Source organism: Paenibacillus harenae (assembly GCF_030812415.1).
GTDB classification, from domain to species: Bacteria; Bacillota; Bacilli; order Paenibacillales; family Paenibacillaceae; genus Pristimantibacillus; species Pristimantibacillus harenae_A.
In genome coordinates, this window is record NZ_JAUSST010000003.1 from 173,015 (window position 1) to 230,685 (window position 57,671).

At 53.8% G+C, this 57,671-nt stretch carries 58 protein-coding genes (2 of these 58 running past the window's edge); 42 read left to right on the forward strand and 16 right to left on the reverse strand.

Annotated features, from left to right (window positions below):
• From J2T14_RS10990 to J2T14_RS11000, 3 genes are all read left to right on the forward strand, one after another.
• Nucleotides 1–250 carry the 3' portion of a GyrI-like domain-containing protein gene (locus tag J2T14_RS10990; RefSeq protein ID WP_307470696.1) on the forward strand. 233 nt of this gene lie to the left of the window's left edge, so the window shows 250 of its 483 coding nt (coding positions 234–483); the start codon falls outside the window, past its left edge; the stop codon is at nt 248–250.
• A gap of 80 nt (nt 251–330) precedes the next feature.
• The gene (locus J2T14_RS10995) at nt 331–462 is read left to right on the forward strand and encodes a hypothetical protein (RefSeq protein WP_307470699.1); all 132 of its coding nucleotides are present in this window, start codon (nt 331–333) and stop codon (nt 460–462) included.
• A 14-nt stretch (nt 463–476) separates the two neighbouring features.
• Nucleotides 477–1,037: a GNAT family N-acetyltransferase gene (locus J2T14_RS11000; protein ID WP_307470702.1), complete on the forward strand. Its 561-nt coding sequence runs from the start codon at nt 477–479 to the stop codon at nt 1,035–1,037.
• Nucleotides 1,038–1,207: 170 nt separating this feature from the next.
• On the opposite strand, the gene J2T14_RS11005 is transcribed toward J2T14_RS11000, so the two are convergent.
• Both J2T14_RS11005 and J2T14_RS11010 read right to left on the reverse strand, forming a co-directional pair.
• Nucleotides 1,208–2,101, reverse strand: coding sequence for a hypothetical protein (locus tag J2T14_RS11005; protein ID WP_307470705.1), 894 nt, complete (start codon nt 2,099–2,101; stop codon nt 1,208–1,210).
• Nucleotides 2,102–2,284: 183 nt separating this feature from the next.
• A complete protein-coding gene (locus J2T14_RS11010; RefSeq protein ID WP_307203140.1) occupies nt 2,285–3,226 on the reverse strand; it encodes a ribose-phosphate diphosphokinase in 942 nt (313 codons plus the stop codon).
• Between the two features lie 102 nt (nt 3,227–3,328).
• On the opposite strand from J2T14_RS11010, the gene J2T14_RS11015 reads away from it, so the two are divergent.
• From J2T14_RS11015 to J2T14_RS11025, 3 genes are read left to right on the forward strand one after another with little or no spacing between them, the layout of a single operon-like run.
• Nucleotides 3,329–3,766, forward strand: coding sequence for a zinc ribbon domain-containing protein (locus J2T14_RS11015; protein WP_307470708.1), 438 nt, complete (start codon nt 3,329–3,331; stop codon nt 3,764–3,766).
• A gap of 9 nt (nt 3,767–3,775) precedes the next feature.
• Complete coding sequence (locus J2T14_RS11020; RefSeq protein ID WP_307203466.1) at nt 3,776–4,231, forward strand: GNAT family N-acetyltransferase; 456 nt, start codon at nt 3,776–3,778, stop codon at nt 4,229–4,231.
• The gene (locus J2T14_RS11025; RefSeq protein ID WP_307470711.1) at nt 4,221–4,745 is read left to right on the forward strand and encodes a YfiT family bacillithiol transferase; all 525 of its coding nucleotides are present in this window, start codon (nt 4,221–4,223) and stop codon (nt 4,743–4,745) included. The genes J2T14_RS11020 and J2T14_RS11025 overlap by 11 nt, the downstream gene beginning before the upstream one ends.
• Before the next feature lie 422 nt (nt 4,746–5,167).
• Here the strand turns inward: J2T14_RS11025 and J2T14_RS11030 are convergent, their stop codons facing one another.
• On the reverse strand, nt 5,168–7,252 hold the full coding sequence (locus tag J2T14_RS11030; protein WP_307470713.1) for a beta-galactosidase: 2,085 nt from the start codon (nt 7,250–7,252) through the stop codon (nt 5,168–5,170).
• Nucleotides 7,253–7,405: 153 nt separating this feature from the next.
• On the opposite strand from J2T14_RS11030, the gene J2T14_RS11035 reads away from it, so the two are divergent.
• Nucleotides 7,406–8,260 carry a helix-turn-helix transcriptional regulator gene (locus J2T14_RS11035; protein WP_307470716.1) on the forward strand — a complete coding sequence of 285 codons (855 nt, stop codon included), beginning with the start codon at nt 7,406–7,408 and terminating at the stop codon, nt 8,258–8,260.
• An 11-nt stretch (nt 8,261–8,271) separates the two neighbouring features.
• Here the strand turns inward: J2T14_RS11035 and J2T14_RS11040 are convergent, their stop codons facing one another.
• Nucleotides 8,272–9,162: a VOC family protein gene (locus J2T14_RS11040; RefSeq protein ID WP_307470719.1), complete on the reverse strand. Its 891-nt coding sequence runs from the start codon at nt 9,160–9,162 to the stop codon at nt 8,272–8,274.
• Between the two features lie 140 nt (nt 9,163–9,302).
• Between J2T14_RS11040 and wsfD the strand changes: the two genes are divergently transcribed.
• A complete protein-coding gene (gene wsfD, locus J2T14_RS11045; protein ID WP_307470722.1) occupies nt 9,303–10,745 on the forward strand; it encodes a glycan biosynthesis hexose transferase WsfD in 1,443 nt (480 codons plus the stop codon).
• Here wsfD and J2T14_RS11050 read toward each other — a convergent pair.
• Nucleotides 10,720–11,700, reverse strand: a complete 981-nt coding sequence (locus J2T14_RS11050) for a CapA family protein (protein ID WP_307470725.1) — start codon at nt 11,698–11,700, stop codon at nt 10,720–10,722. The two genes, wsfD and J2T14_RS11050, sit on opposite strands and share 26 nt — an antisense overlap.
• A 164-nt stretch (nt 11,701–11,864) precedes the next feature.
• Here J2T14_RS11050 and J2T14_RS11055 point away from each other — a divergent pair, with 164 nt between their 5' ends.
• A complete protein-coding gene (locus tag J2T14_RS11055; protein WP_307470728.1) occupies nt 11,865–12,584 on the forward strand; it encodes an SIMPL domain-containing protein in 720 nt (239 codons plus the stop codon).
• 335 nt (nt 12,585–12,919) lie between these two features.
• Here J2T14_RS11055 and J2T14_RS11060 read toward each other — a convergent pair whose 3' ends face one another.
• Nucleotides 12,920–14,116, reverse strand: coding sequence for an acyltransferase (locus J2T14_RS11060; protein ID WP_307470731.1), 1,197 nt, complete (start codon nt 14,114–14,116; stop codon nt 12,920–12,922).
• 185 nt (nt 14,117–14,301) lie between these two features.
• Here J2T14_RS11060 and J2T14_RS11065 point away from each other — a divergent pair, with 185 nt between their 5' ends.
• Nucleotides 14,302–15,240, forward strand: a complete 939-nt coding sequence (locus tag J2T14_RS11065) for an EamA family transporter (protein ID WP_307470733.1) — start codon at nt 14,302–14,304, stop codon at nt 15,238–15,240.
• Nucleotides 15,241–15,330: 90 nt separating this feature from the next.
• On the opposite strand, the gene J2T14_RS11070 is transcribed toward J2T14_RS11065, so the two are convergent.
• The 3 genes from J2T14_RS11070 to J2T14_RS11080 form a co-directional block, all read right to left on the reverse strand.
• Nucleotides 15,331–15,525, reverse strand: a complete 195-nt coding sequence (locus J2T14_RS11070) for a hypothetical protein (protein WP_307203119.1) — start codon at nt 15,523–15,525, stop codon at nt 15,331–15,333.
• A gap of 46 nt (nt 15,526–15,571) precedes the next feature.
• Nucleotides 15,572–15,739 carry a hypothetical protein gene (locus J2T14_RS11075; protein WP_307470736.1) on the reverse strand — a complete coding sequence of 56 codons (168 nt, stop codon included), beginning with the start codon at nt 15,737–15,739 and terminating at the stop codon, nt 15,572–15,574.
• Nucleotides 15,740–15,853: 114 nt separating this feature from the next.
• Complete coding sequence (locus J2T14_RS11080) at nt 15,854–16,708, reverse strand: AraC family transcriptional regulator (RefSeq protein WP_307470739.1); 855 nt, start codon at nt 16,706–16,708, stop codon at nt 15,854–15,856.
• Between the two features lie 186 nt (nt 16,709–16,894).
• On the opposite strand from J2T14_RS11080, the gene J2T14_RS11085 reads away from it, so the two are divergent.
• From J2T14_RS11085 to J2T14_RS11095, 3 genes are read left to right on the forward strand one after another with little or no spacing between them, the layout of a single operon-like run.
• Nucleotides 16,895–18,382 carry a tagaturonate reductase gene (locus tag J2T14_RS11085; protein WP_307470743.1) on the forward strand — a complete coding sequence of 496 codons (1,488 nt, stop codon included), beginning with the start codon at nt 16,895–16,897 and terminating at the stop codon, nt 18,380–18,382.
• Between the two features lie 3 nt (nt 18,383–18,385).
• Nucleotides 18,386–19,909, forward strand: coding sequence for a UxaA family hydrolase (locus tag J2T14_RS11090; protein WP_307203110.1), 1,524 nt, complete (start codon nt 18,386–18,388; stop codon nt 19,907–19,909).
• A gap of 48 nt (nt 19,910–19,957) precedes the next feature.
• On the forward strand, nt 19,958–20,971 hold the full coding sequence (locus J2T14_RS11095; RefSeq protein WP_307470747.1) for a zinc-binding alcohol dehydrogenase family protein: 1,014 nt from the start codon (nt 19,958–19,960) through the stop codon (nt 20,969–20,971).
• A 419-nt stretch (nt 20,972–21,390) separates the two neighbouring features.
• Here J2T14_RS11095 and J2T14_RS11100 read toward each other — a convergent pair whose 3' ends face one another.
• Both J2T14_RS11100 and J2T14_RS11105 read right to left on the reverse strand, forming a co-directional pair.
• The gene (locus J2T14_RS11100) at nt 21,391–23,193 is read right to left on the reverse strand and encodes an ABC transporter ATP-binding protein (protein ID WP_307470750.1); all 1,803 of its coding nucleotides are present in this window, start codon (nt 23,191–23,193) and stop codon (nt 21,391–21,393) included.
• 13 nt (nt 23,194–23,206) lie between these two features.
• Nucleotides 23,207–23,713 (reverse strand): GNAT family N-acetyltransferase, encoded by a 507-nt coding sequence (locus J2T14_RS11105; protein ID WP_307470752.1) that lies wholly within the window; start codon nt 23,711–23,713, stop codon nt 23,207–23,209.
• Between the two features lie 197 nt (nt 23,714–23,910).
• On the opposite strand from J2T14_RS11105, the gene J2T14_RS11110 reads away from it, so the two are divergent.
• The 24 genes from J2T14_RS11110 to J2T14_RS11225 all read left to right on the forward strand — a co-directional run bounded on the left by J2T14_RS11110 (nt 23,911) and on the right by J2T14_RS11225 (nt 48,578).
• Nucleotides 23,911–25,791 carry an ABC transporter ATP-binding protein gene (locus J2T14_RS11110; protein WP_307470755.1) on the forward strand — a complete coding sequence of 627 codons (1,881 nt, stop codon included), beginning with the start codon at nt 23,911–23,913 and terminating at the stop codon, nt 25,789–25,791.
• The gene (locus tag J2T14_RS11115) at nt 25,778–27,487 is read left to right on the forward strand and encodes an ABC transporter ATP-binding protein (protein WP_307470758.1); all 1,710 of its coding nucleotides are present in this window, start codon (nt 25,778–25,780) and stop codon (nt 27,485–27,487) included. Before J2T14_RS11110 ends, J2T14_RS11115 begins: the two co-directional genes overlap by 14 nt.
• A 283-nt stretch (nt 27,488–27,770) precedes the next feature.
• The gene (locus tag J2T14_RS11120) at nt 27,771–28,337 is read left to right on the forward strand and encodes an SBBP repeat-containing protein (protein ID WP_307470760.1); all 567 of its coding nucleotides are present in this window, start codon (nt 27,771–27,773) and stop codon (nt 28,335–28,337) included.
• Between the two features lie 382 nt (nt 28,338–28,719).
• Nucleotides 28,720–29,622, forward strand: coding sequence for a DUF4275 family protein (locus tag J2T14_RS11125; RefSeq protein ID WP_307470763.1), 903 nt, complete (start codon nt 28,720–28,722; stop codon nt 29,620–29,622).
• Between the two features lie 176 nt (nt 29,623–29,798).
• Nucleotides 29,799–30,143: a hypothetical protein gene (locus J2T14_RS11130; RefSeq protein WP_307203093.1), complete on the forward strand. Its 345-nt coding sequence runs from the start codon at nt 29,799–29,801 to the stop codon at nt 30,141–30,143.
• 288 nt (nt 30,144–30,431) lie between these two features.
• Entirely contained in the window at nt 30,432–30,884 is a 453-nt protein-coding gene (locus tag J2T14_RS11135) for a phage portal protein (protein ID WP_307203091.1), read from the forward strand.
• Nucleotides 30,877–31,137, forward strand: a complete 261-nt coding sequence (locus J2T14_RS11140; RefSeq protein ID WP_307203089.1) for a hypothetical protein — start codon at nt 30,877–30,879, stop codon at nt 31,135–31,137. The genes J2T14_RS11135 and J2T14_RS11140 overlap by 8 nt, the downstream gene beginning before the upstream one ends.
• A gap of 1 nt (nt 31,138) precedes the next feature.
• Entirely contained in the window at nt 31,139–32,494 is a 1,356-nt protein-coding gene (locus tag J2T14_RS11145) for a phage tail sheath family protein (RefSeq protein ID WP_307203087.1), read from the forward strand.
• A gap of 3 nt (nt 32,495–32,497) precedes the next feature.
• Nucleotides 32,498–32,947 carry a phage tail tube protein gene (locus J2T14_RS11150; protein WP_307203085.1) on the forward strand — a complete coding sequence of 150 codons (450 nt, stop codon included), beginning with the start codon at nt 32,498–32,500 and terminating at the stop codon, nt 32,945–32,947.
• Between the two features lie 25 nt (nt 32,948–32,972).
• Nucleotides 32,973–33,410 (forward strand): phage tail assembly chaperone, encoded by a 438-nt coding sequence (locus tag J2T14_RS11155; RefSeq protein WP_307203083.1) that lies wholly within the window; start codon nt 32,973–32,975, stop codon nt 33,408–33,410.
• A gap of 208 nt (nt 33,411–33,618) precedes the next feature.
• A complete protein-coding gene (locus J2T14_RS11160; RefSeq protein ID WP_307470765.1) occupies nt 33,619–36,699 on the forward strand; it encodes a phage tail protein in 3,081 nt (1,026 codons plus the stop codon).
• Nucleotides 36,689–37,339: a LysM peptidoglycan-binding domain-containing protein gene (locus tag J2T14_RS11165; protein ID WP_307470767.1), complete on the forward strand. Its 651-nt coding sequence runs from the start codon at nt 36,689–36,691 to the stop codon at nt 37,337–37,339. Before J2T14_RS11160 ends, J2T14_RS11165 begins: the two co-directional genes overlap by 11 nt.
• Nucleotides 37,336–38,298 (forward strand): XkdQ/YqbQ family protein, encoded by a 963-nt coding sequence (locus tag J2T14_RS11170; RefSeq protein ID WP_307470768.1) that lies wholly within the window; start codon nt 37,336–37,338, stop codon nt 38,296–38,298. The genes J2T14_RS11165 and J2T14_RS11170 overlap by 4 nt, the downstream gene beginning before the upstream one ends.
• A gap of 30 nt (nt 38,299–38,328) precedes the next feature.
• Complete coding sequence (locus tag J2T14_RS11175; protein ID WP_307470770.1) at nt 38,329–38,838, forward strand: DUF2577 family protein; 510 nt, start codon at nt 38,329–38,331, stop codon at nt 38,836–38,838.
• Between the two features lie 18 nt (nt 38,839–38,856).
• On the forward strand, nt 38,857–39,315 hold the full coding sequence (locus J2T14_RS11180) for a DUF2577 family protein (protein WP_307203073.1): 459 nt from the start codon (nt 38,857–38,859) through the stop codon (nt 39,313–39,315).
• Between the two features lie 24 nt (nt 39,316–39,339).
• Nucleotides 39,340–39,741 (forward strand): DUF2634 domain-containing protein, encoded by a 402-nt coding sequence (locus J2T14_RS11185; RefSeq protein WP_307470772.1) that lies wholly within the window; start codon nt 39,340–39,342, stop codon nt 39,739–39,741.
• 1 nt (nt 39,742) lies between these two features.
• Nucleotides 39,743–40,753, forward strand: coding sequence for a baseplate J/gp47 family protein (locus J2T14_RS11190; protein ID WP_307470773.1), 1,011 nt, complete (start codon nt 39,743–39,745; stop codon nt 40,751–40,753).
• Complete coding sequence (locus J2T14_RS11195; protein ID WP_307470776.1) at nt 40,750–41,478, forward strand: hypothetical protein; 729 nt, start codon at nt 40,750–40,752, stop codon at nt 41,476–41,478. Before J2T14_RS11190 ends, J2T14_RS11195 begins: the two co-directional genes overlap by 4 nt.
• A 12-nt stretch (nt 41,479–41,490) precedes the next feature.
• Nucleotides 41,491–42,006 (forward strand): hypothetical protein, encoded by a 516-nt coding sequence (locus J2T14_RS11200; protein ID WP_307203065.1) that lies wholly within the window; start codon nt 41,491–41,493, stop codon nt 42,004–42,006.
• Nucleotides 42,007–42,020: 14 nt separating this feature from the next.
• Nucleotides 42,021–44,084, forward strand: coding sequence for a DUF4815 domain-containing protein (locus J2T14_RS11205; protein ID WP_307470778.1), 2,064 nt, complete (start codon nt 42,021–42,023; stop codon nt 44,082–44,084).
• 11 nt (nt 44,085–44,095) lie between these two features.
• A complete protein-coding gene (locus tag J2T14_RS11210) occupies nt 44,096–45,250 on the forward strand; it encodes a hypothetical protein (protein ID WP_307470781.1) in 1,155 nt (384 codons plus the stop codon).
• 12 nt (nt 45,251–45,262) lie between these two features.
• Entirely contained in the window at nt 45,263–45,442 is a 180-nt protein-coding gene (locus J2T14_RS11215) for a hypothetical protein (RefSeq protein WP_307203059.1), read from the forward strand.
• Nucleotides 45,443–45,445: 3 nt separating this feature from the next.
• Nucleotides 45,446–45,784 (forward strand): hypothetical protein, encoded by a 339-nt coding sequence (locus J2T14_RS11220; protein WP_307470784.1) that lies wholly within the window; start codon nt 45,446–45,448, stop codon nt 45,782–45,784.
• Nucleotides 45,785–45,788: 4 nt separating this feature from the next.
• Nucleotides 45,789–48,578 (forward strand): hypothetical protein, encoded by a 2,790-nt coding sequence (locus J2T14_RS11225; RefSeq protein ID WP_307470787.1) that lies wholly within the window; start codon nt 45,789–45,791, stop codon nt 48,576–48,578.
• A gap of 71 nt (nt 48,579–48,649) precedes the next feature.
• Here J2T14_RS11225 and J2T14_RS11230 read toward each other — a convergent pair whose 3' ends face one another.
• Complete coding sequence (locus J2T14_RS11230; protein ID WP_307470790.1) at nt 48,650–49,711, reverse strand: acyltransferase family protein; 1,062 nt, start codon at nt 49,709–49,711, stop codon at nt 48,650–48,652.
• Nucleotides 49,704–51,467 carry a class I adenylate-forming enzyme family protein gene (locus tag J2T14_RS11235; protein ID WP_307470793.1) on the reverse strand — a complete coding sequence of 588 codons (1,764 nt, stop codon included), beginning with the start codon at nt 51,465–51,467 and terminating at the stop codon, nt 49,704–49,706. Before J2T14_RS11235 ends, J2T14_RS11230 begins: the two co-directional genes overlap by 8 nt.
• A gap of 191 nt (nt 51,468–51,658) precedes the next feature.
• Here J2T14_RS11235 and J2T14_RS11240 point away from each other — a divergent pair, with 191 nt between their 5' ends.
• Genes J2T14_RS11240 through J2T14_RS11250 form a run of 3 tightly spaced genes read left to right on the forward strand, consistent with a single transcriptional unit; the run spans nt 51,659 to nt 54,012 of the window.
• On the forward strand, nt 51,659–52,396 hold the full coding sequence (locus J2T14_RS11240; protein WP_307470795.1) for an ABC transporter ATP-binding protein: 738 nt from the start codon (nt 51,659–51,661) through the stop codon (nt 52,394–52,396).
• A gap of 3 nt (nt 52,397–52,399) precedes the next feature.
• Nucleotides 52,400–53,161, forward strand: coding sequence for an ABC transporter permease (locus J2T14_RS11245; RefSeq protein WP_307470797.1), 762 nt, complete (start codon nt 52,400–52,402; stop codon nt 53,159–53,161).
• Nucleotides 53,162–53,169: 8 nt separating this feature from the next.
• Nucleotides 53,170–54,012, forward strand: a complete 843-nt coding sequence (locus J2T14_RS11250) for an MBL fold metallo-hydrolase (protein WP_307470799.1) — start codon at nt 53,170–53,172, stop codon at nt 54,010–54,012.
• Between the two features lie 8 nt (nt 54,013–54,020).
• Here the strand turns inward: J2T14_RS11250 and J2T14_RS11255 are convergent, their stop codons facing one another.
• Complete coding sequence (locus J2T14_RS11255) at nt 54,021–54,449, reverse strand: DMT family transporter (RefSeq protein WP_307470803.1); 429 nt, start codon at nt 54,447–54,449, stop codon at nt 54,021–54,023.
• A gap of 29 nt (nt 54,450–54,478) precedes the next feature.
• On the reverse strand, nt 54,479–55,171 hold the full coding sequence (locus J2T14_RS11260) for a Crp/Fnr family transcriptional regulator (RefSeq protein ID WP_307470806.1): 693 nt from the start codon (nt 55,169–55,171) through the stop codon (nt 54,479–54,481).
• Nucleotides 55,172–55,374: 203 nt separating this feature from the next.
• Between J2T14_RS11260 and J2T14_RS11265 the strand changes: the two genes are divergently transcribed.
• Together J2T14_RS11265 and J2T14_RS11270 are read left to right on the forward strand one after the other, a co-directional pair.
• Entirely contained in the window at nt 55,375–55,839 is a 465-nt protein-coding gene (locus tag J2T14_RS11265) for a divergent PAP2 family protein (RefSeq protein WP_307470808.1), read from the forward strand.
• 179 nt (nt 55,840–56,018) lie between these two features.
• A complete protein-coding gene (locus J2T14_RS11270) occupies nt 56,019–56,813 on the forward strand; it encodes an alpha/beta hydrolase (RefSeq protein WP_307470810.1) in 795 nt (264 codons plus the stop codon).
• A 19-nt stretch (nt 56,814–56,832) separates the two neighbouring features.
• Here the strand turns inward: J2T14_RS11270 and J2T14_RS11275 are convergent, their stop codons facing one another.
• On the reverse strand, nt 56,833–57,671 hold the 3' portion of the coding sequence (locus tag J2T14_RS11275; protein WP_307470812.1) for a TRM11 family SAM-dependent methyltransferase. The gene runs 115 nt beyond the window's last position; the window shows 839 of its 954 coding nt (coding positions 116–954); the start codon falls outside the window, past its right edge; it ends in the stop codon at nt 56,833–56,835.

Sequence of the window (57,671 nt, forward strand, 5' to 3'; positions counted from 1 at the left end):
GCTTACAGGCTTGCCTCATGGCATGGTGCATATCCATCTGTTGCCTCGCTTATATTCGGTGACGCATTACAAAGGGCCTGCAAGCCAGTCGTCCAGCGCGTATGGCTTTACTTCGAAGTGGCTTTCCGACCATGGCTATACCTATGACGATGTCTCTTATTATTTTGAACGCTATAATGAGATGACGGTAATAGAAAATGACGATGAGAGCAATCAGATCGCAATTTACTGCCCCATTAAGAAGAAATGAGAGGTAAGCTGCAAAAATAAAAGAGTTTGCGAGCCTGCCTGATTATGAAATAGAAGAAATAAATTGGCGAGCAATTGGCGATGGCGGGATTTTTCAGAGAAGCGCATGATACAGGGCAACTGCAGTCCGCCGATGCGCTTGGCGAGCATCTGCTACGCATGATTGAACGGAAATTCGAATCAGGTATGTTAGTTAAATACGATGAAGCCTAAGAGGAGCAACCGCGATGATTTTATTCCAAAATCAAGAGCTCGGTATACGGACGCTTGAGCCTGCTGACGCGGTCTTACTGGAGAAGTGGCTCACTAACCCCGTTGTACTGGAATATTACGAGGGCAGAGATCGACCGCATGATCAGGCGCTCGTGCACCGGCATTTCTATGATGAGATGGACGCGACCACTCGTTGTGTCATTTTATATGATTCGATAGCGATTGGGTATATTCAGTTTTACGAGATTGATGAAGATGAGAAAGAGGAATATGGTTATGGCGATTCCAACGGAAAAATCTTCGGCATGGATCAATTCATCGGAGAGCCCGCATATTGGAATCGGGGAATCGGCTCGCGTTTAATTAAAGATACCGTTCAGTATCTCATTCATCATCACGGGGCAACCATTATCGTAATGGACCCTCAAGCTTGGAACGCTAGGGCGATCAGAGTGTATGAGAAGAGCGGTTTCGTTAAGATAAAGCTGCTTCCGAAGCATGAGCTTCACGAAGGCGAATATCGCGATTGCTGGCTAATCGAGTATAACGTCAACGGCAGTGAATATAATAACTGACTAGTGGGGAGGTAAAATGGAGGTGTGAGCCATGAACAGAAGAGCTGTGGGAGTGTGCTTTATTGGTATAGTCAATTAAAGGATAACTTCGTAGAAAACGAAATATAGAAGCGATGAAGAGGCTGTGCGGTCGGGCGATCCTATTCACAGCCTGATTGCATCGCGCCGTTTTATCCTAACCTTTGCTGAAGCATCGCGCCCAGCTCATCCGTCGTTTCCCACATAATCGGGCGAATTTGCGAATGTTGAACGACTTGATTGGAAGCTACGCGTTTATGATTCATCGTCCATACGACGTTGATTTTCTTACCGTTAGCATATCCCGCATCAAAAAACAGTTCAGGCGCATCGGCGTTAAGCTCTGCAATGACCAGCTTGCTTTCCGCGATTTGCTGAGGTGTGGGATGGTCTTCGCGCCTGTGGCCGGAATAATTGATAAGCCTTGCCAAGTAGCCGCACTGTTCCAGCTTTGGCATTAAGTTATCCAACCAGTCTGCAAACTCGTCAGGGCTCGCGGCGATCAAGACGAAGCAGGGCTTCATTTTTCTTCCGGCCGCTCTCGCCGCCGCCTCGCTCCAGCCTTTCTCGGTCAGCTTGAATGTCATACCTTCCCTGTCGATGAGCTGCTCTTCTCTCAGCTTCTCAATGATGTATACAAGCTCCTGCATAGTAGGTGAATACGTTAAATTAAAGTTATGGTTGAGCGGATGAATCGTAACTGCATCTCCAACGCGCTCAGAATGCCGGTATAGATATTGGAGCAGACGAGCGCCTTTCTCCTCGACGGAAACCGGTATGGAAGAGCTGTTTCGAATATTTTCCAAGTCCTCGAACGATAGTGATACCGACTCGCCGCAATCGGTCATCTCGCGAATATAACCGGATAGGCTCGTATAGAGCTGCATCTTCACCGGGTTCGATAGCGCATGGATAAGCTCATAACTATCTCTATGAAGGCTGTAATAGCCATTGGGCGCGCAATAGCAGTCATTGTATTTGTCGTAGCTGCTATCCATTTCTACATACACTAGAGCGCTACAAAATAAACAACGTTTTTTCTCCAAAACGGTTCCCCCCTCTCTGTAACTTTTCGATCATCATAGCGGATATGAGGGGGATTGTCCGATTAATATTTTTTAACCTTCCATATGCTGGAGGCATCTATATTGCTTGAGGCAAGTTTATATAAAAAAACGGCCCCTCAGGAGGTTTTTGCCTGCTTAGGGACAGCCATTTCAATTGAACATTTACGAGCCGGATTTAAACAACGTTGCTATGGATCCGCCTTCCGTAATAATCTTAATCGCCGTTGCGATAATCGGAGACATCGGAAGTACGACAAATTTATCGGAATGCTTTTCATTAATGGCAATCGTGTCTGTTATGACGACCTCGCGGATATTCGGATGCGTCAGCTTTTCAATCGCGTTGTCCGAGAACACGCCATGCGTAGCGCAAATATAAGCATCATGAGCGCCCTTTTTCTTAAGTGCCTCAACGACATTTACGATGGTACTGCCCGTATCGATCAAGTCTTCGATGATAATCGGCGTCATGCCTTCGACATCGCCGATAATATGCGTAATCTCGGACTGGTTGTGGGCTGGACGGTTTTTGATCATGATCGCAAACGGACAATTCAGACGACCTGCCAGTTTTTCGGCGGTAGTTGCCCGTCCGGCATCGGGAGAGACGACAACCGGGTTGGTTATATTTTTTCTTGTCAAATAGTCAATGATTAAATCCAACGCAGTCAAATGATCGACCGGTATGTCAAAAAATCCTTGAATCGGGTCGGCGTGCAAATCTACGGTTATAATGCGCTTCGCTCCGACCGTGGTCAACACATCTGCAACGAGTTTAGCTGAAATCGGTTCGCGAGGCGCGGATTTTCTTTCCTGCCTTGCATAGCCGTAGTAGGGCATGACAATATTTACCGTTTTGGCGGATGCGCGTTTTGCGGCGTCGATCATGATGAGCATCTCGATTAAATGTTCATTAACGGGATGGGACAGGGATTGGACGATAAATACGTCGCATGCTCGAATGGTCTCGCGGTAGGAAACATGAATCTCACCGCTTTGTTGGCGGGAAATAGCAACGTCTCCAAGCGGTATATTCAGCTCTTTGCACAATTGTTCGGCTAACGGTTTGTTAGAGGAACCGGAAAATATTTTAACCTTTTGCACCTGTGATCCTCCTAATGAAAGACAGCGTTTTTTTTCAATCATATCAAACTAAGGATTGGAGAACAAATCGTTTCTTGGAAGGTACTGGTGTCTATAACTCGGATGAAAAAAATCGAAGCAGGAGTGAGCCTTGTGATCGAATGTCCTTGGTGTCATCATGAAGTCGAGATTGTTAATAAACGCTCCCCGAAGTGCCGGCAACGTCTGTATGAGGTGCTGGATACGGATTTTGACGATGCCGTAGACGAATTGATGGACGGCGGACAACAAGATACAGTCGAGCAGGAGCTGCCGATAAGCGTGGAGGATCACATAATGAGCAGCTTCAGATGTATGAAATGCAAATGCATGGAGTGCAGCATCAAGGAGGTTGCTATGACGGGAGTGGGCTTCAGCAAGCTGCTCGATATTCAGCATAACCATTTTCTATTCGTCTCCTGTATGAATTGCGGATATGTTGAGGTTTACGATCCGAATATTTTGCGTCAGACGAAGAGCGGCAAGCTGGGAACGGTTATGGACATTTTATTCGGAGGTTGATTGGGATCGATGGAGGAGCTAACCGTTCGAATCTGTTTGGATGATGACCTCGATCTGCTTGCCGCATTGAACAAGCAGCTTATCGAAGACGAGAAACATGATAACAAGATGGACTTAGACCAGTTAAAAGAGAGAATGAGGGGATTTATTCATACAACCTATACCGCTTATCTATTCGAGCAGAATGGCGACGTCAAAGGTTATGCGCTGGTCGACCATGTGAGAGAGCCTTTGTATTTGCGCCATTTTTTCATATGTCGGCATTGTAGAAGAGGCGGCTATGGAAAGGCAGCCTTCCAGCTGTTGACGAAGCAGCTCAATACGAGCATTATAGATATCGAAGTGACGGATTGGAACGAAGCGGGACGGCGGTTCTGGGCGTCGTTAGGGTTCAAGGAGAGAAGCGTGTATATGCGCTTGGAGGGGAATCATCATAACAAAGGAGCGACACATCATGGAGCTTAGATACCCGATTGGTAAATTTGAATTTGCAGGCGAGTGTTCGGCGGCTCAGAGAGAGCAATGGATCGGCGAAATCGAGGCATTGCCTACAAGACTGGTTGAAGCCGTTGCAGGCTTGACTGAAGAACAGCTGGACTTGCCTTATCGTGACGGAGGATGGACGGTTCGTCAGGTCGTCCATCATGTGGCCGACAGCCATATGAACAGTTTAATGAGATTCAAGCTGGCGCTGACCGAGGATCAACCGACGATTAAGCCTTATTACGAGGACCGTTGGGCTGAGCTCGAGGACTCCGTTAGCTTGGATATCGGCGTCTCTATCTCATTGCTCGAGTCCCTGCATAAGCGGTGGGTTGTGCTGCTGAAAGCGATGAAAGAAACTGATTTTGAACGTTTATTCATCCACCCGGAGTCGAAGAAGACGATCCGTCTTGACTATAACCTCGGCTTGTATGCTTGGCACGGCAAGCATCATGTTGCTCATATTACGTCGCTTCGGGATCGACTTAGCATATAAGGGAAAGCTGCGGCGGCGGTACGTGCGGGTCGAGCGAGGAAGTCGAATTGGAGTCATGCGATAGGATGCCAAGAACATTAACGGGAATACCTCCATTTAATTCAGTGAGTATGGGTTAGTTTGAAGATATAGTTGGAATTTCTCCCGTTAATTCTGCCCATTGTGCGGTGTTGTGACGTTTCCGGCGATATTAACGGGAGGAATTCCTGTTAATGGGTTGAGGACGGTTGACCGTCTAGAAATAACGGGAGGATTTCCCGTTATTCCAAAGCGGGATGCCGTAGGTAAGCGTCATGGAGCAGTGGTGTGCAATGAAGAGCAAGGAGTAATAGAACGAAGCCTTAAAGCAAAGAAGAAGCCTCCATAACCTGCTGCATAAGCAGCGATGGAGGCTTCTTGGCTTATCTTAAATACTTCGTTACCTAGCTCAATACAACGACGCCGAACCCTTCGATCGTCACTTCGCCGCTAACCTGCTGCCCGGTCAGCAGGTCGGTCTTCGGCTGGCCGATCGTGACAACAGCCGGCTGCTCGCTGTAGTTGAGCAGGAAGTGGAGCGGTCCGCTCTCGCCCTCGCGAATGGCGAGCTCGACTTGCATCGGCAGCTGCAGCCACTCCTGTGCAGGGGATTCGAGCCCAATCAAGTCGATGATTTGGTCTGCCGCCGCATCGTTGAACACCGCGCCAAAGTACCACGCCTCGCCTTCGCCGAGGCGGTTGCGAGTGACGGCGGGCTTGCCCGCGTAATGGTCGCTCGCATACCGTGCCACCACCTCCACCGTATCCGCTTCCGGCAGCAGTACATCGTTGAACGAATCTGCGCCAGTCACAACCGTCTCGCCGCTCGCGGACCTCCGCTCCCATGTCATCGATACAGGGGCGCGAGTTCCTTTTACCATCGTGAACTCCTCTACGGAAATGCCGCAAAGCCCAGCCGCGGCGCCGGGGAATGGGCGCATATAACATTGGCCGCGCTCGTCCTTGTAGCCGGTACGGCAGCCGAAGATAACGATGCCGCCTGCGCGCGTGTATTGCTCGAGCAGAGCAGCCGTCTCGTCGCGCATGATGGTCGGATGCGGATAGACGAGCGCCTTATAGAGCTGCAGATCGGCAAGCGTCGTCTTCGCGCCCATGAATAACGTATCGCAAGGGATATGGCGGTACTGCAGAGCTTTGAACCAGGCTTTGCCGCTTGCCCAAGCGAAAGGTCCATGCCAAACATCGGTTTCGCCATCCCACTCGTTATCGTAATCGCGAACTAAAGCGATGTCCGCCTTGTAGCGGGTACTGGCAATACGATTGCCCGACAGAGCAAGCTCCGCCCCGATCTTTCCCGCCTCGCGTATGCGGCGGTTCGGCTGATTATGGTAATCGTTAAGGCCATGCCAATACATTTCGGTGCCGAACGCCGCTGTTCGCCAGCGGAAGTAAAGCACCATATTCGCGCCATGCGCGATCGATTGATACGTCCATAGCCGCATCTGTCCCGGCTTAGGCGATGGCATATCCATCTTGTTCACCCAGCCGCCGGGACCAGATTGCTGCTCCATGATGCAGAATTGCGGCGAGATGGAGCGAACGGCGCTAAGCGACTGGCTCCAACCTCTGTCGGCGAGCGGATTGACCTCATTCGGGTCAAAATAAATGGTCGAGAATTGCGGATAGGAATCGTAACTGAAGAAGTCCAGAAGCTCATCATTCATTTGGTGGTTATTCAGATGGCCGAACATGCCGTTCGTCGTCACCCAATGATTCGGAGCAACCTCGCGCAAAACGTCTGCCTGCACCTTGGCGAACGATATCGTATTATCGGAAATAAACCGTTTCTCGTCGAGCGCCAGGTGGGGATTCGGCTGTTTGCCCCCCGGGACGATACGCGGAAGGAACACTTGCTCCCAATCGGAATAGGTCTGGCTCCAGAATACCGTTCCCCAAGCTTCGTTCAGCTTGTCCAGCGTTTTGTACTTGTCTTTCACCCAAGCGCGAAACGCCTTATGATCGGCCTCCGCATAGAACTCTCCCATTTCGCAGTTAAACTCATTATCGATCTGCCATCCGATTACGGCGGGATGATCCTTATAGCGCTCGGCCATCTTCCTCGTAATAATTGCGGATAGCTCGCGGTATTTCGGACTGCTGTAATTATAGTGGCGACGCAGGCCATGCTGCATGACGACACCTTCGACGGTAGCGTTAAGCACCTCGGGGTAACGGTGCGTCAGCCAAGCAGGCGGCGTCGCGGTCGGCGTGCCGAGGATCACTTTAAGTCCATGCTTATGCGCAAGATCGAGCGCGCGATCGAACAGTCCGAATTCAAATTCGCCTTCCTTCGGCTCGAAGATCGACCAAGCGAATTCGGCTACTCGGATGATAGAGAAGCCTATCTCGCGCATCCGCCGGTAGTCGTCCTCCCATAGGCTCTCCGGCCAATGCTCCGGGTAATAACAGACGCCAAGCTTGAACTCCTCCAAAGCATCGGCATGATTGTTGATTCCAGTCGTATTCAAAGTATGATTCCTCCTTGGTTAATAGCAGCAGTGTGACTATATTGCGGTAATGGTGTATATTTTAAATTGTAAAATCCATATAAATGATCGTAAATAACAATATACTGCTATTCATATTACAATATTGCGAAGTTGGAAGGAGGGGGCTGACCGATGCTGGAGCATTTCGTTTTACCGAAGCCGGCATTCTCTGAATACGTATGTTATCCGGATTCGTTCGGAAGGTTCAACGACTTTCCTCAGCACGCCGAGCGAAGAGAACAGGGACAAATGATGGAATACAACTTGCATTTCATATTCGGCGGAAGCGGGTACGCGGTGAACAACTCAGGTGGCGAGCGGCTGCTGTTGAAGGCCGGCGACGGCTTCCTGTTTCCGCGCGGCGCGTTCCAGCAATACGGGACGAACCCGGATGATACTTGGGATGTCAGGTGGATTCATTTCGATACGCCGATTCAGTTGCCGAATCTAAGGGAAGCGGAGGACTTCGGGAGCTGGTTCTTCACCTTCTCCAATGGGGAGCGGTTCAAGCAATTGACCGAGGAAATGTACGGGCTATGCCGCCCGTTCGAGACGAGGAACGAGCCGCGCCTCTCCGCGCTGCTCTATGAAATATTGGTGGAGCTCGCCCAGCATTCGGTACGGCTCGAAGGGTCGGCGGCGCTGGAGAAGCAAAATGCGATCCGCGCGGCGGCAGACCAAATTCGCCATCGCTGCGAGGAAGCATGGACACTAGAACGAATGGCGGCGCTGTCGGGCTACAGCGCGTATCATTTTCTGCGGTTGTTTCAACAGGTCATGGGCAAGACACCCAATCATTATGTAACGGAATGCCGACTCGTCGCGGCAAAGCTGCTGCTTGCCACAACCGCGCTGCCGATTACGGATATTGCCGCTCGAACCGGCTTCTCGCAGCCAAGCTACTTCATCCGCGTATTCCGGGCGGCGGAAGGCGTATCGCCGAAACAGTATCGCACGATACGCGGACAAAGCGCCGGACGGACATAAATACAACTTGCTTATCGACGATACCGCAGCCTGATCTGGGTGCCGGTCGGGTCATGAACGATAGCCGTCTCGCCATGTTCTGTTACGGCAATATCGTGGCTGCGCAGATGATCAAGCAGTTGCTTGCGGGCATCTGCATCCGGGAACAGGATCGTGTAGTAATCGAGGCCGACCGAGTCCCGAGGAGGCAAGCTAGCGCCGACGCCAGCCCATATATTCATCCCGATATGGTGATGATATCCGCCGGCGGAGATGAACAGCGCCTGCATCGTTTCTTTGTAGTCGCCCACGATGTCGAAGCCGAATGTATCGACATAGAAGGTTCTCGACGTTCCGAGGTCGCTGACATGAAGGTGGACATGGCCGATGACGGTTTCCTGCGGAAGACCGCCCCAGTATTCGCCTCCGCTTGCCGCGAGCAAGCTGTCCCAGTTGATCGGGGCATTCGCCATGACGTAATCGCCGTTCGCATCGCGCTTCCATTCTTGACGCGGACGGTCGGCGTAAATCTCGATGCCGTGATGATCGGGATCGGAGATGTAGAGCGCTTCGCTCACGAGGTGATCGGCCTGGCCGATAGGAATACCGGCCGACGAAAGGTGGCGGGCGACGAGCGATAATGCCTTGCGTTCCGGCAGCAGCAGGGCGAAGTGGTACAACCCCGCATGCGAGCGTCTTCTCGGCACGGCCGCATTCGGAATTTCCTCCAGTACGAGCAGCGTCTTGGCGCCTGCTTCATCCCCACTCGCCAAGCCAAGTATGGCGGATTGGCCATCCTCGCTGCATGCAAGCAGCTTCAATCCTACGATATCCTCATAGAAGCGAATCGATCGCTCCAAATTGCTAATGCGCAGCTTAACCTCGCCTAAAGTAATCGCTTGATCCAATTGCGTCGTTGTCATCGTTGGTCCCCCTTTATTGTTGTTGAAATGCAACTTTCTAGCCGCTCTTAACGTCGGTGAATTGTACAGATTCTGGGAATGCTATTATAATGTTCTCATATTAAGAAAAAGTTCCCTTTGAGGCACACCAGGAGGTTCCATTGAAAAAGTTCGGATTCACGAGTGAAATGGCCATTATTGCGGCTGCTATCGTCATTCTTGGCAGCATCCTGATGATTCGTGCGGTCGGGGTGGCCGACAGCGGAGACTTCGCGCGCATCATGTGGGCGGGAGGGATCGGTTACGCGGACGACGAGCCTTACAAAGAGAGATACTTCGGCTTCGCGCATACCGATTACGAGTATCGTCAAGTGCTATGGAGCGGCTATGTGTCGACGCAGATTATTATCGTCATGATTGCCGGTTTCATAAGCCGAATCATCAATAGCTCTTTTTTCGATATCCGTATTCTATCCTTCATGTATAGCCTGCTGTACATAGCGGCGCTGGCCATATGGATGAAGTATAACAAAACACGCTGGACGCTGCTGAATGCGGCTATCGTGGCTGTCGCGGCGTTCGTCTTCCTTGATATCGGCTATATTGCTTATTTCAATTCGTTTTTCGGCGAAGCGATTACGCTCATCTTCATGCTGATGACATTCGGTCTGGCGCTCGCGGTTGCGCAAAGCGAGAAGCCGGCGCGCAAGCTGCTTCTATTATTCTTCATCGCATGCTTCTGCCTCATCTGCACGAAGTTGCAGAACGCGCCGATCGGACTGCTGCTCATCCTTATTGCAGCGAGGTTCTGGACGCTCCGCAAGGACAAGCCGTGGCGCAAAATGATTCTCATCGGCTCTTCCGTCCTCCTGCTTGCAACGGCCGTTATGTACTTAGCCGCTCCGCAGCGGCTCAAGCATATTAACCTTTACCAGACGGTATTCTACGGCATATTGAAGGATTCGCCCGATCCGGTGGCCGCGCTTAAGGAGCTTGGCTTGCCGGAGCAGTTCAAGGTGCTGGCGGGGACGAATTATTTTCAGACCGATACGGCTATTAAGCAAAATGACCCCATTCTCAAAGAGCATCTATACAGCAAGCTGAGCCACAAGGACGTGCTGTTCTACTATATGAAGCATCCGGGACGCTTCTTCCAGAAGTTGGAACGCGGCGCGGAGAACGGAATGAGCATCCGGCCGTACTATCTCGGAAGCTATGATCAGGACAAAGGCAAGCCGTATGGGACGATTGCGTATACGTACAGCGGCTGGAGCGAATTCAAGCATGACCATGTACCGAATAGGCTATGGTTCGTCGGCCTAATCTATCTCCTTTATTATGCCGGCATCGCCTATGAATATACGCGGCGCCCTGCGGCGAGGCAGCGCGCCCGCATCGATATATTCGCATGTGTCGGCCTTATCGGCCTCTTCGGCTTCGCCGTTCCGCTGCTCGGCGACGGCGAGGCCGATCTCGGCAAGCATCTGTTTCTATTCAACGTCTGCTTCGATATGATGCTAGCGATAGGCGTCGTCTACTTGCTGGGCAAGCTGACGCGCTGGGGCGTCTCGTTGCGCGCTAACGGCGTCCGCGAGACTCCGTAACGAGTCGGAACGTTTTTTTGCCATTGTGCTTGTAAGACCTGGCTATCGTAGGAATCCGGCCCACCCTTACGATGTCGGTTGAACCACTCGCATCCTTCGTAATCGTAAGCTTCAGGATCATCGCGCGAATCGTATCCATCCTGTTATGCAGCTTATGCGAGAGGAAGTTGCCGAGGGAATAAGCCGCGACTCTCGTCTTCACGACTCCGTACTTGTCCCTCACCTTGCGTGTTACGACGGGTTGAAGCACATGCGGGTGAGCGCCCAAAACGGCGTTCGCGCCGTGCTTGAAGCATAATGCGACGAGGCGGCGCTGCCCGGCGTTATGCTGGGTTCGGTATTCGGTTCCGAAGTGGAGGCAGACGATGACGAAGTCGCTCCTCCGCTTGATGCGGTCGATGTCGGCGGCGATTCGACGAGGCTCGATGAGATTAACTTTATAGGAATGGGATACGGGCATCCGGTTCGTCCCGTACGTATAGGATAAGATGCCAATGTCTATTCCTTTGACGCGCATAATGAGCTGCCTGCGGGATTCTTCGAGCGATCTTGCCGTGCCCGTATGCTTAATGCCATGGCGGTCAAGAATGCCTAGCGTTCGGTTCAGTCCGTACATGCCGCCGTCGGCGCAATGGTTATTGGCCGTCGTCATGACGTGGAAGCCGGTACTCTTCAGCGTCGCGGCAAGTTCGTCGGGGCAGTTGAACAGCGGATTGCCGGTTCTCATGTTGCGAAGCTCATAACGTCCGACACGATTCGGATTGCTGCCGAACCACGGCGTGCCGGAGAACGTCGTCTCCAAATTGCCGATCAGCAAATCGTTGTTTCGCAGATGAGGAGCGACGCCGGCAAATATAGGGCCGAAGGCGTAACGGTTTCGGCCGATCCTTGCAGAATCGATAATCGAATTCTTCATGAGCAGATCGCCGATCGCTCCAATCGTAATGGTTGTCAAAGGTCCACCTCTCCCAAGTAAAAGATGTAATACAGTATTCGAACAGGCGTCGCCTGCGCGCGGTATACGACTAGGAGGGTGAAACATATATATGGAGCAATTCGTTAGTGTGTATATAGGAGCAAACAGTTGTTAGCTTGGAAGAAGTAGAAGGGAGCTGGCTTATGAACGGAAACGGTTATGGCGGCTATGAGGGGCTTGGCGGTTATAGAGGAGGGCCTGCCGGGGGGACAGCGCCTGCATTCGTGCAGAGAACCCCGTCAACGATCGAGGTTATTGGGGAAGGTACGGCTACGGCGCCAGCCGATCGGGCTATTATCGTGCTCGGCGTTGTAACGGAAGGATTGGAGCTGCAGACGGTTCAAGCGGAGAATGCGAGGACTGCTGCTGCGGTAATCGAAGCGCTGCTTGGAATGGGCATTCCGCGAGAGAAGTTGCAGACGCAGGATTACCGCATCGATACGATGTATGATTTCATCGATGGGAAGCAGGTGTTCCGCGGTTACCAGGTGACTAATATGCTTCAAGTAACGGTAGACCAAGTCGCTCAGACAGGAGCTGTCGTAGACGCCGCCGTCGCAAGCGGCGCTAATTCCGTGTCCAGCATCCGGCTGACGACCTCGCGGCCCGAGCTCTACGAGCATCAGGCGTTGTCGAACGCAGTGAGGGATGCCGCGCAGCGTGCGATCACAGTGGCCCAGACGCTCGGCGTCGTCATCTCGAAAGTGCCGCTCGAAGTGCGGCAACTGCCACGTCCGAGCGAACCTGTTCCGATGTTCAAGGCCGCTTCGTTCGCCGCGGACAGCGTCGTGACGCCTATAGAGGCGGGAACGCTGACCGTAAGCTCGTCGGTACGAGCGACTTATGTAATCGTGCAGGCGTAGATTTGGCGATCAGAGAAGGGCTGTCCCAAAAGCCAATGGCTTAGGGACAGCCCTTCTGTGCGCTTGCAGCTAACCTCTGGCTGCTATGTTGGATTTTTGCAGTAACTTGGGCGGAATTATTGTCGGTGGGAGCTATGTTGGATTTTCGCGCTAACTTTGAGCATTTGACGGTATTTTGGGTGAAAAACAGAGTTCTATATTGCAAATATCCAATATAGCTCTTGTTATGGCCCGAAACAGCCTAAGTTACTGCAATGATCCAGTATAGCCACTTCGCGCATCCCACGCCATGTACGAACCCTAATCCTTTTGAGACAACCTCTTCTTTTTTAACCCTATAGAGTCGCGCTAATCTTCGAATTCGTGTTCGAAGGCGCAGCCTTCTTGCTCGTCGGGAGCGGCCCGAACAGAAGCCAGTGCCACTTCCATCTCGCGCTCAGAGAGACGATCAGCCAAGGAAGAAGAAGGGCAATGAGGAAGCCTGTCGCCGCCCATAAATGGTAGAGAAACGAGCTTCCGCCGGTAGGCACGGTCCTATTGAAGTAGGTGACGACGGGATGGAGCAAATAGATGCCGAAGGACGTTGCTCCGATATGGAGTAGGGCACGCACCAAAGTCTTATTCCATTTGTCATAGATCCAGTGCGAGAGCTGGATCAAAGCAAGCCCCGCGGTCACGCATTGCACCTCATTCACCAATTCCAATTGTTTAGACGAAATAAGAAATTTATTGTACGCATTGAAATGATAACCGTTCATGACCATATAGATGCTGCTGCCAAGAAACAATGTCCAGAGTGCGACCCATGCCGATATTTTGCCCGCCGAGGCATTCTGCTTCCGAATCTTGATCCAACCTGCCAGCTTCAAGTAATGGATGCCGATAAACGCCCCTGCCGCAAAATAAAACAAATAGGTAAACGAATAACTGGCCGTATTGGTTAAACCGTATAATGGCACGACCTTATAGATGAATAGCCATTGGACAAGCAGCCCGATCCAGACGATATGGTTGCCAAGCGCAGGAAATTTCTTGAGCACGCTTAGCATAAGAGGCGCAAGCAGGTAGAACTGAATGATGATGACGATGAAGTACAGATGGGTGTATGTTTTGCCGATAAGAAGCTTGTCCCAGAATACTGGATCGGCGAAATAACCGATAAACGTCTTCAGATCGACGAAACCCGGACCAACCAGCTTAACGAAAGCCCAATAGAAAAACGAGAATAGAATAAAAGGTATAGCAAGCTTCGTAATGCGTTTCTTGTAAAATTGTCCCGTCGACTCCAGCGTCCACGGCTTCCCGAAATAGTTGTAGAAAAGCACGAAGCCGCTTAGGAAGATGAAGACGGGTACGGCAAACTTGGAGAACATGTTCAAAAAAACGTAGACCGGATAGAAGGAGGACGCGTGGTCGTAGCTATTCACGGCCGACGACGTGGAATGGATCATGACGACCGCCATAATGCCGATTGCCCTGACGATGTCGAGCTCGGGGAGATGCGGTTTTTTCGCTGACTGCGTTAGTGACAATGGAATCACCTTTCATTAATAGAGTGAGGATGGATAGTGTGAGTCGTGTTTGCGATTCTGCCGCTTACGTCATTATATAGCGATACCCTATTTATTCCAACATGGCAGGCAGACAAATTTGTCGTTGCCTGTTATGATAGTACACGACAACGGGGGGAATCCGGGAAGGGGTCTAATCTTATCTCATGTGGTTAACGTATTCGGTGCTTGCGGCGGTCAGCTTCGGTCTGCGCGGCATCCTGTATCATTATACAAGTCAGAAACCGCTAAACCGCAATCTGCTGTTATTCGGTACATTCACGATGGGCGCGATTATAAGCATCGCGTGCGCGCTGGTCTATTCATCCCATTGGACGGCGGGAGCGCTTGTCGGGATCCAAATGGGTGTATTCTCGTTCGGAGCGAATGCGAGCATGTTCAAGGGTTTCGCCGTAGGCAAAGCCTCGCTGGTCGCGATATTGACCGCGCTGCCCTCGGTTGTTGTCGTGCTGGCCGCGTTCGCGCTCTGGAATGAACGGCTGCATGCGATGCAGCTTATCGCCTTCGCCATTATCGTGGGCGGCATCCTGCTCGTCCGCTATTCGAACGATATCTCGCTGCGCAACCTGCAGGGAGCGCAGTGGGGTTTGCTCGCCATGCTGCTGTTCGCGGCCAATGATCTGTCGGGCAAGTGGTCGACGATTCTGGAAGCGGAGCTGTTCCCGACGCTGTCCTATATGTTCTTAACCGGGGCAAGCTGCTTCGGCATCTGGTGGCTGCGCGATCGGCAGCGGGAGCGGGCGAAGCTGCGGCAAGAACGAGTGGCGGCTGCCGTCGGGAGGAAAGCGGAGGCAGTCGCCGTTATCGCGGCAACGAATGAGAACAAGGACACGGGCTGGAGCCCGAAGCGGACGTTTCTCGTCGGACTGGCGGTCGGCATTACGAACGTCGTCGGCATGATGTTCATCGTGACGGCCTTTGATATAGGCAAGGCGGGGCTTGTGTCCGCAGTGACGGCGCTTAACGTGCTGATCGTGCTGCTGTACACGAGACTTGTCGTGAAGGAAGTATTCTCCCGGCCGGAGCTGGCAGGTATCATGCTGGCGTTCGCCGGCATTGTGCTTATGCGATTGTTCGGGGCGTAAATCTGCAACAACAAGAAGGACAGTCCAAGCTGCCGTCGATAAAGGGCGGGCTAGGGCTGTCCTTTTTGTCGTTGCATGCCGTCACGGGAATTAGCTGCGAGTCGGTACGTTCTGGCTGCCGGGACGAATGCGGACGACGCCGATCTCCGAAGCGTTAATGGCGAATGCGTTGCCGCCTTGGTTGATCGTAGCGTTAGCGCCTTGCTTCACATGGACGTTCGTCGTGCCGCTTGACCACTTCGTCGTATTCAATTGACGGGATTGTTTGCGTTGCTTGTATTTCATAGAATCACCCCCTCTCGAAGTACGAGATCCATTGCAGGCGGGGGCGTTAGCGGCCTGGCTTGGCTTCAGCTTTGAAAATCTTCACGTTAAGCGCGTTGCTTGCAAGGACATTGCCGTCTTGCGCGCTAGCGGACGCCAGTTGCTGGATATTAATGATAATGTATTGGTTTTTGCCAACGCGGTATTTGTACGTTTTCACATTCGAACGAAGCATGTACACCCTCCCTTGCAGAGCAGATCATTGCTGAACTACAGCATATGTGAAGGGCGGACTTGCCGAAGCGGCGAGTAACACCGTCGTCGGCTACATTTTTTCGGGGGAAGGAAGCTAGTGTTTCTTGTAGCGGGCCGGCGTTAAGCCGGTCATCTTCTTGAACATGCGGTGAAAATGAGGCAGGCTCTCGAATCCGCACTGCTGAGCGATCTCGGCGATTTGCGCATCCGTCCCGGCCAGCAGCTCCTTCGCGCGAATGATGCGCTTCGTCGTGACGTATTCGGTGACGTTGAGGCCGGTGAGCTTTTTGAACAGACGGGAGAAGTGCGAAGGCGTAACGGCGGCGCGAGCGGCAAGCTGGGCCAGACCAAGCTGCTCTTCCAGGTTCTCGTCGATATAGGCGAGGATATTCGTCATCCAACGCGGAGCGATGGAGGTTGCCGCCTGGAACTGCTCCGCCCTGCCCATCATGCGATTGATTAGCAGCAGCAGCTGCTGCAGTCGAATGAGTGAAGCGTGCCGATAGCCCTGCACCTTGTCAATATGCTCGCTATGGATGCTTTCAATTAGCGCTTCGATCTGCTCGCGCTCGGTCATTGTCGTTGGAAGCTTGTATCGACGTTGCCGCTGAGCCAGCTCGAAGCAGCGCATATACGAGAACGTATCGCCAAGCGTCGAGCCATGAACGAGCGTTCCGCTGAAGAAAAGGGCAGTCGACAGCTTCGGGTCGGCGGGATCGGGGAAGGAGCGGTGGATCGTATTGCCGGGAATGAGCAGCAGATCGCCGGGCTCGGCCAAGGCGAATGTTTGGTCAATGAAGAACGTACCTCTGCCGCTGTAGATGTAGACGATCTCATGCCAGTCGTGGAGATGGTCGGGAAGCTCGTTTTGCGCGCTCTTGGAGTCTCTGTAGACGTATTCGAACGGGAAGGCGGTACTGGCATCGAATTGCTTGCGATACGGATTCATGAGAGCGGATGGATACCTCCATGCTTATGTGGTCTATCAGTTAATAGATTGTATCAAATATCAAAAAAGAGTACAAATAAGCGCTTTCCGGTCATTTATTGCATTGATATTGTTATTTTATAATGGAGGAGAAAGCAGTGAATGTTGGACGATGATTCGAATCAAATACGAGGGGATTTGAGGACGATGACAACGATAATGAGCCGCAAGGTATTGCATGCAGAGCAGGCGGCGGCTGGCGTGCGGCTGGCGAATAGCAAGGTTAAAGTGCTGCAGATTGGCGAAGGCAACTTCCTGCGCGGATTCGTCGATTGGATGCTGCATGAATGCCGAAAGCAAGGATTATATGACGGCGCTGTTGCGGTGACGCAGCCGCGTCCGGGCGGCAAGCCGAAGATCGACGCATTAGCGGAGCAGGACGGCTTGTATACGCTCGTCATTCGCGGATTGGAGCGGGGGGAGCGCGTCGAGCGCACGGAAGTGATTCAAGTGTTCGGACAGGCGTTCGATCCGTATTCGAACTGGAATGCGTTCCTATCGCTGGCGGAGAGTCCGGATCTCGAAGTGGTCGTGTCGAATACGACCGAGGCGGGGCTTGTGTACCGTCCGGAAGCGCTTGTGGAGGGGCAGCCCATTCAGTCGTATCCGGGCAAGCTGACGCAGCTGTTATATCGGCGTTTTACTTATTTTGCCGGCGATCCGGGGCGGGGACTTGTCTGCTTGCCATGCGAGCTGCTGGAGCGCAACGGCGACGAGCTTCGCGATTGCGTGCTTCGGTACAGCGGCGACTGGGGTTATCCGGAGGCGTTCAAGCAATGGGTGCGCGAGCATAACCGGTTTTTGAATTCGCTTGTAGACCGAATCGTGACGGGTTATCCGGATGCCGCGCAGGCAGATGCCTGGTTCAGTGAATGGGGCTATTCCGACCCGATGTTGACGACGGCCGAGCCGTACCATTTCTGGGCGATTGAAGCGGAGCCGGAGCTGGAGAGGCTGCTGCCGCTGCGCGCGGCCGGGATGAACGTTCACTGGGTTGAAGATCTGAAGCCGTATCAGCTTCGAAAGGTGCGCATATTGAACGGGGCGCACACGCTGATGACGCCGCTTGGCTTGCTGCATGGCATCCCGCAGGTGAGAGAAGCGATGGAGCATCCCGCGCTCGGCAGGCGCGTTCGCGACACGGTAGAGAAAGAGATTATTCCGTCGCTGCCGATTGCGGCCGAGGAGCTGGCGGCTTATGCGGAAGCGGTGTATGAACGTTTTCTAAACCCGTATATTTTCCACCGGTTGGCAGATATTGCGATGAATAGCTTAAGCAAGTTCAAAGTAAGGCTCCTTCCTTCGCTGCTGCATTACGCCGACGGCGGACAGTCGTTGCCGCAAGGTTTGCTGCAAGGATTGGCGGGTTTGCTTCGTTATTACAAGATTGAGCGGGTTGACGAAGGATTTAAAGGTTATACGCTTGCCGGCGAATCTTATATGGTCCGTGACGATGCATCGCAATTGGATGCGATTGCTGCGGTGTGGAGCGAGGCGAAGTCTGGGAGCTGGCCGCTTGAGCAGACGGTTGCGCGCTTGCTTGGTCTGGGCGATATATGGGGTCGGGATTTGGCTGCGGGGCAGCCCCAGCTTGCAGCTCAGCTTGCCGAAATTATCGAAGAGATGGAGGCATAAGAGATGAATAACTGGATTCGATTGCATGAAAACGACCATGTTGTCATTGCGCTGAAGGATTATGTCAAAGGCGATACGTTGTCGCTTGAGGAGCGGGATGGGAAGCCGCAGCAACTCGTATTGCTCGATGATGTGCCTAAGGGACACAAAATATTGACCCGGCCGGCAAGCGAGGGCGGCGATATTCTGAAGTTCGGGTACTCCATCGGCAAGGCGAAGACGGATCTTGAGCCGGGCTGCTGGGTGCATACGCACAATATGGGGACGGGGCTGAAGGGCGTTCTCGATTACACGTACGAGCCGGCGGCCCGCGAAGCAACTGACAGCGTGACTGCGGTCGCTTCCCCTTATGCGGATCGTACCTTCCAAGGTTTTGTGCGCGACAATGGCGATGTCGGCATTCGCAATGAAATATGGATCATTAATACGGTAGGCTGCATTAACAAGACTTGCGAGATCGTCGCAAGAAGAGCGAGCTCGATCTATGGCAGCCGTGTCGACGGCGTATACCACTTCGCGCATCCGTTCGGTTGCTCGCAGCTCGGCGACGACCTCGTTCATACGCAGAAGCTGCTCAGCTCGCTAGTTAACCATCCGAATGCGGCGGGCGTGCTTGTCATTGGACTCGGCTGCGAAAATAACCAGATCGATTCCTTCAAGGAAGCGATTGGCGAGCATAGTCCGGAGCGGATCAAGTTCTTGAAGTCGCAGGAGGCGGAGGACGAGATCGAGGAGGCGCTGGAGCTGATCGATGAGTTGGTTGCTTATGCCGAACGGTTCAAGCGCGAGCCGGTGCCGGTATCGAAGCTGAAGCTTGGCCTTAAGTGCGGCGGCTCGGACGGCTTGTCCGGCATTACGGCGAACCCGCTTGTCGGGTCGGTGTCCGACCGGCTGATCGGCGCGGGCGGAACGGCGATTCTAACGGAAGTGCCGGAGATGTTCGGCGCGGAGACGATTCTGATGAACCGCGCGGCGGATGAGCAAGTATTCGGCGATATCGTGCATTTGATCAATGATTTCAAGCATTATTTCATGAAGCATAATCAGGAGATCTATGAGAACCCTTCGCCGGGCAATAAGGCGGGCGGCATTAGCACGCTCGAGGAGAAGTCGCTCGGCTGCACGCAGAAGGGCGGGCATGCTACCGTGATGGACGTCGTTCCTTACGGCAAACGCGTGACTCGGACGGGGCTTAATTTGCTGGAGGCGCCGGGCAACGACCTCGTCTCGGTGACGGCTTTATCCGCGGGCGGCGCGCATATCGTGCTATTCACGACAGGCAGAGGGACGCCGTTCGGCGGGCCGGTGCCGACGGTGAAGATCGCGACGAACAGCGAGCTTGCCGAGCGGAAGAAGAACTGGATCGACTTCAATGCTGGCAGGCTGCTTGAGGATAGAAGCATGGATTCGCTGACCGACGAGCTGTGGGAGCAGCTAATTAGCTTAGCGTCCGGCGAGTCGCAGACGCATAATGAGCGCAACGGATTTAAGGAGATCGCGATATTTAAAGACGGCGTTATTCTGTGATGTGATGTCGAACAACACAGCAAAAAACGGATAAAGGGGCAAGGCAACGTGAAATCAATCGTCTGTGAACAAGTGGATCGTCTGCAGGTAGTCGAGCAGGAAGAGCCGGCGCTTGGAGGCGGCGAAGCGATCGTGCGCATTCGCCGTATCGGCATATGCGGCACGGACCTGCATGCGTATAAAGGAAATCAACCTTTCTTCACCTATCCAAGAGTACTTGGGCATGAGCTGTCCGGTATCGTCGAGCAAGTCGACGATTCAAGCGGCAAAGTGAAGGCGGGCGATCAGGTGAGCATCATCCCGTACATGCATTGCGGGCATTGCATCGCTTGCCGGCGGGGCAAGACGAACTGCTGTACCGATATGAAGGTGCTTGGCGTTCATATTGACGGCGGCATGCGTGAACGAATTGCCGTCCCAGTGACGCATCTGCTCGTCGTGAACGAGCTATCGCTCGATGAAGCGGCGCTGTTAGAGCCGCTTAGCATCGGCGCTCACGCGGTACGCCGCTCTGGGCTCGGCGAGGGCGATACGGCGCTTGTCATCGGTTCCGGGCCGATCGGCCTTGGCGTCATGGCATTCGCGAAGCATCGCGGCGCGAAGGTGATCGCTATGGATATTCAGGAGGAGCGGCTGGCCTTCTGCAAGCATTGGGCGAAGGTAGATGGGACCGTGAATGCGCTGCATGACGCCAAGGCGCGTGTTGCGGAGCTGACAGACGGCGAGTATCCGACAGTCGTATTCGATGCGACTGGCAATGCGCGGTCGATGCAATCCTCGTTCGACCTCGTGTCGCATGGCGGAACGCTTGTATATGTCGGCTTGGTAAAAGCGGATCTTACGTTCAACGATCCGGACTTCCACAAACGCGAGATGACGCTGATGGGCAGCCGCAACGCGACGCCGGAAGACTTCGCGGCGGTCAAGTCCGCCCTCCAAAGCGGAAGCATCGACGCGGGCAGCTACATTACGCACCGCATCCCATTCGATGAGCTGCCAGGCCAGTTCGACGCCCTGCTGAAGCCGGAGTCGAAGGTCATTAAGGCGATGGCCGAGTTGTGATAGCATGATTAGAAAAGGCCCCTTGAGGGCCTTTTCTGCTATGGTTACAGGAATGTCAAACCTCGTATACCGTCATGCATTGGATGGAAAACACCGCTTAAGGCAGGTAACCTTGGTTAGTTGGGCTGGAGTAAGTCGGGAAATCAGACTTATTCCTGCGCGCATGTCGCGAAAGTAGCATAGTTAGAGTTGTAGTCGAAGGATAGGAGGGAAAGCTCCACTTAAGGCAGGTAACTTTGGTTGTTTGGCGAGAATAAGTCGGGAAATCCGACTTATTCCTGCTCAGTCGTGATGAAAGGAGCTCGATTAACCTACTTTCGAAGGAATAGGATGAATATCACCGCTTAAGGCAGGTAACCTTGTTTAGTTGGTCGGGAGTAAGTCGGATATTCCGACTTATTCCACGCTCTTACGGAGCACTAGATCGACGTGGCCGCGAGCTTTGCTCCGCTCTGTTTGTCCCAGTAGCTGCGAAAGCGACCGTTCTGGCCCAGCAGTTGCTCAGCCGTACCGCTCTCCACGACTTCGCCTTGCTCAATGAAGACGATATAATCGGCGTCGCGGATGGTGGATAGCCTGTGTGCGATAATGATTTTAGTGCAATGGGACGCCCATTCGCCGAGATCGCGTTGGAACGAGGCCTCCGTCTCGATGTCCAGCGCCGAGGTCGGCTCGTCCAAGATGAGCAGCGAAGCGTCACGAAGGATCGCGCGCGCAATCGACAACCGTTGCTTCTGACCGTGAGACAGCTTAACGCCGCGCTCCCCGATCTCTGAGTCGAGACCGCTAGGCAGCGTCTCGATAAACTCGTAAGCCTGCGCTAGCTTTGCCGCCCGAATCACTTCCTCGCGCGACGCTCCAGGCTTGCCGATCTCAATATTCTCGATAACAGTACCGTCGAACAAGAAAATATCTTGCGATACGAGCGCCATGCGCGACCTGATCGAAGCGATCGAGTAGTCGCCAATCGGTTCGTTGTTTAAGGTAATCGTTCCTTGACTCGGATCATAGAATCGATACAGCAGCTTGACGATCGTGCTCTTGCCTGCGCCGCTTGGCCCGACTAAGGCAAGAGAGCCTCCGGCAGGAATGGAAAAAGAAAGATTTTGCAGCGTATCCCTCCCGTTATCATATTGGAAGGACACCTGTTGGTACGATACGACAGGCGCACCGGGCGCGAGCGGTTTGCCGGAGTTCGTGTTCTCCTCCGGCATTTCCATTACCTCGAACAGACGCCGTGCGCCCGCAATCGACCGCTGCAGATTGTTCACGGTGTCAACAAGTACGGTGAACGGCTCAGCAACTTTGCCTAGCAGCGTGATGAAGGCGACGAGACCGCCAACGCCAATCTCGCCCGAAGCCATGAGCGCCGCTCCAATCCCAATGCCTGCAATATAGCCGATCTGACCCGGCAAGTCCTTGACGATGGAACGGATCGTACTAATATTTGTAAGCATGACGTTATAGGCGACGCCCTTGCGCTGAATTTCGGCCATCTTCCCATCCACGCGATCCTCCATCTGATTGGATTTCACCTCGCGAATGCCATGCAGCGTCTCGCCAATCGTGAAAAATACGTCGCGCGTTACGCGGTTTTGCAGTTCGGCCGCTTGTTTGAATTTAGATTTAAGCACAAGACTGCTTAGCAATTGAAGCGGACCGATGGCAATCGCGACAATGCCAAGGATAGGATGGACGGTTAACAAATAAATGCCGACGAACAAGAACGAGATTGGCAGCGCAATGAGCTTCTGCACATCGAAAACGATAAAATCTTTAGCAATCTCCAGATCATGATGCATGACATTCACGGAGTTCGAGCTATGATTGTTCTCATGAAAGGATAGAGGCAGACGCTGAAGATGGTTCAGAATATTGCGCCGCATCTCGTAAACAACCGATTCATTCAGTGCTGAGCGAAGCCAATTATTGACGAAAGTGAAGAGCAGTTGCAACATCGCGATAACGGAGAACGTAACGAGCAAGCCGACAAGCGAATCCCGGGCTATGTCGGGAGCCTGGTCGAACAGCCGTCTGCTCGTATCCGCGAACAGCAGTGCAGCTGCCGTTAATAATAGTTGAGAGCCTACGGCGAACGCATAATACCATTTGTACTTCGTAACAATAGAGAGCAAGCTGCGGAACGTGCTATCCTTCAGCAGAGACCATACGGACTCTCTCTTGGTGCCGCTCTTCTCTTTCGACATCGTCTTAGAACTCATAAAACCCTCCAATTCAAAGCGATTCCCAGCCGACAGCCAGCTCAACGAGCTTATCCTCTCCAATGGCAAGCTCCTTGCGGTCAAACACTTGACCGCCCAGTCGTTTGTAGAAGCCGACGGCGCTATTTTGCTCCAACACCCATAATAGGAACGAGCGATAACCATTCCGGCGAAAATAGTTCACCATCTCGCTGACAAGCCTCGATCCGATCCCTTGTCCCTGATAGCCGCTTAAGAGGTAGATGGCGTACAATTCCGCTTCATAGGCGTATTCGGGGTTTCTCGTTGCTCCTCCGCTTATGAATCCGACAAGAGAACCATCATCATTGACTGCCGCGTAGACGATGCTGTTTCGGTCCGGCTGCTCAAAGAACCGAGTCCAGTTGGCCGCCCGTGCGCCCACGTCCAGCTTAGCCAAATAATCAGCCGAGATGATGCCGTTGTAAGCCGTTCTCCAGCTGTCCACGTGAACCTGGGCAATAGCGGCAGCGTCATCGATAGTTGCTTCTCTTATAAGCAAGCAAATCGCCTCCCTTTTGTCATAATCCACCATTCGCGATCGGAGCGCCGATTCCTTCTGCGCACGCCCAAGATAAAGTATAGTTATAAATATTTATTACGTTGACAAAGGCTGTCGACGGAATTAAGATGTACTTCTGCTACCAGAATTTAGGTTGAAAAAAACAGACGGGACATGACCAGTCAGGGGGGATCTAATTGCGCGACAATCGTACCGAAGACAATGCGCATAGAGACAAAGAGGCGCCGAGCAAGACCGCTGCGGAGAGGACCAGGGAACGACGGCAAGCAGACAAAGCAGCATATAAGACCAATATGGATTTGTCGAAACGTTCCTACATATGGGCGCTGAAGTTCGTACTGCCGTTCAAGAAGAAGATTGTTTGGCTTGCGGTATGCGGGATAATAGCGGTGAGCGGAGAGACATTGACGCCCAAAATGATCCAATATGTAATTGACCATGTCGTGGTTAATCAGGATAAGTCCTTGTTTTTCGCTATAATTGCAGCGCTTACAGTCATTAACCTGCTTATGCTAATCGCCAAAAACTATCGCAATCTGCTCCAGAGAACGATCGGCGAGCTTGCCTCGCGGGATATGCAGACGGCGATATTCAAGCATTTGCGCAAGCTTGGCTTCGCCCATTACGAGCGCCATCCGGCAGGCGAGACGCTGTCGATGTTCAACTCCGAAGTCGCATCCGTTCAGAAAATATACCGCAACTTCCTGCCCGGCGTCATCGACAATCTGCTGTTCGTCGCCGTCGCGATCGCGATGCTGCTGACCATTAGCGGCTGGTTGTCGCTCGTCATGCTCCCAACCTTCGCTCTCTATTACTTATTCGGGCCTTACTTCGAGAGGAAGGCATCCCAGTATGGCCGGATGGGCGGCCAGTCGAGAATCGAGTACAACCAATCGATCTACGAAACGATATCGGGCATGAGGGAATTCAGAGCTTTCGGCTCGCAGCCTTGGTATCATGATCGCACGATCGGCAAGCATAAGAACTGGTCGTATTATTATTTGCTGGCGGCTACGTACAGTTTCGGGCGAGGCAGCTTCCGGCGGTTCACCTTCTACTTAGGCGCCGTTGCGCTGTTCGTCCTCGGCTATTATTCGCTGCAGAATAACTGGATTACGCTCGGGGGCTTTATCGCGTTCACGTTGTTGTACATGACGACGATGTTCCGGCTTACGATGCTCGTTACGATGCTGACGGAGCAGAAGCTCGTCATTCATCAGACGGTGCCCTTATTCGAATTCATGCATAAGAAGATCGAGATCGAAGATCCGGAGCAGCCGATCGAGCTGGATACGGTACGCGGCGGCTTGACGTTCGAGGACGTACGCTTCGGCTATCCGGATCAGCCGCCCGTTATTAACGGCTTCAACCTCTCGATCAAGCCGGGCGAGAAAGTAGCCTTCGTCGGGGCAAGCGGCAACGGCAAAACAACGATGTTCAAAATGATCGGACGGTTCTACGACCCGACCTCCGGCATCATTAGGCTGGACGGCGTGCCGATCAACCAGATGGCGCTCGGACAATTAAGGGAATCGGTCGGATACGTATTCCAAGAGACGTATTTGTTCGGCTCGTCGGTGAAGGAGAATATCCGGTTCGGCAAGCCGGACGCGACCGACGAGGAGGTCGTTGCCGCAGCCAAAGCCGCTTACGCGCATGATTTCATTATGCAGTTGCCCGAAGGCTACGATACGCTGGTCGGCGAGCGGGGCATGAAGCTGTCCGGCGGGCAGAAGCAGCGCATCTCGATCGCGCGCATGTTCGCGAAGCAGCCGGCTGTTATTTTGCTCGACGAGGCAACCTCCTCGCTCGATAACGTCAGCGAGGCAGAGGTGCAGCGGGCGCTCGACGAGGTGCTGGAAGGCCGGACAACGATCGCGATCGCGCATCGGCTGTCGACGGTCAAGCATTTTGACACGATTGTGGTTATTCATGAGGGTCGCGTGGCGGAAGCTGGCAGCTATGACGATCTGATCGCCCGCAGAGGCCTGCTTTATCAGCTAGAAGCCGGACAGACAGGCGAGTCCGAGGGGAGGTTAGCGCATGAAGTACGTTAAATTCATCGCATCGAACATGATGCTGCTGCGAGGAGCGTTTCTGATTGCGCTGCTCTATCTCGCCATCGAATCGGTATCCAACTATACGATCGTCTACATTCAGAAAATATTAATCGATGACGTTTTCGTGCAAGGCAACTATGAGCTGCTGCCCATCGTCATCGGCGTGTTTGCCCTTGCGGGCACGGTGTTTGCGCTTATGTTCACCGTAACAAGCCGCAGGCTCGTACGAAACGAGTTTATTGCGAGCCGCTCGCTGCTCGCCCGAATGCTGAAGCGGCTGGAGCGCGTTCCCGTCGAGAAGTTCCAGAGCGATCGTACGGGCAAATACGTCTACACGTTCACGCAGGACTTGTTCCTTACGGCGAGCGTGCTTGGCTGGCAAATTCCGCGCGGCATCCAGGAGGCATTCAATCTATGCATTCTGATGACGATTATCGGGCTGTCGAGTCCGATGCTGCTGCTCATGATTGTGGGGTTATGCGTCATCTACGTAATGATCGGCTATTACTTCACGCCGAAGCTGAAGGCGGCGGCGCGCCAGGTGGCCGAGAAGCGGGCTGCGCTGCTCGTCCAGATCGAGGAGGGCGTCGCGTCGACGCGCGAGGTAGTCGCCTATCACCGGTTGAAGTGGGAAGAGCAGCTATACTTGAAAATGTTCTCCGAGTTCTTCGACAAGGTGATGGACGAGGTCAAGCTCATCAACCGCCAAGTGCGTTACAGCGATCCGCTGAAATGGGGCATCGGTCTCCTCGTGCTCGGTTACGGAGGGCTGCAGCTCATTAATAAAGAGATGTCGGTCGGCACGTTCGTTATCCTATTCCAATTCTCGACGCAGCTGTCCGATGCGTTCTATAACTTCTTCCAATTCATTATGAGTCTGTCTTCGCAGATGGCAAACGTGGATCGCGTGCAGCGCATCTTAACGCTGGAGCAGGATGAGCCGGGCGTGAAGGGGATGGACGCGAAGATCGAGACGTTGACGTTCGAGCAGACGCACTTCCGCTACTCGCCGGAGTTGCCGGAGGTTATTCACGGCTTCAGCGCGGAGCTGCCTATCGGACGCAAGATCGCTTTCGTCGGAACGAGCGGCGGCGGCAAGTCGACGATCGCGCAGCTACTCATTCGGTTCTACGACACGACGGCAGGCAAGCTGCTGCTGAACGGGGCGGATGCGGAGCAATATGACCGAGAACAGTGGTCCAATCATGTCGCGATTGTGTTCCAAGACCCTTATATGTTCTCCGATACGATAAAGGAAAATCTGATGCTCGGCCGGGAAGTTGCCACGAATGAGGCGATCGAGGAAGCCTGCCGCATCGCCCAAATTCACGATTTCATTCTTTCGTTGCCGGAAGGCTACGACACGAACATCGGGGAGCGCGGCATCAAGCTGTCCGGGGGCCAGCGCCAGCGTATCGCGATCGCAAGAGCGATCATCGGCGATCCGCAAATTTTGGTGCTCGACGAAGCGACGTCCGCGCTCGATCTGGAGACAGAGCGGCAGCTGCTTACGGCGCTTGAAGAGCGGAGGCAGGGACTGACGACGATTATGATCGCGCATCGGCTGTCGACGATCGAGAACGCGGACATTATTTTCGTCATGGATGAAGGCTCGCTCGCCGAGACCGGCACGCATAACGAGCTGTTGGCAAGGGGACGCGTGTACCGGCAGCTGCTGACGGCGCAGCATTAGCACTTGCTATTTATTCAAAAGTAACAGAGTGGGCGCATGCGCGATGGCATGCGTCTATTTTTATTCCTACCAACCGCACAGGCAACCTGTTCATGTCTAACATAACCATATAGGGTGCTAATCACCCACGCCACTAGCGTTCCAGCTTATCACAATAAAGAGATTCGAGGAGGATGCACTTGCAGCCCAAAGGAGAGATGGAACAGCGCGTCTTGGAAGCCTACGGGAAGCTTCCTCTTGCGTTTGTTCCGAATGTCGGGCAAGAGGAACAAAGATCAATGATTTGCGCGGAAGAACCTCGAAGAATCATATTCCGACCACGCCCGGCGCGTTCGATACAGAGTTAAACGGGTTCCAGGATGCGTTCATTACCCGCATTAGCTTAACCGGCTCCGACCTGCTGTTCTCGTCTTATCTAGGCGGGAGCAATAACGATGTCGCGCTAGGCATCGCCGTGGATGCATTCGCCAATGCTTATGTAACAGGGCAGACGACGTCGACCGATTTTCCGGTCACTCCGAGCGCGTTCGATAGAACTTTGAACAGCGTGCTGCAGGATGCATTCGTCGTCAAACTAGGCGAGATTGTCGTGCCTGGTCCAACGGGGCCGCAGGGCTCTCAAGGTTTGCAAGGTCCATCCGGTCCAACCGGAGCTCAAGGACCGCAGGGCGATCCGGGAATACAAGGACCGCAGGGGCCGCGAGGTCCGAGAGGATTGCGGGGTCTTCGGGGGCGGCGTATTATCGCGAAACGAAAAAGACAGCCGAAAAAACGGAAGCCGTGCCGCTGCAAACAGCGCTGCCCGCACCGGTCGCCGCATCGGCGGCACAGGAAGCAATGCCGCGTGTGACGACCGAATGGCCGCTTCCCCAACAAGGAGGAAGCACCGCTATTTGTGCAACAACTTGGAGCATTCGGCCGTTTAATAGAGACCTAAGCTGAAGAGGGGATTACGATTTCCGGCAGCAGAGCTGGCTGGAGCAGCTATGTTGGATCTGTGCAGCAACTTTCTGAGTTTTGGATCGTTTCAGCAACCTACATTGGATAATGGCACTAACTTTTCCCGCTAGTGCCGCAAAGTCATCGTTTCTGAGCAAAGTTCATGCAGAAATCCAACATAGCTCTATAACCTCACTTCAAGCGAACGAAGTTAGTACGAATTTCCAACATAGGATGGGCGAGCCCGGCATAAAAGAGGTGGCTTAAAGTCCATTTCAACGAGGAGGAGAAACATGTTTCCGAAGAAACGACATATTCATATCGATGGATGGGGCTGGGAGGAGGACAACGACCATGCGCAAGTCAGCGTCATCGTTACGTTTCCCGATGCGTCACGCTGGCTGTGCCACTTTTATACATTGAAATGCATTCAGTCGATTCGCGAGGATATGCTGCGTACGGGCAATCGCATATTCATGTTTGCGGCTAATCCGCTCGTTATCGTAGACACGATCAGCCGCAAACATATTGAAGAGGTTGTCGATGAAAGCATCGGAGACGGTACTTTTGATCTGCTGTTTGAATATTTCGGGGCGGTATCCGAGCATGATCGGGAGCAATTGCCGGAAGGCTTCTTGCCTAGCGATGCCAAAATCGAGTCGATAGAGATTCCGAGGAGAAGTGTTGCCGACGTTCAACGGATGATGCAGCAATCCAGCGAAGCGGTAAGGCAGACGGCTAAGCAATGGATCTTCGGCGATCCGAACGCGATGGTTGAAACGTTGATGATCGGTTATATGTTCCGCCTTGAAGAGAGAGGCATAGCTGCAACATTGGAGAGGGACAAGGGACAGGAGCTTAGGGACAGATGGGAGTGGCTCTTTGCTCGCGGCTTGGATAAGGAATTCAAGAGGGATATTTATTTGGAGCAATATTTATGGCATTTATTTAGTTATGAGAGGCTGTCATTCCTTGAGAAGGAGGAAGCGGAAGAGGCGTTCCGTTCGCAGGAGAAGCAGGAATGTTACCTCTTCTACCAGAACCGCGATCATGCGCTGTACATTTCCGACGCGTCTCTTCTGACGGCAGATGACTTACGAACCGAGCAAGACATCTACGTGGTGGATCGGGATTTCAGGTGGACATATGTGCAAACCCATGAGTCCGATTTCAGACCTTACTTTTATCAGCGGTAGCGAAGAGAATGTCGAATGCTGGCAATAACATAGTTCGAAGGGACTCTTCACAAAAGGGAAGAATTTGGTAATATAGTATTACCTTTAATTGGATGGTGATGAGCAATCGTTCGGAGATAGAAGATGCCCATATACGCAGTGAACGAAGAAATTGTTGCTGTTGGAGGAATGGTGTAATGTTGCTGCAATCCCAATTCGCTATCACGGAAGACGAGCGTAGTAAGGTGAAGCAGTTGCTGAAGGCTTACCCGTCAATGAAAGCGGTAGTCGATATTTCCGCGTGGGATCATGGGGCTGACCAACTTGCTGTTTATGCCGGAAAATGCAAAGCGATCGAACGGGCGCTGGAGGCGCTGCCTTATGAAGGAAAAGAAATTTTGACCCGATGTTTTTTCGAGCAAAAGAGAGATAAGTACATTTACGAGTTCGTGCTCAAAATTCCGAAGAGCACTTACGATCTCTACAAATCGCGAGCCATCCACACCATGTCTTCCATTCTCAAAGCGGCCAACATGATTTAACCTGCCTACAACTTACATATGCCTTACGGCAATTGATCAAGCGAAAGCTTCCGTTAACAAGGAAGCTTTTTTGCTGCGTCTATAACTGAAGTTCGCCGCTAACCGTTCCTGTATTCTCTTGCATCAATGTTCTAAGGCCATCCGTGCTTCGGCTGGTCTTTTTGCCGTAAGATTTTGGGCGCTAATTAGGCGAATTTGATATCGAATTGGTACGGGGAATATACCGAAACTGAACGCGTTACAGCTTAAACTGAAACAGATCATAAAGAGGGTAAGGAGCTGGTCGCGTTGTTAGCAGACATCGTTTCAATCGCGGCCTTCTGCGGGGAGCTTGTCAGCGCGCAGGTCTATATCGGCGACGTTCCCGAACAGAAGACGATCCCTGCCTTGGCCTTTCCACCGCCGCGTATCGTGGATAGTCCTGGAACGGTAACGTCGTCGTTCCGCAAAACCTATACGCTGGTCGTGAGAATCTTTCAGGAAACCGACAGCTTGGCTTTCGCGGCTGCGGAAAGCATTGCGGACGGCATACGCTTCCCGCGCTACCGCATTCCGCTTCTCGGTGAAGGAGGTGCGGCAACTGGCGACTTCATCCGAATCGACCAGTTGGAGCTGCAGATGGCCGGCGCAGGCGAGGCAAATCTAACGCTTGTATGGAGCAGGCAGCTTAGCTACGAACGCGAGACGTATCAGAAAGTGAATCAATTAACGATTGTCGAAAGGGTGAAAAGCGATGCCTAGACCGAAAAAAAGCGATGTCCAGCAGGCAGCGCAGGCGGAAGCCGCGGCAAGCGCGGAGATCGCGGGTAAGCCGTCTGCCGATGCGGCGGAGACGCGTTATTCCGCAGCGAGCTTGCGCCGGAACTCGCTGCAACTGTTTCAAGTCAATCCCGAGGTTGTCGACGGCGCTTTGTACGGAACGGAAGCACGGGAGCTAACGATCGCGGAAGCGAAATCGCTGATCGCGGCATATTTGCAAAGGGAGGTCCACTGAGATGGCTGGAGGAACATGGATTCAAGGCGTGGAGAAGGTAAGACCGGGCTTATATATGAATTTCAAGATCGCGGCGCTGGAGCGGATCAAATCGGGCGATCGCGGTACGGTTACGATGCCGCTCGAGCTTAGCTGGGGAGCATCGCATACGTTTCTGAAGATCGAAAAGGACAGCGATGTATTGGAGCTTCTTGGTTACGACATTAACGACCCGAAGGTAACGAAGGTTCGGGAAGCGAAGAAGCGCGCGAAGACGCTGCTTATTTATAGGCTTAACGGAGGCGATAAGGCTAAGGCGACATTCGGCACGGATGCGAACGTGACGACCGTAACCGCCATACATACGGGCACAAGAGGCAACGATATTTCCGTGACGTCCGAGGACGATCCGTCCGGCGAGGCCAAGAAGCTCGTCAAGACGCTCGTCAGCGGCCGCGTCGTCCACCAGCAGCTTGTCGTCTCGGCATCCGAGCTTGCGGCCAACGCTTGGGTGAAGTTCTCGGGTACGGGCACGGTCGATAAGACGGCGGGAACTCTGCTGGTCGGCGGCACGGACGGAAAAGCGATCGGAGAGGATCATACCGCTTATTTGGAAGCGACGGAGACGCAGCATTTTGAAGTGATCGCTTATCCGTTTGAGGACGCGAGTCTTAAAATCTCCTTCATCTCGTTCATCAAGCGGATGCGCGAGGAGGAAGGCAAAAAAATTCAAGGCGTTATCGCGGGCTCGCTAAACAACGGCGCTTTCCAAAACATTGCCGATTACGAAGGCATCGTCAGCGTTGGCAATGGCGTCGTGTTGCTGGACGGCACGGCGCTCGGAACGACCGATGCGGTCGCTTGGGTGGCAGGTGCTACGGCGGGGGCATCGATCATTCAATCGAATACGTACAGCGCTTATGAAGGGGCGGTTGACGCGAACCCGCGCCTCAAGAACAGCCAAGTGATCGATGCGCTTAAGAAAGGGCAGTTCGTATTCGTCCACGACGGCGTAAAGGTTAAAGTCGAGCAGGATATCAACTCCCTCGTCTCCTATTCGCAGACGCGCAACGGCCGTTTCTCGAAGAACCGCGTCGTACGCGTATTGGACGCGATCGCCAACGACTTCGCCCGAGTAGCGAACGACAGCTATATCGGCAAGATCGACAACAACGCCGACGGGCACGCGCTGCTGAAGGCTGCCGCCAATCAATATTTGCGCGACCTGCAGGACGCCGGCGCAATCCAGAACGTTGATTTCATCAAAGATTTCGAGATCGATCCGGCACGTTCGGTCGGCGACGAGGTATATGTCAATCTGGGCGTGCAGCCGGTTGACAGCATGGAGAAATTTTTCTTTACGGTGGAGGTGCGATAATCGATGGCTAAATTTCGTGCGGACAATACGATTAACGGACGGGAGGCGAGACTTTTCATCGACAGCGATGAGATCGGCTACGCCAAATCGTTCGAGGCAACGATCGAGAAGAACAAGGTCGACGTCGCCATTCTCGGCAACCGCTGGCTCGGCAAGAAGACGACCAGTCTCAGCGGCACGGGGACGTTGACGCTGTACAAGGTGACGACGAAGTTCTCGAAGATGCTGCTTGAATATGCGACGACCGGCAAGGACGTCTATTTCACGCTGCAGGGCGTGCTCGACGATCCGGGCTCGGGACGCGGCACGGAGCGGATAACGCTGCTCAACTGCAATATCGATTCGGTGAAAATCGGCCAGTTCAACGTGGAGGCCGAAGCGCTTGAGGAGGAAATTCCGTTTACGTTCGAAGGAGCGGAGATTCCGGAAGCTTTGAAGGACGGCTTTGAATAAATAGCAGACGAAGGAGGAGCGAAGCATGACAACGGCAACAAAAACGATGGACGTGTTCATGAAAGGGAAAGCGAAGCAAGCGGTAATCGAGGAGGTCGTCGTATCGAGGCGCTACGCGGATGACGAGGGCAACCCGATTCCGTTTCAATTGAAGGCGGTCGATACGAAACGGATCGAGGACCTGCAGGACGAGTGCACGGTGCCACAGTTCAAGAAAGGCAAGAAGGTCGGCGAGGAGGTCGATTGGAAACGGTTCGCCTGCAGGCTGGCCGTCGAAACGACGATCTATCCCAACTTCCGCGACCAGGAGCTGCTAGGCAGCTACGGTATCGTTGATCCTTGCGACCTGGTGAAGGAAATATTGAACGTCGGCGGCGAGTACGCCGAGCTTATTCAAGCGGTACAGCGGGTGAACGGCTTCGATACGGACTTCGAAGAACTGGTGGACGAAGCAAAAAACTAATACGCGGTGGCGATTACCATGCGCTCATCTCCCACCGGGTGTGGCAGAAGCATCATCTTGCCCCTCAGGAGCTGTACAACATGGATGATTACCACAAAGCGTTCATTTACGCCTCCGAATTCATCGAGATGGATGCGGAGCGGAAAGCCGATCGCGCGCAGAGACGGAAGTAGGCTCCGCCGCGCATCGGGGAAGGAGGCGATCGCGTATGGCGGTGCCAGTGGCCGCATCCATGCTGGGCAGAGCGGTCATTATGAAAGGCGCTAGGAAGAAAGGCGCTTCCGTATTTAAAAACAGTTTCAAGTCGGCTGCCAAGATGGGCATAGGCAAGCTGGCGATGAAGGCGATGTTCGGCAAGAATACGCCGGCTAAACCAGCCGCCCCGGCGCAGGAAGAGAAGAATCCGACGTGGGGCGATCACCTCAAGGAGATGCAGGATGTGTTCGGCGGCGTGTCGGAGAAGCTGAAGAGTTTCGGCACGGCTACCGTCGGCGCGGCGGCCGACTTGGAGTCGGGCAAGATCGGCTTCGACTTTGCCATGAGCAAGCTGCAGCCGCCGAAGGGCGGCAAAGGGGGCAAGGGCAAGGGAAGGCCGGCAAGCGCCGCGGACCTGCAGAAGAAGTTCGACGATTATTGGAAGGCCCTTCGGGAAAACGCACAGACGACCGCCTTTTCCGCCGACAAGGTGATGGAGGGTGGCATGATCGCGGTCAAGCTGACGAAGGGCGACACGGCCAAGGCGATGCAGCTCGTCAAGCTGGCCGAGGACATGGCCGCTTTCAATCCCGGCAAGTCGGTATCGGAAGCGATGGAAGCGATCGAAGCCGCCAAGGACAAAGATTACAAGAAGCTTCAGGAATTCGGCTTCGAGTTCAAAGGCGGCGGCTGGAACAAGTTTCTGCAGGATGCCGACAAGTGGTTCAAGGGCGGCGGCGATAAACTGAACGCTTCGGCCAACGGCATGTGGGAAATTATGAACGAAGGCATGAAGATGTCGCTGGCGAACGCCGGCGTCGCCGCGCTGGAGCAGGTGAAGCCGATTATGCAGCGGCTCGTGAAATGGCTGAACAACGGCGGCTTCAAGAAGCTGGAGGATATAGCGGCGAAGACGGTCGACGTGCTCGTGAAGAGCTTCTTGTGGCTGGCGGATGTCCTGGGGCCGGTGTTCGGCTGGCTGGAGAAGGCGCTCGACTGGGTCAGTGCCAACTTCGAGACGCTAAGGCCGATTTTGAACGGACTGGTTGCGGCCTTCGCCGCATTCACCGTCATTTCGACCGTTGCCTCGATAATCTCCGGGATCGGCGTGTTCATCGGTTTGCTGGCGAATCCGATCTTCTGGATCGTCGCCGCGATCGGGTTGCTCACCGCGGCATGGACGGGCAACTGGTTCGGCATTCAAGATAAGACGAAAGCGGCTATCGCTTGGATCGTGGCTGCTTATCAAGGCTTCGTTAAGTCCATTAAGCAGTTTGTCGAAGACACGAAGCAGCTGTTCGCCGACTTGGGCGCATGGATCCAATATTTATGGTCGGCAGCCGTCGCAGGCGTTGAGGGTTTCGTGAACCGGCTCGTTACGGGCACGGTCCAGCGTTGGAACCAGCTCGTCCAAACCGTTACGCAGCTCGGCCGGGAAATGAAGGCTTGGCTCCTGCAGACCTGGAGCGACATCGTGTCCTTTACGACGGATAAGCTGACGCGCTTGTGGCAGGCGGTCAGTGCAGCATTCCAGTACGTATGGGGGATCGTGTCCGGCGTTATGTCCCGGATTCTTAACTTCTATGGACTCGTTTGGGACGGCATGGTGAAGATCGTAACGGGCGCAGGCTCGTTCATAGCGGACACGGTTCGCTCCGCTTTCGGTGCGGCGAGCGGCATCGTGACGGCCGCCTTCGATACGATTGTCGGCGTCGGCCGGGCGGCGATGGATATGCTGCGCGGCATCTTGAAGGGCGTATGGCAGGGCGCGGCGGGCGATCATATCGGCGCCGTACGTACCATTCGCGACGCGGTGTTTGGCGCATTCGGCAAAGTCGGCGCGCTGCTTAGCGGATTCGCCGCCAAGTCGATCGGTTACGCAAAGCAATTCGTAACCGGCTACGCATCCGGATTGCTTGGCTTCTACCAGACGGTGAAGGATGCGGTTATGCCAGTCTGGGGGGTCATAACGTCCGTCTGGAGCGCGATTGCGGACTTTGTCGTGTCTGCGGCCAAGGCTGCATGGGCAGGCCTTCAAGCCGCTTGGAGCGCGATTTCCACCTATGTGGTGAATGCGTTCAATATGGCGATCGCCGCCATACAGCGGGGCTGGGCGCGAGCGGTTAGTTTCGTCACGACGACGGCACAGGCCATTAAGCAGTGGGCAATCTCGACGGCGAATGCTGTCATAGCCTATGCGATCCAATCTTTTCAATCCTTTATTGCATTTGCGAAAGCAGTGGGTCCGGCGATCGTAGCTTATCTCGTTCAGACATTCGATGCTTTTGTATCCGGAGCCATTCAAGCTTTCCATACCGTCATTGCCTATATTCAGACGGGGGCACAGTTAATTTGGAATGTCATCACAAGCACGATGTCGGCGATTGGAACATTTTTCGTCACGGCGTGGAACACCATTTCAAGCGTGGTAGTGAATGCCTTCAGGGCAATGTACGCCTGGGCAGCCAATACGCTGATTGCTATTTGGGGCGTTATACAACCGGTGTTTGCAGCGATCGGCAATTTCACCACGCTCATGTGGGGCATTATCGTTGGGGCGTTTGCCTGGGGCGTACGGATCGTATACGACGTCATGAACGGCTTGGGGCAGCAGGCGATGTCCTTCGGCACGCAATTTATGAACGGGCTCATTGACGGCTTTACGCAAATGTGGGGTACGCTCGTTCAGACGGTGCAGGAAATATGGGACTCGGTGAAAAACATATTCGGGGGCACAGCAAGCGTCAACATGTCCGTTCAACCGGTTCACGGCAGCCATAGAAGCGGTCTTAACAGGGTGCCGTTCAACGGTTATATCGCGCAGTTGCATCAAGGGGAGATGGTGCTGACCTCGGAGCAGGCCGGTCAATACCGGAGCGGCCAGCTCACAAGCGAGCAGCGTTCCTCCATGCTTCAGCCCTATAGCGCGGCGGGAGGCGGCACGGTGAACCAGTCGAAGTCGGTGGAGATCTCGAACCTGATCGGGGAAATGCATGTTCATGACGAGGCGGACGAGAACCGTTTCATCGATAAGCTGAAGCGGATGCTGGAAGAGGATTTGCTGACGGGAGGAGAGGGCGTCTATGCCGGTTGAGTTCTGGTTCACGTACAACAACGGAGCGGAATCGCTATGGCTGCCCGTTAATCCTTCCGAGCTCAAAGTAACGTCAGGCTCGGCGAATGAAACGGTAACCGTCCAAGGGCTTGGTCAAGTGACCGTTATTCAGGATCCCGTTCTGAAGACGTACGAGTTTTCCGCTCATTTTCCCCAGCATTACGGCCCTTATTGCGCTTATAAAGACATTCCCCCTCCGAAGAAGGGGATTGATCTGTTGGATAAGTGGAAGTTCAGCGGCTTTCCCGTTCAATTCGTCATTATTAATCCCGAAGGGCAGAAGTTAACGGTGCCCGTAACGATCGAAACGCTCTCTTACCGGGAGATCGCCGGCGATATCGGCAGCATCTATTACGACCTGTCGCTACGAGAGTTTAAATACACGAAGCCGCGTGCGATCGAAACGAAAGAGGAGAACGGTCAGAAGGTGGCGGAAATCAGCAACAAGGGGCAGCGGCCCAACCAAGCGGTGAAGCCGAAATCGTATACGGTCAAGGCGGGGGATACGTTATGGGCGATCGACCGGAAGGTCGGCGTTTCCTACGAGAAGATCGCGGCAGCCAACGGCATTAAGCCGCCGTATACAATTCGGCCTGCTCAAGTGTTGGTGATCCCATGATTCAAGTGATGCTCGTGGAGAACGGCAAATCGACGGATGTCACGGCGCTCGTGGAAAGCGCGGAATGGTCTGGCTCATCGCAGAAGGCGGTTCGCAAGCTGTCAGTCAGCCTGCTTCATGCGCAGGAAGGCGATGCCGCTCCTGCTCCCGTGCCGAACGGCACGGGCATTATGCTGCGCGACGGCGAAACCGAGCTGTTCCGCGGCGTCGTGTTCAACGCCGAATACAAGCCCGGCAAGCTGAGCCTGACCGCTTACGATCAGCTTGTCTATTTGACGAACAACAAGGATTCTTACGTGTTCAAAAGCATGAAGGCGTCGGCCATTCTGAATAAGCTGTGCGGCGACTTCTCGATTCCCGCAGGGACGATCGAGGATACGGTCCACGTCATTTCGTATTTGGTATGCGACGAGGAGACGCTCTTCGACATGGTGAAGAAGGCGCTCGATATTACATACCGGCAGCAAGGAATACGGTACTCGCTATTTTCCCAGGAAGGGCAGGTACAGCTTGTGCCGTTCAAGAAGAACAGCCGCGAGTGGGTTATCGAGACGGGCCTCAATCTGATCGACTATTCGTACGGCGAATCGATCGAGAACACGGTTACGAAGGTGAAGCTGCAGGGCGGCGAAGAGAAGCAGACGATCATCGCGACCGCAGAGAACAAGGCTCTGCAGAAGCAGTTCGGCATTCTTCAGCATTATGAGAAGGTGAAGGAAAAGACGAACCGGGCGAAGCTGCAGGAGGCCGCGGATCAACTGCTCGCAGAGAAAGGCAAAGTGAAGAAGACGCTGCGGCTCGACGAGGTGCTCGGCATTTCCGAAGTCGTCGCCGGAACGGTCGTCGTCGTCAACGTGCCGGAGCTCGGCATCAAGCAGACATATGCGGTCGAGGAAGACAACCATCAATTTAACGGCAGGTATCATAAAATGTCGCTGACTTTAACGGAAATGACGTAAGCGTTAGGCGGAAGAAAGCAGGTGCGGCCTTTGTCGCTGGGAGACTTGATTAAGCTGCATAGCATGAATGGCGTCCGGTCGCTTAGAATGCTGGAGCTGATGGAGGCGGAGGTCGTGTCGGCTTCTCCCAAGGAGCTGCAGCTGAAGCTGAAGGGCAACGACAAGCTTATCATTCCGAAGGAGCTGATCGTCGTCGCCGAGCATTTGTGCGAGACGAAGCGGAAGGTCCATTTGAACCGCGCCAGCAAAACAGCGGAGGAGAAGGAGTCATCCATGGCGGTAGGGAAGGAGTCGTTCGATATGACGCTAACCGAGATGCTTCATGCCATTCCGCCTCCGGCCGTTGATGAGATGCACAGCCATGAATCGAAGGTGGAGGTCGCATTGTTGGATCAAAGCTTTGCGATGACGGAGGGCGAGCTTCATTACATCAACGACGACAAAGAGGACGATCTGCTGAAGAAGGGCGATAAGGTGATGGTTGCCTCGTTCGAGGGCGGTCAGAAGTTTTTTGTCATCGATCGGGTCGTCCACTATTAACGAGGGGTGGTGAGCAACATGTCGCTGGGCGATTTGATCAAGCAGCACAGCATCAAGAGCGTGCAGGCGATGAAGCTGCCGGAGCTGATGGAGGCGGAGGTCGTGTCCGACGCTCCTGATCTGAAGATTAAGCTGAAGGGCAGTGATAAGCTCATCATTCCGAAGGAGCTGATCGTCGTCGCCGAGAAGCTGTGCCGCTTCAAACGGAAGGTGAATTTGACGAACAAGGAGAATACGACGATCGGGAAGCAGACGTTTAGCGGAGATACGAAACCGTCCACCACTTATGCGCATACCCATCCGTATTCTGTGGAAGTCGCCTTGACTGGCAAGGATTTCACCCTCAAAGAAGGCGAACTTCATTTCATCAACGATGACAAGAAAGACGATGTGCTGAGAAAAGGCGACAAAGTAATGGTCATCACGTTCGAAGGCGGCCAAAAGTTTTTTATTTTCGATCGGATCGTTACCTATTAACCGTCGAAGGAAGGCGGAGATCATATGGGGCTGACCCCCGACATTGGGTTTCCAGATGTTATCGTGCAGAAGAAACCGGTATTGCGCACGTACAGCCTCGATTTGGAGACGGGCGAAATCGGCAGGCAGATCGACGGCTTGGAAGCCGTTAAGCAATTTATCCATAAAGCGATTCAGACGATTCGATACGCCTATCCGATTTACTCGAACGATTACGGCTGCGAAGTGCAGTTGATGCTCGGCAAAGCCTATTCGCAAGGCTTCATTCAGGTAGAGATGATTCGGATGATCACGGAGGCGCTGATCTACGATGAAAGAATCAATCGCGTCTACGAGTTCGAGATCGAATGGGAGAATGACGAGGTGAAGGTGTCCTTCCTGGTTGATTCGACGCTCGGCATGATCCGGTACGAAGGAGTGTTGTAGCTTGGACGGTACGAATACGCTTAGCTTCGAGTCGAAGCTGCAGCAGCTGCTTGATCGCGTCGACAACGGAATTGATAAAAGCGAAGGCTCGATCATTTACGATGCGCTTGCGCCGATCGCAATGCAGCTATGGATCGAGGAAAGCAAGTTCCGCAGTATTCTGGAGCAGGCTTTCGCCGTTACGGCGGAAGGGCGTTTCCTCGACCTGATCGCGAAGGACTACGGTCTGGAGCGGACGCCGGCGGCAGCCGCCAAGGTGGAGCTCACCTTTACCGGAGTCGTGAACGCTGTTATCCCGGACGGAACGAGTGTCGGCATCGAGAATTCCGACATATCGTTCGTTACGGTCGGAGAAGCGATTATCGGTAGCCAAGGTCGGACGACGATCATGGCCAGATGCAAGCAGCCTGGCGTGATCGGCAACGTCAACGCGGACACGATTCGCCTCCTGTTCGATCCGGTGAAAGATATATGGACGGTCAACAACAGCCGCCCCGCCGAAGGCGGACTCAATCAAGAGTCGGACGAGGCGCTGAGAGGTCGCATTCTGTACCAGAAGCGCAACCCGGAGCATGGCGGCACCGAGTCCGATTATAAGCGCTGGGCGCTTTCGGTCACCGGCGTTACGTATGCCGAGGCGATCAACTGCAAGCGCGGGCTCGGCACGGTCGACGTCGTCGTCGGCGCGGATGCCGACATCGAACGCGTCTGCAAGGAAGTACGCCTTCTGATCGAGCAGAAGAAGCCGTTAGGCGTCGACGTTGAAGTGAATCCCGTCGTTCCGGAGTCGATGACGGTGAAAGCGAAGGTCGTCGGACTGAGCGAGTCGGCTGCCAAAAACGCGGTTTACGGTTATTTGCGAACCGTCGACATCGGGGGCACGATTTATTTGTCCAAGATCGTAGCGGCTTTAATTACGGCTGGAGCGGCGGACGCGGTCATTCTTCTGCCGAAAGAAAATCTGGAGCTCCCGATCGATCGCAGCCTGCAGGCGGAGGTTATCATCGTATGACGGCGCCGCTAATCCGATATTTGCCCGAGTATTACCAAGAAAGCAGACAGATGAACGCGATCATGGATGCAGCGGCGCCGGACATCCCCGATGTGGAAGGGCGACTGTTGCATTCGTTGTTTCTGTCGGAATCCCCGGATGAGTGGCTTTATCTGTGGCGGCAGGAACTGCAGGAAGCGAACCGGGAAGCGTTGCTGGCGAAGCTGCGGTCGTCCGGCACGCTCAATATGGAGACGATTAACGCGCTGGGCTTGTCTGCGCTGGAGACGTATCGGCTCAGTCCGGACGACGGCTACACGCTGTCGGGCGACGACGCGATGTTTCCCGACGGGGAGTTCTTCGGTCCGCTCATATCGGCGATTTACGTCAATCCCGATCAAGTGGACGTTGTCCGCAAGCTTATTCATATTAGCGGCTTCGCCGGCTTTAAATATTGGCTTGCCGTTACGCTGAAGCAATATATCAAGCTGGATAACCCGCGGGTGGGGACGCTGAGAAGTTTATATCCAGGCCCCGACCGCGAGACGAAGCTGGACTACGGGGAAGTGAGCGGCACGAAGGTGAGCACAAGCGCCGCCACGTCTCTTTATACGGTCAACAAGGCAAATGCGGCAAGAGGCGCTTGGTGGTCGCCGGGCGTATTTTTCACGGATCCGCTGCATTTTACGGAAGAAGAGCTTCGCATTCAGCAATCGGCGGTCACGGTAGTTCAAGGAAACGCTTAGGAGGAGTAACGCATGGGAGTCAGTTATACGGCATCGGTAGCCGGGATGCGGGCGTTTCAGGCGCTTCATCTGGTCCGTACGGACAACGTGTGGATCGGGATCGGCAAGCCGACGCCATGGAATGAGTCGGACAGCGTTCCCGAGGTGTCCGGCTCCTCGCAGTTGAGCGAGCCGATCGGGTATAAGAAGGCCGAGAAGGTCAGATTCGTCGTTCCCGACGCCGAAGGCGATATCGTTCAGTTCGAGCAAAGGTGGAAAATCATTTCGGAAGTGGAAGCGATGCAAAGCTTCGTACGCTGGGTATATGTCGCCGCCTGGATCACGGGGACGGAGCTGCCTGCCGTCAGTTATCGGCAGAGCGCGATCGTCACGGACCTGGAATTGGCGGCGGAGACGCTGCCGGGCAAGCTGGCGGTGAAGGCGGAGGAAGTAGGCAATCACGGCTATGCCTTGGTCGTCAATAACCGCTCGCCGATCCATCGGACGGAAGACCAGCGGGAGTTTCTCGAATTTATAGTGGAGTTTTAGGAGGAGCGCAGGGGATGAGTGTGTACAATCGTTTCGACCCGGGCAAACGCTGGGTTTCGCTGCAGGCGCAGAGCGGCAGGCGGCTGCAGTCGGCCGAATTGAACGAGATCCAGTCGCTGTCGCTTCACCGCGACAAGCGGATGGGGGACGTTATTTTCGGATCCGGCCATATTATCGAAGGCGGCCAAATCTACGTGCAGCCGGATAAGACCGTCATCCTGTTTCCCTCAACCGTCTATTTCGACGGCGTCATCCATGATATCGGCGAGAAGCGGCTGTCGATAGCGGGTGCAGGCGAAGAAGTCATCGGTCTCAAGATTAGCTATACAACCGTTACATACGAAGACGCGATGGGAAAGGAATTGCTTGATCCTGCCGTAGGTTATGCCAACTTCGGCTCGCCGGGAATGGACCGTCTCGTCGCGACGCCGGATTGGGTACTGAACGACGCGGCGGCGATTCCGATGTACCGGCTGGTTGACGGAGAAGTCGTCACGGCGAAGGTACCGCCTGAGCTGGAGGGCTTCACGCCCGTGCTGGCCAGAAGGACGCATGATACGAGCGGCAGCTTTCTCGTCTCCGGCATGGACGGCTTCATCGAGCCGGCCGAAGGCGATTATGTCACGCTCGTCATCGAGGCGGGCAAGGCTTACGTGCTCGGCTATGAGATCAACCGGCTTGTCCCGACTCGCTTCAAGCTGAAGAAGGCGCTCGATACGCGCAAAGTGTCCGACGAGATCAAGACGTTTACGGCTGGCACGCTGCATTACTCATTGAACAGCAGGCCGGTCAAGGCGATTCAGGAGATTACCGCCAAGGTACGGAAGGCGGATGTGAGCATAACGAGGGACAGCACAACTTTGCAGGATTATTTGCTGACCGATGCAGTCGCCGATATCGTCAGCGTCACGCAAGGAACGAAGACGTATGTGAAGGGCACCGATTATCAGCTGTCGGGCAATAGCATCGACTGGTCGATCGGCACGAAGAGGCCGAACATCGGAGAGACGTACCGCGTCACGCTGGACTATGTAAAGAAGATGGTGCAGGGCGAGGATTACAAGCTGGAGGAAGGCAAGAGCGAAGTGACATGGCTTGGACGGGATCTGCCGAATAACGCCTCCACATTTAATGTCACATACGATTACTATTTATCCCGAAAAGACGTGTTCTACTTAACGGCCGAAGGTCAGATCCAGATCGTGACCGGCCAATCCGACCTGCATCCGCCGACGCCGCCTGTTCCTCCGGATATATTGGAGCTGGGCGAGCTGCATTTGCCTCCGGCGAGCTCCGAGGTGAAGGTGGTCAACAACAAGCCGAAGAGGCTGACGATGCTGGAGCTTCGCTCGCTGCTCGATCGTCTGGAGCGCGCCGAATATAACCAAGCGATGCTCGATCTGGACCGCTCCGCGCAAATCGCCGACCCGACCACGTTCAAGAAAGGTTTCTTCACCGACAACTTTACGAACTTCGAGCGTTCCGATCTGGAGAGAGGCTTCGATGCAATGATCGATCCCGCCAATCAGACGCTCCAGCTTCCGGTCAATCAGCAGTTCGTTCAGTTGGAGTTCGGAAGCGGCGAATCGGTGCGTCGGCACGAGCGGCTGTTAACGCTCGATTACACCGAGCAGGTCATTATTGATCAAAGCTACGGAACGGAGTCGTTAAACGTAAATCCGTATCAAGTGTTCGGTTCGCAGGCAACGATCCGGCTGACGCCGTCCCAGGACTCCTGGGTTGAGACATCCTACGTGTCCCAGACGGTATGGGGCTGGTGGGATGCCTGGTGGACCGGCAACCGGACGGAGACGCGCGTGATCCTGGACGAAAACATTCCGTTCATCCGCCGGCGCGTCGTTACGGTATACGGCGAAGGATTCGAGCCGAACTGCAACAACCTGCAAGCGACGTTCGACGGCGTAGACGTTGCGCTCGTTCCGTCGACAGGCTATGAAGCGGGAGCGAAGGCCGGCACGATGAAAGCGAACGGCGCGGGCAAGTTTATCGCAACGTTCACGATCCCGGCCAATATCCGCACGGGCACCAGGGAAGTCCGTATCTTCAATTACGTGTAGGAGGGGTAGCAGTGGCCCAGATCCAAAATGAATCAAGAACGTCCTACGTTGGCGTTGGCCGCAAACAAATTATCGAGCAGACGTTCTGGCAGGTGCCATGGTGGAATCAGATCGACCCGCTCGCGCAGACGTTTCTTCTGTTAGAGGAACGATTCGTTACGAGCGTGGAGCTGTACTTCGAGACCAAGGACGCTAACTCCTCGGGTTATACCGCGAAGCCCGTTACCGTCCAGCTTCGGAATGTCGTGAACGGCTATCCGGGGACGACGGTGCTTGCTTCCAAAGTACTTGAGGCGAGCGCGATCAAAGTTTCGCCGAAGGGCGATACGCCCACAAAATTTATCTTCGGCGACCCTGTCCTGTTGCAAGCGAATGTGGAATACGCAATCGTCGTGCTTACAGGATCGAGCCAATACCGCGTCTATGTCGCGAAGATGAGCGGCAAAGACTTGATCAGCGGGAATGTCGTATCCCGGCAGCCTTACACGGTCGGCTTGCTTTTCTCCAGCTCGAACGCAACGGCGTGGACGGCCCATCAGGACATGGATATGAAATTCCGTCTGTATGCGGCCGAGTTCAAGAAGCCTTCCGGCAGACTGAACTTCGATGGCTTGTCGCTGCAAGCAGCCGTATCCCAACTGCTGCTATCGACCAGCCAAGTCGTTCCGCAGGGCAGCAATCTGCAATGGCAATGGTCGCCGGACGGCAGTAAATGGTATGCGCTGAACGACGCGGGCGTGACCGGACTGGGAGCACCGACGGATGACGTCCATGTGCGCGCGTTAATGACTGGCTCCGGCAAGAGCTCGCCGGTCATCCAGACCGAAGCGATCGGAGCGGGCGCTTTGGCTTATAAGCCGAACGGTGTCTATGTGACGAAGGAATGGTTCACGAACGAATCGTTTACGAAGATTACGGTATATGTCGATTTGCATACCCCTTCGGGTACTTCTCAGGCTGTCGAGTACAGCATCGACGGAGGCAATGCCTGGGTAGCTTTCGGAAGCGGCAGATCAATGCAGCAGCTCGGTCAATATACGCAGTTTAAGTTCGAAGCGGCCGTCGCCTCCTCGCAGAAGGTCCGTATCCGGATCAAGCAGGCGAACACGGAGGACAACCGGGCGGAGACGCCGCGAGCGAGACGGCTGATGGTAACGTTAACTTAGAGGAGCGGGTGAGTGGAGATGGGCAATGCGAACCGCATTAATTTGGATCCGGCGGCGCCGGACAGTCTCTATGCCGGCGCGCAAAAAGTGAATACGGCGCTGGATGAGGCGGAAGCGAGGCAAGAGCGGCTGGAGCGGATAATGAATGAGCAAATAAGCAACTCGTTATGCCTGCATTGGATGGGGGTGTAGACGATGGCGTATGAGCTTTATTCCGCGGTCGACCTGTATGCGGGGCAACCAGGCGTGGCATTGACCGACCTTGTTACCTTGAAGCAAAAGACGATTCTAAAAAGCGTCGTTATCCATAATACGACAGGCTTGAGCGCAAAGCTGAAGCTGTATATCATTCGCCCCGGCAAATCGGCGAACGCCGAGACCCAGCGGATCGGCACGAGCATCGCCGGCGAGGATACGATCAAGTTCTCTTTCGAGACGGTGCTGCCGAAGGGCACGAAGCTCGCTGCCGTTCAAGCGACGGCCGGCGCGCTGTCGCTCGACATTTCCGGAGTCGAGGTGATCCCGGGTGTATAGCTCCTTGAAAGGGATGACAGGCAGCGGTGGCGGTGCGGCTTCGATCAAACGCAGTTTCCCGGCCGCGCCGGGCGAGAAGATCGAGAGAGGCGACGTCGTCACCGTCTTCAATAACGAGCTTTATCGGAATGCCGAGCAGCCGGTAAGCAAGCTTCCGCGGTTCAGTCCGGACGTGCTGTACATGCAGCAAGACGAGGATTGCAGGGCTGTCCATCCGATCGGCGGAGACGGCTTTATCTATATCGGAACAACGAATAAACAAATCAATATATACCGCGTCGATGCTGGGGCTGACGGCATCGTCGTGAAGGCGCGGAAGTCGATACCGATTTATGGCGTCGAGGGCATTAACTACTTTCTATTTAAGGCGCTCACCGAGGAGACGGGCGTCATCTGCTACTTGGAGCATAACACGAGCAAATGGGCATTAATGCTTGTTCGGTGGAGCGGGACGGAAGGTCTACAGCTTGGCGAGCGATTCGGTTCGGAGCTGTACGCGAGCGGAGAACCGGTTATCGAGAGTTTGTCCGTCAGCTCGTTCCTGCTTGTCTGGCATTGCACGAAGGCGGTGCCTCAGCAGCTGAAGGCTCAAGTCTGCACGCTTGGCGCGGGCGACTCTATCACGTTTCAAGGCGATGCGATGGTGTTGGAAAGCGATGCGAATCTGAACTATGCTTTTTCTTTCAGTAAGCTCTCGGCGAATGTGTTCGCGGCCAGCTACTGGCTAAGATCCACCAGTTCGCAAGGCTCTTTGGTTACGAGAATGGTGCTCTTGAACGGAGAAGGAGCGCTCGTTATTGGCGAAAAGTCCATTGCTAGCACGGTCGGTGCCAATCAAGTTAATCTGAAGCATCTGATTCTCTCACCATCTAAGCTTGTACTCGTAAGCAAGCTGGATTCGATGCTTGGCTTCTATACGGTCGTTATTAAAGACGGAAATATACCGATTACTGGCACACCTACTGTGGGCGGTATAACCGAAGCTTTCTACGATGCGGTGAAAGTATCCGAAGATCGCTTTATGAGCGTCGTCAACTATTATCAGACGGGAGCGCTCGTGTTGTCCCTCTTCGATACAGTTGGCGGCAAGACGACAGTGTTATCCAACAAAGCGATACTGAATACGGTCAAAGGCAGCTATAACAGACTTCGGTTCGTTCCGCTGGGCCAATCGCTGTTCGCGCTTACTTTCAATCATGAACCGGAGCGGGACTACGCCTATACGCAAGCGATCATGGTCAAGATAACGCCGATCCAGAATGTGATCGAGGATCTGAATCTCCGAGAACAGCTCATTAATGTGTGGGATCAAGGAGCTGCGGCGGATAGCTTCGGCCTCAGCGCGCTCGGCGAGAGCGGGCGCTTCGTTGCCGCGGGCCGCGGCAGGCTGAAGCTGTTCCGCTATGCCTGGTCGCCAGTGCGTTTCATCAGTTCCGGCGTTGGCGAATTCGGCGTTTCGACAGGTGATCATGATGTGAACGGCCGGACCTTGGCCTCTATCGTTCTATCGGACGGCAGCGTGGCCGTCGCTTATCGGGAGCGGGACACTTGGCATGGCAAGCTTTCCGTCTTCCGCATGGACATCGAAAGCGGAGACTATCGTCCGGTGCTCTCTCATACGTTCTCGTACAGCCATGTCGATAACATCAGCATGGCGGAGGTTGTTCCGGGCAAGATCGCGCTCCAATACAAGCAGCGGTTGATTCCTGCTTACGATTCCAAGCAAATGAATCGGGGCGATGGCTCAGACGAGGTTAAAGTCATGATAGCTACCGTATCGGCAGCAGGGCTCTCCGGCAAGACAACGACAAGCTTCAACCTGCCGGAGCATTATATCAACAGCACGATCGTAAAGCTGGATAACGGCTATTTGCTTCATGCCGGGGTAACGGACCGGCTGGCGGTTATGGCACGGGTCGTGAAGTGCGAGGCGACCGGAGAGAGCATCACCTTCACGGCGATGCAGCAATCCGAGACGATCGATTATGAAAGGCTGCATGCTTCGGTGGTTCGCTTAGGTCCAAACAAAGTCGCCATTCGTTCGGACATCAGAACGATGATCGCAGAGGTTGACGACAACGGTGCCCTCCTCGTATCGCAAGTGTACTATATCGAGCTGTCGAATCGCGTGACTGGAGGCGTGGTGGGCGACGGCCAAGGCGGCCTGATCCAATTAACGACCCATAGCACAGGCAACGAAGCACTGCTTGAGCTGACGCCGTATGGAAGCTCAGGCCTCGCACTCTATCAAACGGACGACACGATGGCCCGCAAGCAATCGGCTATGGGGATTTTGACAGATATAAGCCGGATGGACGGCAAGGCAGCTTTCGTCTATAAGTCAAGATGGGCAAGCGGGAGAATGGCCAGCAAAAACGAGCCGCATCAGTTGCTTCGCCTTGCTTTGCTTAGTACGGAAGACTTCCCTCATGACGATCGGTTCTATCCGTTCCCGGGCTCCGAAGATACGCAGCCTGTCTTTGTGCCGCTCGGCGGACAGCGCGCTTTCTGCATAGGCACAGATCCTGCCGGCAATCAAATCTACATGCTCGCGTACAGCGACGGCGATAAACTTTCCTTCGGCAAGCCGAATTTGAAGGCGCATGGAATCGCGGTCTCGGGCGGCGAAGCCGGCGCACTCGTCGAAGTCGCGATGCGCGGCATCGCAGAATACGATGAGCCGTTGAAGGCCGGATCGGTCTATTACAACAACCGCGACGGCAGATTATCTATGGATGCTGCCGGTAACAAGGTAGGCCTCGCCATTTCGGAGCATGAGCTTTTGATAGAATAATAAGAGCCTATAAGAGAACAAGGGCAGTCTGCTATGTCAGCCGACTGCCCTTGAACTATATCCAATGAGACTTAAGCTTGCAAAGTCACTCGTCGTTTCCTCTTGTACAAGATCATCGTAAGGGTTAAGCATTCCAGAAGGGATAGCGTCAGGTAGACGATGTCCTGAGACACGTTCATGCTTGCGATGTCCCAGTCTAACAACAGAAGATTGATTCGCATAAACGGAATATGTCCGACGAACGTCACGATGCTGAACAAGTTGATAAAGGTATGATAGGTTTGCACGGCTTTCCACTTGATATGTATGATCCCATAGAAGAGAAGCAGCGTGCCCGGCAATATGCTGAGCGCAAGCTTGTAATCGTTGCTCCACTCGGCGTAATTAAGCAGAATCAGAAGCTCCGCTGCGGTTAATACCACAGTACCGATAAGGAAGCGCCATGCTCTCCATTGGCAGAACTTCTCTTCATACTTCGCAATTAATATGCCGGCTAAGACAAAGGTCAAACCAAATCCCAAATACCGATAAATAAACAGCTTTGCATAGCTGAAGATAGAGCTGTCGTTGGAAGTAAATCCGTCGAAGATGGCATTTGTCATAGGAATAAAGCTGCCGCATACGAATAAAGTCAACAAAAAACCGGCAATTGCAAGGATGACCGCAAGGCGCAGGGCACGCCTCTCATAGACGAGCCAGTAACAGGCAGCCATGCTGAACAGGAGCGGCGGTATAAACCATAACTGAACGAGAGGACCGTTGAGTACGACCGCAATGATCAGGATTCTAGCTTGGAGGGCGATATTGCTTAGAGTCGGACCGCTTCGGATCAGCTCTGGGATGATATGCTCTACGGTAAATAAAATACAGAACAAGCCGTAAAGCAAGGAGAGCCTTGCTATGTACTTTAGAACATATTGTCTGGCATTTGCCGCGTGTTTCCATCCGTTGTATGCCAAAAATCCGGAAATCACATAGAAGCACGGGACAACCGTACCGAGCATGGGGGTTAAAAATTTAAATTGCTGATTCGAGAAATCGTTCATATAGCGGATTAGCATCGTATGGGCCAGCAGAACGACAAGACAGCCGGCGAGCTTGAATAACGTTATTCCGGAATAGTACTTACGCATGAATCTTGGACTCCTCCAGCTGCTTCATCGCCAGCTCTTTCATCATGCCAACGGCAATTTTCCCTGTCGGGGATAATGGCAGCTCAGGAAGAAACACGACATATCGCGGGACTTTAAAAGCCGAAAGGCGAACAGCCAAAATCTCCTTGAGCGACTCAGCGGTCGCAATGGAGCCTGGCCTTGCAACGACGCAAGCACAGACTTGTTCACCGTATAAGTCGTCCGGGATGCCCAGTACAAAGGCTTCCTCGATATCATGGTTTTGAAGCAGCAGATTTTCGATTTCGACAGGAGAGATTTTTTCGCCTCCGCGCGAAATGAGTCGGCGCAGCCTTCCGGAAATCGTCAGTATGTTGCTGTCATCCAAGTAACCCAGATCCCCCGTCTTGAACCATCCGTCACTCGTGAAGCAAGATAGATTATGGTGCTTATCCATATATTTCATGACACGATAGCTTCGCACTACAACCTCTCCATGCTCCTGATTTGGCAGCGTTCCCCCTGTTTCGGGATGCATAATCTTTACTTCCACACCTCGATCTACTTTGCCCGCGAGGCTGTAATCATTGGACTCGAACTTCTCGAAGTCAATCACGCCGCTCAGTAAACGGGAACGAATAAGCAGCTTAAATAAAAGCGAAAGCAGCATATTGTTTCGTCCTTTATTGAAACAGGTTCCATTAGCCACCGAGCCGGTCTCCGAAGACCCGTACGTGACCATGAAAAATAAAAGTTTAAGCTCTTCATTGACTTTCCGAAGCAACGAGCCGCTTACTGCCGCCGAAGTGAACGAAATGCCGATAAGCGAAGAAAGACCGGAGAGATCTTCTTTAGAGGCAGATAGAATTCGCTGAACCATATATGGAGTGCCGACCATAATCTTGCAAGCTTCCTGTTCGACTGCTTTAATCACATGAAGAGGATGGAAGTAACCGAGGAGTACAATCCGCACGTTGCAAACTTTCAAGTTCGTAAATATCGTCCCGAATCCGCCTAGATGATAGAGCGGCAATAAGCTTATCAATGAGAAACGTCGAGCGATTATATCGGTTGCCTTGCCAAGCAAACCAGCCGTCCTCGTTGTTTTTTTGTTTGTCGGTTTCGTTGATAGAAAAGCAGCCGTCGTACGAATAACGCCTTTTGGGAAGGCCGTCGTCCCTGAGGTGTATAAAAGGATGAGAGGGTCGCTAACCGTTACCGCTTTGCAATGAGCAAGAAACATCTCCTCGGAAGCCTCGGAAGCTATCGTTGTCAATTCAGAGAAAGGACGCAGCGGCGAGGGTAGTTCTCCGTCTCCGTCTACTACGAATATAGAATCCGGAATCCATGGGGCATCTGTGATATTGCTCCTGCATTCCGCTATGATCTCCAAGAGCATGGACGGGTAGTTCATATGATGGCCTTCGGTTCCGATTATCATTGCCGCAGGTTTGGCGCTTTGCAAATACACCTTTATTTCATCTTTCTTCGAATAAGCGTTCAGAGGCACGATTACAGCGCCGATACTGGCAATGGCAAACATGGAAATGATAAGTTCGGCTCTACCGGTCATAAGGAGGGCGACGGAATCTCCCTTCTTAATGCCGAGTTGCAGGAGGCCTTTGGCCAACGCTTGCGTTTCATTCCACAGCGAACCCCAAGCATAATGCTGATTCAGTTGAGGAAAGCTGTACGCAATGTCAGCGGGGGAGGAAACTGCGCGTTTTTGCAGGAGAAAAGGGATAGTATCCGGATTGAGTGCATGACGGACGATCATTAAAGAACGCTCCTTCTAATTATAAAAAAACGGGCTGTAATCGCTTTCTTGCAGCCATCTCCGTAACAATATAGCATTTTTTTTGTTCTTTAAAAAGAATTAAATTGAGCCGCAATAAGTGGAGCTCCCACTATGTTGCGGATTGCTGTGTTGCTATAATGGAACGAGATCAGAAAGGAGGGCTCCCGTGCGTGATTCCGATATTGCAGTTGGAAAATATTAAGAAAAACCGGCGTGCGGAAGAAAGTACCCCTTTGTTCGCCGGCGTGAATGCCGAGGTGGCCGAGCCGGACAGCATTGCGCTGCTTGGCGTGTCCGGGCAAGGCAAGAGCACGCTGCTGCGCATAATGTCCTTATTGGATGCGCCAGACGGAGGCGAGATCCGCTTGCATAATAATCCGCAGGCGGAGATGGATCCGCGACAATGGCGGATGAACGTTTGTTATGTAGCCCAGCAGGCGGTCATGCTGCCCGGAACGATCGACGACAACATAAAGACGGCAAGTCTGCTGCATGGGAAGCCCTTTGATCGCGAGCATGCCGAACGTCTGAGAGAGCGGCTGGGACTCGGCGGACTGGATCCCGCCAAGAAAGCGTCCGAGCTGTCGGGAGGCGAGAAACAGCGCGTATCGCTGCTTCGCTCGTTAATGCTGCGGCCGCAGGTACTGCTGCTGGACGAAGTGACGGCGTCCCTTGATCAGGCCTCCAAGCAGAAGGTGGAGGATGTGCTGCTGGAGCGGCATCGCGAGGAGGGGACGACGTTGATTTGGGTGACGCATGACTTGGAGCAGGCCCTTCAGGTTAGCCGTACCGTATGGTTTATGGCGGAAGGTACGCTGCTCGAGAAAGGCGGGACCGAGTCGTTTTTCCAACATCCGGCTACGGACGCCGGGCTCAAGTACATTCGAGCCTCAGGAAGCGGGGAATAGCTGATGTCGTTATTGGCGCTTAGCTTTACGCTGCTGTTCGTTATGATTACGATGCTGGTGTCCGTGTGGCAGAAGCTCGGCCTGGAGAGGGATATCGCAATCGGCACGATACGTTCCGCCGTTCAGTTGCTGCTCGTGGGGTATGTGCTGCAATTCGTATTCAACACGAAGAACGTGCTGCTGATTGCCTTGATCGTACTGTTTATGCTTACGATCGCTTGCTTGAACGCGGCGAAGAGAGGGGCCGGCCTGCGCGGAATCGTATGGCGGGTTGCCGCGGCGATCGGCACGACGGAGCTGCTGATGATGGGACTGCTGATCGGCTTCGGCATTATCGATGCGACGGCGCAATACATCATTCCGATTAGCGGCATGACGATTGGCAACGCGATGGTCGTAGCCGGCCTCTTCCTGAATCAAATGAAGCAGGAGGTCGAGGCTTCCAAAGGCGAGATCGAGGTGCTGCTGTCGCTTGGCTCTAATGCGAAGCAGGCGATGGCCGGCGTGACGAAGCGGGCGGTCAAATCAAGCATGATTCCGACGATCGACGGCATGAAGACGGTAGGTCTCGTTCAGCTTCCGGGCATGATGACGGGCATGATTATCGCCGGGGCGAACCCGATCGATGCGGTGCGCTACCAGATCTTGATCGTGTTCGCCTTCGCCAGCTCGGCGGCAGTTACGAGCATCATATTAAGCTTGCTTAGCTACCGGTTATGGTTTACGAAAGACCTGCGCATTCAAATTCCAGAGCAAAAAGGATGATATTCGAAATGAACGTATACAAGAGCGGGGCGGAGCTGCTGAGCGAGATCGAGGCGACGAAACTTCCGAAGCAGATGCTGGCGCTATGGGCAATGGGGCAAGAGGGCTTCCTGATTAAGTGGAGGGAACGTACGGTATTGTTCGATCCTTACTTAAGCGATTGGGTATACGAAAGCAGCGGGCCGCCATGGTCGCGGGCATTCGAGCCGCCGCTTGCTCCAGCGCAGTGCACCGGCGTGGATTACGTCGTATGCTCCCATCATCATGAGGATCATATGGACAAGCTGACGCTGCAAGCGATCGGGAAGTCTGCAACGACGAAGTTTATCGTGCCGAAGGCGCATCTTGGGCTAATGAAGGAATGGGGCTTCCGTGACGGGCAGCTTATCGGCATTTCGCACGGGCAAACGCTCGAACTGGCGGACGGTCTTCTGCTCGAGGCGCATGCCGCCAAGCATGAACAATTCGAGACGGACGAAGGCGGCGAGCATAAATTTCTCGGGTTTGTCGCCAGCTTCGGCGGCGTGCAGGTGTACCATGCCGGAGATACGGTCGGTTTTCCCGAGCTGGCGGAATGGCTTAAACCGAAGCGAATCGATATCGCGATGCTGCCGATTAACGGGCGCGACTTCGTCCGCGGCGCCAAAGGCATCGTCGGCAACTGCAATTACCGCGAGGCGATCGAGATTGCCGCACAGATCCAAGCAGACATGCTCGTTCCGATGCACTACGGCCTTTTCCCGCACAATGACGAGAATCCGGCCTACTTCGTCGATTATGCGTATCGGAACTATCCGGCGCGGAAGTTCCATATGTTCGCACCCGGCGAGCGGTTTATTTACATGAAGTAGGGATAGGCTTACTTTAGCTTGAATACGACGACTCCAGCGACCATAATGGCGATGCCGAGCAGCTTATTCATCGTGAACGGCACTTTCTCGATCCCGAATAACCCAAAACTATCGATCAGCAGCGCCACGATGAGCTGCGCGATCAGCAGCAGTGCAACCGAGTAGGCCGGTCCAAGCGCCGTGATTCCTTTCATGACGGAGAAGACGATCATGACGCCGAGCGCTCCGCCGACCAAGTACAGCTTATTGACGGTCGGAAGCTTGGCGATGCTGCCGTCCTTCAAAATCAACATAATAATAAGCGACAGCGCGAAGCCGGTTCCGTGGACGAATGTATTCGTCACCCAGAATCCGGCTTTCTCGCTTAATCTCGTATTGAAGACGCTTTGTATGCTGACGAAGATCCCTCCAAGCAATGAATAAATAATTCCCATCATCGTTTACCGCCTCCTTCTATTTCTCATCACTATTGATACAGATTGCCGCTGGCCAGCTCCTTCATTCGGTGCGCATCGCGAATAACGATAATTCCCCGCTTGCGAGTTATGACGCCTTCCTTCTCCAGCTTCGTAATGACGCGGTTCAAGTGACGGTAGCTCGTTCCGAGCAGCTCGGCAAGGTCGGTCAGCTTCTCGGTTCTCATCTCCTCAAGAGCCGGATGGATGCAAGCTTCCGGCGATATCGATAGCAGATAGCTGGCAAGCCTGTTCTCGACCGGGTATAGCAGATTGAGGCTCGACGCGTTCGAAGCTGTATACAGCTTATGGCTAAGCCCCTTAATGATGTAAGTTAGAAAACGGGGATCATCGAAAGCCCGTTCTCTTAACGCATCCGCTTTAATCGCGATAAACAAGCTTTCGCCGACCGATTCTACCGTGCAGCGAACGGGATAGCCGGTCATAAGCTCCATATCGCCGATGATGGCGAGCGGCTCGTTGAAACGAAGCAGCACCGACTTGCCGTTCGGCAGCAACGTATACACTTTGATCTTTCCCTTCACGAGCAAATAGAGATGATCGAGCCGATCTCCCGCCGCGCATATGGCTTGCCCCTTCCCGTAGGACAGGAGCTTCATATCCTTAATCGTTTCTTCGCCGAATATAGCGTCAAGCCGATGCGACTTCACGTACTTGGCAATACGGGAATGATTTTGTTCCACCCGGACAATCTCCTCCGTTCTGCCGCCTGCTTCTCATTGTAGAAATTGCAGCCGTTATTCAAAAGGACATATGTCCTATTTCACACACAAAAATAACACGCGAGCGGGATGTTATCAAGCGGCAATATCGACTCATGATTTACGGTTTGGGAGGGCAAGCTGAGGAGGAAGTTCGGAGCGATTATAAAGGAGGGCATTATAGTTTGGCAAATAGAGGATTAATAACAGCGCTCATAGCTGTAGGCACGGCGCAAGTATTGAAGCTGCCTTGGCATAAAGCGACAACGGGCGAATGGGATATAAGCCAACTAATCGGTTCGGGCGGCATGCCCAGCTCGCATTCGAGCGGAGTTAGCGCCTTGGCTGCCTATACGGCAACGAAATATGGCTTAAAGACACCCGAGTTCGCGATTAGCGCGATGCTGGGCATTGTCGTCATGTACGATGCGATGAACATCCGGAGACATGCTGGAGAGATTGCGATTCAAGTGAATGATCTGGATGCGGACGTAGAGAAGCTGGCAGGCCATCATCCAGGTGTATACCATACGCGCAGAAGCGAGCGTCTGAAGGAGAGCCTAGGCCATCAGCCAAGAGAGGTATTCGCGGGTGCGGCACTCGGTACGCTGATCGGATGCATTGGAGCATTGAAGGCTCGCCGTACGTAGGGGCATAGCATATTGGCGATAGTCAAGTCGGTTTCCCTTATTTCCAGCGCCTCGGAAGGAATTGCGGACGGGACGCAGAATGTATCAGCATCGGCAGAAGAGCCTTCAGCATAGGATAGGCATACTCAAGATTCGGCCGGTAGACGATGCGAACATAAGGGAAAGAAGGGAGCTTGGCAATGAAACAGCAATTGTTATGGCCTGAGGGGGCACCGTATGCGAAAGGCGCCACGGATGAGGATCGTCCGGCCATCACACCGTATTTGGTCGCCGGGAGTAACCGGCCGGCCGTCGTCATATGTCCTGGAGGAGGGTACGGGGGACGTGCCTATCATGAGGGCGAGCCCATCGCGCAGTGGCTCAATACGCTTGGCGTATCCGCGTTCGTTCTGCGTTACCGGGTAGCACCCTATCCATATCCGTGCGCGCTTCTGGATGCACAGCGCGCAATCAGAACCGTCCGTCATGAGGCGGAGCGCTTCGGCGTCGACCCGAAGAGAATCGGTCTTCTGGGCTTCTCGGCGGGCGGTCACTTGACCGCTAATGCCGGGACCGATTACGACAAAGGAAACCCGGACGCCGAAGATCCGATTGAGCGTCAATCCTGCAGACCGGATCTTCTCGTTCTCTGTTATCCGGTCATTACGATGACCGATCCGTATACGCATACCGGTTCAAGAATGAACCTGCTTGGCGAAGCATTCGACGATGCCATTGCAGAGCGGCATAGCGCGGAGCTGAACGTCACGGCCGATACCCCTCCGACATTCCTATGGCATACGTCCGACGATGCGGCCGTGCCCGTAGAGAATAGCTTGCTGATGGCAGGAGCGCTGCGCAGGCATGGCGTCTTATTCGATCTGCATGTCTATGCGAAGGGCAAGCACGGTCTAGGGATGGCCGAGGAAGAGCCGCATACGCGCGGCTGGACGAACGCCTGTGCATCATGGCTTGCCTATAACGGCTTCGAATAATGGCACGTCTGCATTCATTCTAGTCGCAGACGATAACTTGTCTAATGAAATGGCTTTTGCGGACGACGCCGCGATCTCGTATGACGAATCCGGCGTCCGCAATCATCCCGTCGATTGTGTCTACCGTAATAATAACCGCCTTATCAGCGATTCGGCGCGCTTGCTCCAGCAGAGCGAACTGGGCCTCGGGCGTCGAGGTCGAGAAATGATTGTAAGGCATATCCATAATCGCTACATCGTAATGTTCGGTCACATCGGCAATATCGCCGAACGCCACGCGGGCATCGTAACCGAAATGAGCGACATTTTCCCGCGCGCCCTTCGCAATGAAATGGTTGTAGTCGCGGCCTTCTATATCGATCCCCATCGACAACGCCTCAACGAGAACCGTCCCGATTCCGCAGCATGGATCGATCGCCTTAACGCCCGCAACCTCCGGCACGGCTATGTTGGCTACCGCTCGCGCAACCCGCGTGCTAAGCGCAATGGAGTAGCTCCGGGGCTTCTTCATATGGTCCAGCCATATCGCCTTGCTCTTCGTATAGTAACCCAAGTACCAACGTCCCTCTAAGGTGACAAGACCGTAAGTGACATCCGGATGATGCACATCGGCCTCTCCTTCAATGCTAAGGCCAATATCCCTTTCTATGCCGCGCTGCCTGTCATAATCCCATTTGTCGGCTGGGCCGAGATCATTAGTTTTGACGAAAATAACTTTGAAGGTCTCGTCGCCCATATGGATCTGCTTCGCCAATTCTACCACTTCATCCAGGCGGTCGCTTGCGTGTACAACTTCGATTCTTTCCCTCAAGAACGGGCTGCGGTCGGGGTGAATCCCGATTGGGCTGGCGATAAGGC

Bases quoted from the DNA above. Each gene is read 5' to 3' on its own strand.
- J2T14_RS10995 (WP_307470699.1), top strand. From the start codon at position 331: ATGGCGGGATTTTTCAGAGAAGCGCATGATACAGGGCAACTGCAGTCC.
- J2T14_RS11000 (WP_307470702.1), top strand. From the start codon at position 477: ATGATTTTATTCCAAAATCAAGAGCTCGGTATACGGACGCTTGAGCCT.
- J2T14_RS11015 (WP_307470708.1), top strand. From the start codon at position 3,329: ATGAAAAAAATCGAAGCAGGAGTGAGCCTTGTGATCGAATGTCCTTGG.
- J2T14_RS11020 (WP_307203466.1), top strand. From the start codon at position 3,776: ATGGAGGAGCTAACCGTTCGAATCTGTTTGGATGATGACCTCGATCTG.
- J2T14_RS11025 (WP_307470711.1), top strand. From the start codon at position 4,221: ATGGAGCTTAGATACCCGATTGGTAAATTTGAATTTGCAGGCGAGTGT.
- J2T14_RS11035 (WP_307470716.1), top strand. From the start codon at position 7,406: ATGCTGGAGCATTTCGTTTTACCGAAGCCGGCATTCTCTGAATACGTA.
- J2T14_RS11040 (WP_307470719.1), bottom strand. From the start codon at position 9,162: ATGACAACGACGCAATTGGATCAAGCGATTACTTTAGGCGAGGTTAAG.
- J2T14_RS11055 (WP_307470728.1), top strand. From the start codon at position 11,865: ATGAACGGAAACGGTTATGGCGGCTATGAGGGGCTTGGCGGTTATAGA.
- J2T14_RS11065 (WP_307470733.1), top strand. From the start codon at position 14,302: ATGTGGTTAACGTATTCGGTGCTTGCGGCGGTCAGCTTCGGTCTGCGC.
- J2T14_RS11070 (WP_307203119.1), bottom strand. From the start codon at position 15,525: ATGAAATACAAGCAACGCAAACAATCCCGTCAATTGAATACGACGAAG.
- J2T14_RS11075 (WP_307470736.1), bottom strand. From the start codon at position 15,739: ATGCTTCGTTCGAATGTGAAAACGTACAAATACCGCGTTGGCAAAAAC.
- J2T14_RS11080 (WP_307470739.1), bottom strand. From the start codon at position 16,708: ATGAATCCGTATCGCAAGCAATTCGATGCCAGTACCGCCTTCCCGTTC.
- J2T14_RS11085 (WP_307470743.1), top strand. From the start codon at position 16,895: ATGACAACGATAATGAGCCGCAAGGTATTGCATGCAGAGCAGGCGGCG.
- J2T14_RS11090 (WP_307203110.1), top strand. From the start codon at position 18,386: ATGAATAACTGGATTCGATTGCATGAAAACGACCATGTTGTCATTGCG.
- J2T14_RS11100 (WP_307470750.1), bottom strand. From the start codon at position 23,193: ATGAGTTCTAAGACGATGTCGAAAGAGAAGAGCGGCACCAAGAGAGAG.
- J2T14_RS11115 (WP_307470758.1), top strand. From the start codon at position 25,778: ATGAAGTACGTTAAATTCATCGCATCGAACATGATGCTGCTGCGAGGA.
- J2T14_RS11125 (WP_307470763.1), top strand. From the start codon at position 28,720: ATGTTTCCGAAGAAACGACATATTCATATCGATGGATGGGGCTGGGAG.
- J2T14_RS11130 (WP_307203093.1), top strand. From the start codon at position 29,799: ATGTTGCTGCAATCCCAATTCGCTATCACGGAAGACGAGCGTAGTAAG.
- J2T14_RS11140 (WP_307203089.1), top strand. From the start codon at position 30,877: ATGCCTAGACCGAAAAAAAGCGATGTCCAGCAGGCAGCGCAGGCGGAA.
- J2T14_RS11145 (WP_307203087.1), top strand. From the start codon at position 31,139: ATGGCTGGAGGAACATGGATTCAAGGCGTGGAGAAGGTAAGACCGGGC.
- J2T14_RS11150 (WP_307203085.1), top strand. From the start codon at position 32,498: ATGGCTAAATTTCGTGCGGACAATACGATTAACGGACGGGAGGCGAGA.
- J2T14_RS11155 (WP_307203083.1), top strand. From the start codon at position 32,973: ATGACAACGGCAACAAAAACGATGGACGTGTTCATGAAAGGGAAAGCG.
- J2T14_RS11160 (WP_307470765.1), top strand. From the start codon at position 33,619: ATGGCGGTGCCAGTGGCCGCATCCATGCTGGGCAGAGCGGTCATTATG.
- J2T14_RS11165 (WP_307470767.1), top strand. From the start codon at position 36,689: ATGCCGGTTGAGTTCTGGTTCACGTACAACAACGGAGCGGAATCGCTA.
- J2T14_RS11170 (WP_307470768.1), top strand. From the start codon at position 37,336: ATGATTCAAGTGATGCTCGTGGAGAACGGCAAATCGACGGATGTCACG.
- J2T14_RS11180 (WP_307203073.1), top strand. From the start codon at position 38,857: ATGTCGCTGGGCGATTTGATCAAGCAGCACAGCATCAAGAGCGTGCAG.
- J2T14_RS11185 (WP_307470772.1), top strand. From the start codon at position 39,340: ATGGGGCTGACCCCCGACATTGGGTTTCCAGATGTTATCGTGCAGAAG.
- J2T14_RS11195 (WP_307470776.1), top strand. From the start codon at position 40,750: ATGACGGCGCCGCTAATCCGATATTTGCCCGAGTATTACCAAGAAAGC.
- J2T14_RS11200 (WP_307203065.1), top strand. From the start codon at position 41,491: ATGGGAGTCAGTTATACGGCATCGGTAGCCGGGATGCGGGCGTTTCAG.
- J2T14_RS11205 (WP_307470778.1), top strand. From the start codon at position 42,021: ATGAGTGTGTACAATCGTTTCGACCCGGGCAAACGCTGGGTTTCGCTG.
- J2T14_RS11220 (WP_307470784.1), top strand. From the start codon at position 45,446: ATGGCGTATGAGCTTTATTCCGCGGTCGACCTGTATGCGGGGCAACCA.
- J2T14_RS11230 (WP_307470790.1), bottom strand. From the start codon at position 49,711: ATGCGTAAGTACTATTCCGGAATAACGTTATTCAAGCTCGCCGGCTGT.
- J2T14_RS11235 (WP_307470793.1), bottom strand. From the start codon at position 51,467: ATGATCGTCCGTCATGCACTCAATCCGGATACTATCCCTTTTCTCCTG.
- J2T14_RS11245 (WP_307470797.1), top strand. From the start codon at position 52,400: ATGTCGTTATTGGCGCTTAGCTTTACGCTGCTGTTCGTTATGATTACG.
- J2T14_RS11250 (WP_307470799.1), top strand. From the start codon at position 53,170: ATGAACGTATACAAGAGCGGGGCGGAGCTGCTGAGCGAGATCGAGGCG.
- J2T14_RS11255 (WP_307470803.1), bottom strand. From the start codon at position 54,449: ATGATGGGAATTATTTATTCATTGCTTGGAGGGATCTTCGTCAGCATA.
- J2T14_RS11270 (WP_307470810.1), top strand. From the start codon at position 56,019: ATGAAACAGCAATTGTTATGGCCTGAGGGGGCACCGTATGCGAAAGGC.